The following is a 42,528-nucleotide window of genomic DNA, read 5'->3' as shown; positions in this document are numbered from 1 at the left end:
GCTGGTAAGGCATCTAAAGCTGTCACTGCGCAATACGCCGCCCACCTTGTCGCGACAGGCGAATATGGGGTCGGTGACGACCTATTCGCAAAGCTTCCACCGTATTTGCAACGGGCACTGAATTGGCTTACGCAAAAGCCAGGTGCAGCATGAGCATCCCTGCCATCACCCCCAACGACCTCGCTGAACTGAAGTCTCTCGCGCCCGGACTCGACTTCACCGACGCTGAGCGCCAAGCTGTACTACTGGCGACCGGCACTTGGGATATCAATGCAGCACCAGGTAGTGGAAAGACTACTGTCCTTGCCGCTAAGCTCCTATTGCACGCGCGCAAGTGGCCGTATGACCAGCGCGGTATCTGCGTACTCAGTCACACGACAGTCGCTCGTGATGAAATCCAAAAGAGACTGGCGGCGACTCCTGATGGAGCGCGGCTTCTAGCCTACCCACACTTCATCGGCACCATTCATAGCTTCGTTGACCGCTTCTTGGCTTTGCCTGCACTGCGCAGCAGCGGCATCACCGTAGATGTCATCGATGATGATGTGTTCGCCCAAAAAGCCATTGCTCTTGCGATAAAAAACACTTCAGTGTGGGGATGGGCAAAGAACAATGTGGGCGTAAAGCCGATGATTGGAGGTTTGGTTTACCGCGGACCGAATCTAGAGCTGGATTCTGAGAATGGAACCCTTCCGAAAGAGAGTGCAAAGACTTATCCCGTCCTCGCGAATGTCAAAGCTGAACTATCAACGGCCGGTGTATTTCGCTTCGCGGACATGTTCGCGTTCGCAGAGTATTTGCTTGCGAAGTGTCCTGACGTAAAAGACCACCTGTCTCGCAGATTTCCTATGGTCTACATCGATGAGATGCAGGACACATCTATCGAGCAGGAAGCCTTGCTCGACAAGCTTTTCAATGCATCGGTACTTGTCCAGCGATTCGGCGACGTCAACCAACGGATACTGAGCAGCGGAGCAGACCCATCTCAACTGAGCTTCCCCGCCGCAGCCGCACTGCCAATTAGCAGCAGCAAGAGGTTTGGTCCCACTATTGCCTCAGCTGTATCGACCGTGAGGGTTGGCGGTGCACCAGTCACTGGCGCTGCGGGGGATGTTCACCCGCCCATGCTTTTGATGTACACGGCAGCACGCGTCGCGGATGTGGTTGGGCATTTCGCCCACTGTGTACTAGACAGGTTCGACGATACCACCCTACACAAAAGCTCGGTAAAGGCTCTTTGCGCCCGCAAACAAGGAAATGCAGAAACGCAGATGCCAGGTCGCACTCTGCTCGACTACTGGCCAGCCTATCTAGAACAATCCAAAAGCGGCGGGCGCTCTGAGCGCCTTTGGGCACTTTTACGCCAACCTTCCGAGCCAAAGTTGCGGACAGGCTCGATGTACTCGAGGGCAATAGATGTAAAGCGAGCCACGTTACTTGTACTGCGTGCAGTGAAGTCTCCACACATTGACGGCGTGCGCGACGGCTCACAATTGGTTCGACGTCTCACGGATGCGGGACAAGACTCAACCGCTGTCGTTCAGCTATTTCACACTCTGGCTCTCGCGAAAGACCTCGATGGCAGCGACGAAGGACGGGCAAGAGCAGTGGCTATCTTCTATCAATACTTGCATCCCCTGTTTCCGGCCAAGATGACGCTCGCCGAGTTCCAGGCTCTTCCTGTGTTTTACCCCCCTGAAAAAGAGCCGGAGCAGGAAGTTGGCCAGCAGCGTTGCCGTGTCACCAAAGATGGTCGTAGCGTGGAGGTCGAGATTGGCACAGTGGCTTCAATGAAAGGTGAAACTCATCTTGCGACGCTTGTACTTGAATCGCTTGGGTATCCAAGCCGCAGGTTTGATTTGCAAGTGGCTTTGCCTGTCCTCGCTGGCCTAAATGCTCGTGACCCTAAGATGAAGGAAAGCGGCCTGTCGCAATTTAGAAGCTTGTATGTAGGGATGTCTAGGCCCACAAGTTTCCTATGCTTGGCAGTGAATCAAGCTCGCGTGTCGGACGACTGCGTGGCCGCACTTCAGCAGCAAGGATGGGCGATAGAAGTGCTCAACTAAATGCCTCAAGTTCGGGGCATTGCGACATCAACCAAGTGGTGTGCCTCGAATACTTCAGAACCAATGCCCCAGGCACCTTTTCAGGCCCATGTCGGCGTCATTGCGCTGCGCTCTTGGCAACAAATAACCGTCCGTGGAAGCGGGGCAACTTCATAAGTGCCGCTTGCCCTCGAATGTCCGGTTGCGGCGAAAGCAGACACCCTGCCGCCGCCAGCTAATGACTGAGATCAGCCTAGAACCGCCGCTCATAGTGCGGCGCTTGAGTACCGCTTCTGGCCGAGAGCGCCATTTCGCTCAAGACCCCGAAAGCAGTCGCTGGTTGGTTTGCTCCTGCCAGTGGTTGACAGCTTTGGGGAGCCACGACGATCACGTGCTTCCGGCCAGAAGCAGTCCTTGCAGGCTTTCCCACAGTCGGCTGAGTCAGGCTGGTTGCCTGACGCCGCTGTCGCTCCAGTCAGGGAGTCGCGATTAGCAGGACCTGCCACTGCCGTAGCCGAGAGACTGTGGCAAGTCTTCCTATGAAATGCCGGTGTGCAGCACAAACAAGATGCGATTGAGTGCGGTTTTATTGCTCACGCCGAGCTTGCGTGAGCCGCCTTTGGCGGAAGGAGTGAAGGGCGAAATCAGGGGCTGCAGTTGTCGCCACAGCTCTTTGCCAACGGTTTGTTTGCCATGAGGGAGCGATGCATAAATGCTTCGCATCGGTCTCAAAGGAAAGTGGTGTTAGGTTCTGAAAACATCGCTTTTGCGGCTAACACCATGCGATGGTCAATAAATTTTAATTTTTTATTCTTTTTTGAGGCCGATTTCCTGGACAAATGGACAAGCCAACTTTGAGAATCATGGGCACAGAAGGAGTCCTTTGATGGCCGCATATTATTTTTCCACTCAGCCATCCGAAACTATTGCCGTGCTACTGGCCAGTCCCCGCGCGCAAGCCGCCATGGCAGTGCGTGGTATACAGCTTGCTGCCCAGCAAGCACCTGCCGTTTTCCTGCGCCCTTGCGTCCGCGATGGCGTTGTGGTCTGCGAAAGCATACAAACGCCGCGCACGGCTTACGACCTCCCTGCTCTGGCCCAGCTAACCACCAATTGGCTGCTGTTGACCGACCAACACACCGAGGTGCCGCTGTCTGGGCAAGCGGTAAAAACGGTGCACATCGATGGGATTGCCGATGCCGATATCGCGCAATTTATCGATTTTTTGCTGCGCCACTACAACTTTGACGTGCAGTCCGTGCTGACCGAAGCCGATCTGGACGACTTCTTTGCGCAGTCGCGCATACGCTACGGCTCTGCCGCGATTCGCTGCGACAGCCCTGAGCAGTTCCAGGCCGATATCGACCAGGCTTTTGCAACCATGGCCCCGCTGTTGCGGACGGCAACGAAATATGCCCATATCGTTTTGGAAGGCGAAAAAGCAAAGTTACGACTTTCCATGGGTAGGTATATTCAACAACGGCTGAAGGACTACCCTATCAGCTCCCCCGCATTTTCCAGCACCTACAGCGAACATACGGCTCCCGCCATCCACTGCCATTTTTTACTGTCCCACTGAAACTGCCCCAATGTCTGTCATCACTCCTGCCCACACGGTTCTAGATATTCTGCAGCCTTGGTTTGCACAGAAATCCCACACCTTGCATGCGTTCAGTGCCAGCACGGCATCGTATGAAGAATGGCTGAACTGGGAGCTGTTTGCTGCTTTTCTGCAGCATGGATACCACTGCGAAGGCCGCCCCAGTTACCAACAACTGGGCGATCACTGTCTGAAATCCTTGAAAGGGGATTTGCTCGCCACCCGCCCAGACACACAAGATAAATATCTGATCGAAGTGGCGTTGGTGGGCGCTGGCACGCAAAACAAATGGCGCGAAAAAATACAGCGCGATCATGAAAAATTGCAGCAACTGCAATTGCGCGATGCCAGCCAAAAACTCCACCGCATTCAGCTGGTGTTCCTGGCCTCTTGCGAAGAGCAGGATTTGGTGCACAGCTGGGATGAATGGCTTCAAGGCATCACGTTTTACCGAGACCACCGCGCCCACTGCGCTGCAACCATTGCCCTGAACCACCCCGGTATGGCAACGCAAGGCGAAGCAGCACTGCTGCTGTGGAATGTATAGCGGCTTAAACAGAGAAAACAGCGGTCCTGACCTAACCACCGCGCCTTAGAGACGACTCTAAACCGCTCACGCGGTAGTCCGGTAAGAAGGCCATGAGCGGCAATATACATCGTGCCTCGCCGGACATGGCCATCGTTGAATATCTGCGCAGCTTCCAGCTCTACTTGGTGGATGCTGGCACCTCCCCGATGCCCCAGGGGGGCTATCTCAAGCTGAGGACAGCCATATGGTGTCCAAGATTTATGCCACATCTCTGGTGTGGGGCAGTTTTGCGTGGAAATCAACAGTGCAAAGAGCGCGTGGAATGTATGCAAGCAACCATCAGCACAACCGCGCTGATGGCCGTCCGCTACTCAACGCGGCCTTTACCTGTTGGCAGAAAACTCAAGCCAGGCTTGGGCCAAAGCATCCATCACCGCCTCCGACACCCACTTGCTTTCCAAGTAGCTGCGCGTTTGTCGCAGTGAAGCCTCTATCGGGAAGCCTTTGTCATGTGTGATGTCATAGGCCAAATCACCCACAGGGTCATCACGGCTGGCCTGCTTTTCCAGCCAGCGATAAAAGCGGCTGCGGCTTGCTGCACTTGCTTTTTGCTCTGCCACCAGTGCGGCCAGCTCGGCGGCAAATAGGTTGTGTGCACTACGGGGCGGTAACTGCGTCGTGCCGTATCAGCGGGCCACTTGGCATACGCCTGCAGCTTTATTTGTAGCTGCTCGGCGTGGTTGCGTCGCAAAGTGGTCTGGGCTGGCAAAAATATCGCACATTGAGCAGTAGTACAGCGTGCGGTCTTCTTCATAGCAGTCGCCATGCGCATACCATCGTACTTGTTTGATGAAGTTTGGAATGATTTTGTAGAGATCGCTACAGCATTGCAGCATTCATGACGGTGCTCTAAGCTGCTGCCATGACTCTCACTTCGGACTCCTGGCTGGCTCTGATCATCAGCCTCCCCGCCTCAAGCGCTACGCCACGCATGCGGATTTGGCGCGCCGTGAAGGCATTAGGCTGTGCTGCCTTGCGCGACGGTGCCTACCTGCTTCCAGCGCAAGTTGAGCAAGCTGCGCAATTGCAAGCCCTTGCCGACGATGCGCTGCAGGAAGGTGGCCAAGCCTGGCTGCTACAGGTGCGAGCGCGCGATATAGCCGAACAAGCCACTTTCCAGGCGCTCTTCGACCGAACGGTCGACTACACCCCCTGGCTGGAAGAACTGGCCCAAGCGCGTCAGACACTTTCTGGCCTGAGCGCGACCGAGTTGGGCCGTGTGCAGCGCAAGCACGCGCGGGCCTATGAAGCCATCCGCAGGATCGACTTCTTCCCTGCAGAAACCTCGATCCGCGCCGAAGCCCAGTGGCGGGACTTCAACAACGCCATCGAAGCCCTGCAGTCGCCGGGCGAACCACAGGCCACTGCTGGACGCATAGCCCGGCGCGATCGCATGCAATACCAAGGACGTCTCTGGGCGACGCGCCGCAATCTCTGGGTAGATCGCGTGGCCAGTGCCTGGCTCATCCAGCGCTTCATCGACCCGCACGCACGCTTCCAGTGGCTGGAGGCACCGGCCGACTGCCCTGCAGATGCGCTGGGCTTCGACTTCGATGGCGCGACCTTCACTCATGTGGGCGAGCGCGTGACCTTCGAGGTGCTGCTCACGAGCTTTGGCTTGGAAGGTGACAGGGGTCTCTCGCGCCTCGCGGAGATGGTTCATGCGCTCGACGTAGGCGGTGCGACCACGCCCGAGGCCTGCGGCTTCGAGGCTGTTCTGGCCGGAGCGCGCAAGCGCTGGCCGGATGACGACGCGCTGCTGGTCGACATCGGCGGCGTACTCGATTCGCTCCACGCCCATTTCTCCAGCCCGCGCAAGCCGTAGGCATCAACAACTGCAAAGACCCATATGAACGACCTCAACACAACAACGGCGCCCGAAGCCAGCGCCTCAAGTTCCCCCGGCTACACGCTCTGGCAGCTCGTGCGCTACATACTGGCCCTGGGCACCTGGGGCTTTGGCGGTCCCGTGGCCCTGGCGGGCTATATGTACCGCGATCTGGTGGAAAAGCGCCGATGGATCACCGAAGCGGACTACAAGGAGGGCTTGGCCCTCGCCCAACTGATGCCAGGGCCGCTAGCCGCACAGCTGGCCATCTACCTGGGCTATGTCCATTACCGGTTTCTGGGCGCGTCCCTCGTAGGGATCGCCTTTGTCGTCCCGTCCTTCTTCATGGTCGTGGCGCTTGGCGCGGCCTATGTCGCCTACGGCGGCATCGGCTGGATGCAGTCGGTGTTCTATGGCGTGGGCGCCGCAGTGATCGGCATCATCGCCATGAGCGCCTACAAGCTGACGACCAAGAGCATCGGCAAGGACAAGCTGCTGTGGCCTATTTTCCTGATCAGCGCAGCCGTCACGGTGATCACCAAGTCGGAAGAGGTCTGGCTGTTCCTCGGTGCTGGCGTGCTGGTGTGGTTCTGGCGTGCACCCCCTGCATGGCTCAAGCGCGGCGGCAATTTGAACGGCGTGGCGGCCCCACTGGTCGGAATGTTCGCGCTCAGCACCATCGACTGGACCAAGCTCAAGCAGATCGGTCTGTACTTCGCTTATGCCGGCAGCTTCGTTTTCGGCAGCGGCCTTGCGATCGTGCCCTTCCTCTACGGCGGTGTCGTCAAGGAGTACGGCTGGCTGACCGACCAGCAGTTCGTGGATGCAGTGGCGGTGGCCATGATCACGCCGGGCCCGGTGGTGGTCACTACGGGCTTCATCGGCTACCTGGTCACAGGCTTCTGGGGCGCCGTGGCAGCGGCAGCCGCCACCTTTGTGCCTTGCTATCTGTTCACGGTGATCCCCGCGCCGTACTTCAAGAAATACGGCAAGCGCCCGGATGTCATCGCCTTTGTCGATGGCGTCACGGCCGCCGCCATCGGCTCCATCGCGGGCGCAGTGATCGTCATCGGTCAGCGCTCCATCTCCGACTGGATCACCGCAGCGCTGGCAATCGCGACCGCAGCCATCTTGTGGCGCTTCAAGAAGCTCCCTGAACCCGTCATCGTGGTTGCGGCAGCCCTCATCGGCCTGGTCGTCCACCCGCTGGTTACGCACGGCTGATTGGAGAGTACCATGCAACGCATCTTGATTGGTATCACCGTGGCTGCGCTGGCTTCCAGTGCGAGTGCGCTGGCTCCAGGCTTCGATGGCACTGTCCTTGGCGCATCTCCTCACTATTGGAGCTGCGGCGTCACTGGCGGAGGTACACCCCATTGGGTCATCACTACCGAGCCCGGCTCCACTCACTCTGACAGGGTGTTGCTGCAGGATGGGCGTGGCACCTATCCCTGGTGCGTGAAAGTCGGAACCTCGATCACCGACGGCTTTGTCGAAACACGGTTCAAGCCCCTGGCGGGCCGGGAAGACCAGGCAGGCGGCGTCGTCTGGCGCTGGAAAAACGCCGACAACTATTACGTCGCCCGCGCCAATGCTCTGGAGAACAACGTCTCGCTGTATTACGTCGAGGGTGGCAGTCGCAAGACCATCAAGTACATCGATGCGCCAGTGGCCCCTGCCTCCTGGCACACCCTGCGAGTCGAATTCTCCGGAACGCATATCGCGGTTGCGCTGGACGGCAAGCTCTACATCGAGTTGGACGACAGCCATATCTCCGGCCCTGGCGCTGCTGGCGTCTGGACCAAGGCCGATAGCGTGACCGCCTTCAGTCGCTTTCACGCGGGTTCAAGCAACTAACGACATCCCCACACAGGAGCATCCCATGGATATGCAACCCCGCCCCCTTGCCCTGAACCCGGCGACCCTCAACGGCCTGTCGGAGAATCTGATCGTCAGTCACCACGCGAACAACTACACCGGGGCCGTCAAGCGCCTGGGCGCCATCCGCCAGCAGTTGACCCAACTGGACTGGCCAAGTGCGCCGGTGTTCACGGTCAATGGACTGAAACGCGAGGAGCTGATCGCCGCCAACTCGGCTTGGCTCCATGAGCTGTACTTCGACTCGTTGGGCGGTGACGGCGCCTTGCCAGATTCGGGCCTGACCGTAGCCTTGGCGCGCGACTTTGGCAGCACCGACCGCTGGCGCGCGGAGTTCACCGCACTGGCCAAGGCCATGGGCGGCGGCTCGGGCTGGGCACTGTTGTCCTGGTCTAACCGAGAGTCACGGCTGATCACCCATTGGGCTGCCGACCACACGCATCTGCTCGCCGGGGCTACGCCGATCCTGGCGCTGGACATGTACGAGCACGCCTACCACATGGACTTCGGCGCCAAAGCGGCCTCCTATGTGGATGCCTTCATGCAGAACATCCGCTGGAAGGAAGTTGCGCGGCGCTACGGTACGGCCGTCGAGGCCGACGCGCTGCCCTGGTCGGTGCCTCCCGAGGCCGTTCGAGGCAGCGTGCAGCTCATCGACGTGCGCAGGGCCGCAGGCTACGCAGGGGCCGCCAACCGCGTGGCTGGGGCCACGTGGCACGACCCCGCCCGGTTGGCCGAATGGAGCGCTGAGCTCGATGTATCCCAACCCGTCCTCGTGTACTGCGTGCACGGCCATGAAGTCAGCCAGTCCGTGGCGCTCGCGCTGCGGGCACGTGGCTTCGATGCGCGCTATGTGGCAGGTGGCATCGAGGCCAGTCGCGCTGCCGGTGTGGCGCTGGATGCGAAGGAGTAAACCATGCAATGGATCACCCGCGAACGGCCAAAGATCGACCGCATCGCCTGCCCCTGGCTGATCGCACGTTTCATCGACAAGGCTCCCGAGTTCCTCTATGTGCCTGCCAGCGAGGTGCTGAGCACCGCCAAGGCCACTGCCGCCATCCCCTACGACATCCCGAATGTCGAGTTGAGCCACGTGGGCGAGTTGTGCAGCTTCGACGCCTTCCTGGCGAAGTACAAGCTTGACGACCCGGCGCTGCTCCAATTGGCTTCCATCGTGCGCGGTGCTGATACATCGCAACTCGACCTGACACCGCAATCCGCAGGGCTCTACGCGCTGTCGCTGGGCCTTTCCCACAACTTCAGCGACGACCACGAAATGCTCCAGCACGGCATGGTGATGTACGACGCGCTCTATGCGTGGTGCCGCTCTTGCCAAGCCGAGACGCACAACTGGCCGCCGACCATGACTGCCTAGTCACCTAGACCGAGACCATCAAAATGTTTGCCTTCTCCCTACAACCCCAGGCCCGTCATCGAGCCTTGGTCTCCCGGCTCGTGCTCGCCGTATGTGTTCAGGCTATAAGCCTGACTGCCGCTTCAGCCGCAGTTGGGCATGGCGAGCTCACCGGCTCGCAAATTCACGCCGCAATCGTCGGCAAGTATGTGACCGATGACCACCATTGGGGGCACAAGTATTTCCCTGATGGGCGCGTTGAGCGGCTTGAGAACGAGCGATTGAAATCAGCTCACTGGTCTATCAAGAACGACCGGCTGTGCTTGCTGCAACCAGAGATCAGCAAGGTCGAACCGATCTGCTACCGAGTGGTGCGTGACGGGAAAGAGTTGCAGTACGTGGATGACAGCAACTATGTGGTTTTCCGAGGCCTGGTGAGGCCCATGCCCAAGCGGGGGTAAGGGACGCGAAGGGGCATACATGCGCTCCATGTCTTCCGCTTCATGAACGGTGACTACAAGCTTTGAGCGGCCACAAGGATCACTGTAGCCCTCTCTTTTCTCTCTCAGTTGAGGCCACAGTCAAACTCAGTGCTCGGAGGACTGCTATAGAGTGGTCTCGTTAGAGGAATCTTGACTGAAGCAAATAGTGCTGATGTTCAAGGTGTATGAGTGGAAGCAGGTGTTCTTGCCCAATAGTTAAGACCAATACAGCAAGTCTGAAAGGGCTAGGTCTCAGCGATAAAAACTGATGACGGTACTTTTGACGGTAAGGCCATTTTTCATAGAAACTCTAGTCAGTCCAGCGTAGCGTATTGAAGTGCGAAGAAGACCGACATGTTGTTTCAATTGACAATTGAGTGGGAATAAAAGTACGTCGCGAAGTAACTCGCGACCTTTAGACTTTTTTCTCATGTAAGCCCGCGATTTCGCGGGCTTTTTTCATTTTGGTTGGGCTTTATCCGGAACTAGCCGGTCGCATGGAGTCGGCGAGATTTATTGGTACTTTGCATGGTACCGCACCGGCCTCATACCATCCGCCTCAGCGATACCATTCAATCGCTTTGCCAGGGGTACATGGTATCAATCTCATCTAAGTCATTGATTTCAATGAAGATACCATGCCTGAAAATGGACTTTTTGGCGCATGGTATCACCAGCATGAAAAGAGGCAATTCCGTGCTTACCGATACCAAAATTCGCTCACTCAAAGCCACCGGCAAGCTCTACAAAGTCACCGACCGCGACGGCCTCTATGTGGCCGTAACCCCAAGCGGCACAATAAGTTTCCGCTACAACTATAAGATCAACAACCGCCAGGAAACGCTCACCATCGGCGCGTATGGTATCGGCGGAATCACGCTTGCCGAGGCACGCGCCAAACAGCTGCTCGCCAAGAAGCTGGTTCAAGAAGGCGTGAGCCCGGCGCGTGAAAAGATTCGCACCAGAAACCGTGAAGTCTCGGCCGGCACCTTGGGCGAATGGGGCATCAAATGGCTCAAGGGCCACAAGATGGCCGACAGCACCCGCGACATGCGCCGCTCCGTCTATGAGCGCGAGGTGCAGACACGCTTTGGCAAGCTCCAGTTGCGCGAGATCTCGGGGGAAGACGTGCGCAGCATGGCCGATGCCATCGTGGCCCGTGGCGCGCCAGCCACCGCCATCCACGCACGCGAGATCATTCTGTTGATCTTTCGCTACGCCATCGAGCGCGGCCAGAAGGTCAGCAACCCTGCCGAAGAGGTCCCGCCCAGCACCATTGCCACCTTCGAGCCCAAAGACCGCGCCCTTTCCAAAGAGGAGATCGGGCTTTTCTACCGCGGCCTTGAGAAAGTCGGCACCACGCCCAGCATTCGTGCAGCCTGCAAACTTCTGCTGCTGACTTTGCTGCGCAAGGGCGAGCTCACCAATGCCAAATGGGCCGATGTGAACTTCACCGAAGGCACGCTCACCATCCCCGCAGCAAGAATGAAGGCGCGCCGCCCTCACATCGTCTTTCTGGCCCAGCAGGCCATGGACTTGCTGACCGCGCTCAAGATGTTTGCTGGCGGCTCGGACTACGTCTTCCCCAGCCGCTACGAAACCCACAGGCCCATGAGTTCAGCCACCCTGAACCGCGTCATGACCCTGTGCTGGGAATACGCGCAAAAAGACGGCCAGGCGCTTGCCAAATTCGGACCGCACGACTTGCGGCGCACCGGCTCCACCATCCTGCATGAAGCCGGCTACAACTCCGACTGGATTGAGAAAACCCTGGCCCACGAGCAAAAAGGCGTGCGCGCCGTCTACAACAAAGCCGAGTACCGCGAGCAGCGCAAAGCCATGCTGCAAGACTGGGCCAACATGATCGACAGCTGGACCTCCGCGCTCTAAAGCATAGACCGAAGCAGGCTGCAGCAGCGCAGCCATCACGGCTTGATAGTCGTCAAGCTCGCCTCAGCCCACGGCTTGTAAACTGGTTTCTCCAGACTCAACGAGAAAGCCAGCTACCAGCTATGGAAAACTTTCCCAAAGACATTTACACCGAGCCCGAGCCCGATGTGAACACCCTGGCCAACCTCGGCCCCTTCACCGGCATGGCCGGCATCTGGACCGGCAAACGCGGGCTGGACATCAACCCCAAGGCCGACGGCCCTGAAAAGCAGGCCTTCATCGAGCACATGGAATGCCAGCCCATCGATGCCCAGACCAACGGCCCCCAGCTCTTCTATGGCCTGCGCTACCACACGCGCATCGTCAAGCCCGATGACCCCGAAACCTTTCACGACCAGGTCGGCTACTGGCTGTGGGAGCCAGCCACCGGCAACATCATTCAGACCCTGACCATTCCGCGCGGACAAACCGCCATGGCCACGGGCAACACCACAGCCGACGCCACCACCTTCACGCTCAACGCCGTACGTGGCTCTACCGTGAACGGTATCTCAAGCAACCCGTTTCTGGAGTACGCCTTCAGAACCGACGCCTACACCATCACCGTCACCAAGAACCCAGACGGCACCTGGTCGTATGAGCAGGAAACTATGCTGACCATCCCCGGTCAGAGCGAACCCTTTGCCCACACTGACCGCAACACCCTGCACAAGATCGGCGAACCCACACCCAACCCCACGGCCCAAGCTGCCGAAGCATCGGCCAGCGCCATATAACCGACACAGCCTACAGCGCGGCCCCTAAGCCCTATCCCCTCACGGCCAAGACCCCTACGCTTGTTACACAAACTGTTCGGTACAAAGAAGTTGCGATTGCAAAAATGTGTCAATCGATCGATCTCCACCGAATCATTTCGAACAAGCAGGAGTCTTGATCATGAATAAACCCAACCTCACGAGCAGAAATCCCAATCGGGCTTACGTGCGCTTGCACAGCTACGTGATCAAGCAGCATCACCTGTGGGATGACTTCGCCAGCGCATACTGCGTGATTCTGAACTCAAGCGGCAGTGAAGAAGCCACGCAATACGGAGTGCAAGTTCTGGACCGGATAGGCAGACCCGCCGCCCTGGGCAACAAAATCCCCAACCAGATCACCTTCTCTTCACGCAAAGCACCTGCCATGGCAGTCTGGACAGAGAGCTTTAACGACGGCAAATTCAGCTGGCGCAATGTTTCTTGCCGCTAAGGCATAACGCGGCATAGGCACGCACCGGCCCAGAACTCTCCGAAGGCTGGCCCCAGCCAAAAGGCAACGCATTCAACCGCGTTGCCTTTTTGGTTAAGTCAATCCATATCCCAGGTTTCGCTCTGGCGAAGTCCAACAATCTACTTGTAACTGGATCTCCAGATAATGCCCGCCAAGCATTTTCTCTGTGCAAAGGCCATGGTGGTGGGCCCAGATCGCGGAATTCCTCATATTGCCGCTGGCACAGCGTTGCGTTAGCCTGCTGGCTCCACTATTGCTCTGGAGCCTCCCATGTCCCTTCGTTTGGTTCTTTCCGCCAGCACAGCCGTTGCGGCTGTCGCCTTAGTCGTGGGTTGCGGCGCCATGGGGTCATCGGGCGGCAACCCCATGGGCTTCTTCATCACCAGCACCAACCCCGGCAAGGGCGGCGACCTCGGTGGCCTGGCCGGCGCTGACCGCTACTGCCAATCGCTGGCCGCAAGCGTGGGCGCGGGCAACAAAACCTGGCGCGCCTACCTGAGCAACGCTGCCCTGAATGGACAACCGGCCGTCAATGCGCGCGACCGCATCGGCAACGGCCCATGGCGCAATGCCAAGGGCGTGGTCATTGCCACCAGCGTGGCCGACCTGCACAGCGCCAATGCCAAGGTCGGCAAAGACACCTCATTGACCGAGAAGGGCGAGGTCGTCTCGGGCTTTGGAGATGAGGTCAACCGCCACGACATCCTCACCGGCTCGCGCCCTGACGGCACCGTGGCCGTGCCCGATCCCGGCAAAGACACCACCTGCGGCAACTGGACCAAGAGCGACGGTGGCTCTGCCATCGTGGGCCACCACGACCACAGGGGCACCAACCCCGACCCTGTGGCCAACGCCTCGTGGAACTCATCGCACGGGACGCGCGGCTGCAGCGTGGACCAGCTCAAACAAAGCGGCAGCGCCGGACTGATGTACTGCTTCGCGACCAACTGAGCTGGATGAAAACGCGGGCCTAGCCCGCTGAAGTTCAAACGAAATCTGATTAGCGCCAGAAAAGCACTTACTCACGCACAAAGGCAATGTAGGTCTCTACATTGCCTTTTTCTTTGGTTTATCTGATCCGCCCAACATCGCACTGCGGGCCGGGGCTAATGCATCAGTAACTAATTTTTACAGATAATGCTCAGTATGCATTTTCTGCTTGCCCTGGCTGCCGCCGCATTTTTGCTGCCAGTCACCGCCTCAGCGCAGCCCATCTATCGCTGCGGCAATACCTATTCTCAAGAGGCATGCAAAGGTGCCAGGGTGGTTGAAGATAAAACCACCACCCTGCACAGCGGCCACTCAGGCAGCTCTGTTTTTCTGTGCAAAGGCCATGGCGGCGGGCTTTTCTGGTCCAGCGCGCAATGCGGCCAACATAACGCTTTTCTGGAGCGCACGGAGACCGTGCCCTCCGGCCTGCCTTGGGATCAGAAAGTGGCCCAAGCCGAAGCCCAATGGCGTAAAACCCAGCGCAACACCCAAGCCCCCACGGTTACCTATCAGAACCGCCCCACCCAGCCTGCCGAACCCGCCAGAAAACAAGTCTGCGATGCGTTGGATGAGCGCGTAAAGATGCTGGATAGCATGGGACGTGCAGGCAGCCAGTATTACGACCTGGATTGGGTCCGTAGGGAACGGAAATCTGCGAGAGATGAGCAATATAGAGTTCGCTGCTAGATATGTATGCCATACATTATATTTTTATTTTCCATAAATTCATCATACTTAATTAATTTTAAAACTCACTAGCTCACACTAAATTTACAAGGAGATAATAAATGTCAAATGGTGATGAAAAAATCTGCAACATCGTTCGCGAGAATCTTACGCAGAACAATGTTCTTGACTCCGAACAAGAAATTCAACATGCAACAAAATTCACCATCAAATCCGGTTCAAACAAAGCAGGACTTATTGTTTATAACTCCGGAAAAATTCATGTTGAGGGTATAGAATCAGAATTAAAAAAATGGCTCAACGATCTTAAAACAAGTATTGAAACTGGTGCAGCAGCACCAGGTATATTACTTCCTGCAGAAATTGAGAAATTCCCTCAGACACTGCAAGAAAGAGTTCCGCAATGCGACGGCGTAGTGCTTTGGTTTTTTCAAGAAGCACTTAGATGTTATAAGGCAGGTAGTCCATCCGGCGCAGCCTTCATGTTAGGCGCCGCAAGCGAAAAAGCAATATTAATTCTTATCGATTCTTACGGGAATAGAATTAAAGATGATGGAAATAGGAATAGCTATTTCACGCGCGTCAATAACAAAATGATTTCCATAAAGTATGATGAGTTCAAACGATCTTATAAAGCAGCCAATCCAAAACCTAAAGAACTTCCAATTTCTCAAGACCTAGAGCAATTACTAGATGGTGCATTTAATTTTTATCGCCACACAAGAAATGCCGTGGGACATCCGCAAATAATACCAGATCTTGACAAGGGTGTTATTTTAGCCAATATGGGACAATTTATAGTCTATATTGAAAGAATATATGCACTTATTAATTTCTATGATTCAGTGGAAGTAACTGTATAAACCATATCATCTACAGCCAACATGATTAAAGAGAAAGATAAAGTAATAAGCGCTCTAGAGAATCCCAGATACAGATGGAGAACGATCAATGGTGTGGCCAGAGAATTAAAGATTCCAGAGCCAACTGTTCAAAGAGCAATTCATGACCTACGCACAACGGGAAAAATTGTCAAATCATCTGCAGTCTCTGATAAGGGTGAAGAACTCTTCACAACCCGTGAACATTTCAAAAAATCAGCGCCACTAGGTGCCAGATTCATCGCGGCTCTAAGGAATCGAAGCTCTTAATGGATAGCTCTTTAATTTTTTTAGCTGCTTTTGGCGGGATAGCTGTTCAATTGATCGCGCTAAGTGAGGCTCATAAGCTCCCTGCCGATCAACGCCCAGATTTTCGGGACCCACTTTATTGGATTGCCTACATAATAATGGCAGGACTGGGAGTAGTAGTCGCTTGGGCATACATAGCATCCGGTTTTGAGCTAAAAGGCTTTTTAGCAATACATGTAGGCGCTTCAGCACCATTGATTCTGCGGACAATGGCATCATTAATTCCTCAAACAATAAAAACTGAGGTAGGTGCATAGAAGGTATTGGTTTGCAGCCATTGCGCAATATCCTGTACACTCCCACTACCTCGCAAGAGGAGGAGCGTAAGAACTCCTAAGATCAAGCGGAAGAACCGCATCCGATACTGGCGGTTTTTTTGTGCCCGGACATTGCACGTCTGCACTCTTGCAGACGGTTGATTTATGGCCGGGAGGGCGACGGATACAAGACCCGCAAGGGGAAGAAGTCCGCCTAGCTTGATCTAGGTTCTTAACCTCCCGGCCACCTTATTTCAGTGCGTAAGAACGCTGCGATAAGGCTTCAAAAAGTCTCATCAAGGAGCGCCAGCATGTCTCTGTCCGCACAGGCTATTTCCCCCGCCATCACCATCGTAGGCGGCAAGCCCACCACACTCAGCACCGATCTAGCTCAACACTTTGGCAAGCAGCATGCCAACGTGCTGCGTGACATTCGAAACTTGCTGCCACAACTGCCTAATGGGGGTGTACTCAATTTTGAGGAGGCCCCTTTTACTGATGAGCAAAACGGCCAAACCTACCCCGCCTACCGCCTGACCCGCGACGGCTTTACGCTGCTGGCCATGGGCTTTACGGGCAAAAAGGCGCTGGTCTTCAAGCTGGCCTATATCGACGCCTTCAATCGCATGGAAGCCGCGCTGCACCAGCCTGCGGGCACGCAGCGCATGGAGCTCGCCTTTTCTCTGGCCGCAGAGGCCGCGGCGCAGGTGCACCGCACGGTGTTCAATGCGGTGATGCAGGGCGACACCGATGAATGGCAGCACAGCCGCTACTTGCTGAACCTGAACTACGACAGCCAGGGCCGCCCTACTCTGCCCCATGCCCAGCCGATTGCGACGGACCAGATGGTAGTGTCCTTCAACAGCCTGCCGCAGCGCATTGCCGACGGCGAGATCATCGGCGCGACCGATGCCCAGCTGGCCACGCTGGCAACAGCCTGCACGCAGCGGCTGACCCAACGCGCCCAGCACCGCGAAAAGCAGGTGACGCTGCCGATCTACCCCGGTAATTCCCCCGGCCAGCGCACCGCCTCCGCACCTTCCCTGTCCGCAAAGTCACGCTCTGTTCAGCCCCCGGCGCCCGATGAAGGCACGCTGCGCATGCTGTTCAAGTAGTCTGCTTTTGATAGCTGCCAGCGCTTGAGGGTCAAGGGCTGGCAGCTGTTTTGGCTGCATACGCAGAATTTGCGTCTTTATGCCAATCGCGATTCGCTGCCATGATGGGCAGTTCCGCCGCCAGTCAGAGGGGGCTGGGGCTTTTGCCACAACAGATGCGCGACCGCGCAGGGAGAGAGACCGTTGTTCAAACACATTTTGATTCCGACAGATGGCTCCAAGTTGTCCGAAGCGGCCGTACGCGCGGGGATTGAGCTGGCCGGCGAGAAGGCCGCCAAGTTGACGGTGCTGTATGTGATGCCGGATTACCGTGCGTTGATCTATGGGTCGCGCTCGATGACCGCTTATGACACGGCCGAGCTGACGAAAAATGCCAACGCCGAAGCAGATGCCGTGCTGAAATTTGCCGAGGAGCTGGCCGGCGCGCGCGGGCTGGCGATTCAGAGCGTACGCACCACTAGTCCTTCTGTGGCCGAGGCCATCATCCTGCAGGCGCAGGAAGGCGGGTGCGATCTGATCTGCATGGCTTCGCACGGTCGCAAGGGGCTCAGCGGGATTTTGCTGGGCAGCGAAACCCAGAAGGTGCTGACCAACAGCAGCATCCCGGTGCTGGTGCACCGCGCAGACCCCGTCAGCGGCTGACAGCCAGGGGCGCATGGCATTCATGCGTTTTTTTTGATAGCTACAAGCGCTTTATGGATATGGGCTTGATGTCATTTTCGATTGAACTTCAAGACTTTGATTCCCATCAAGAAAACGCCTGAATACGCACTTCGGGGTGTTGCATTAGCCGCCCCGGAGTGTGAGTATGGGTGAGGCAATCGTTCGGATTGACTGGCAACTACACACACGCGCAGACGCGCAAGGAGGCTGTATATGTTCAAGCACATTTTGATTCCTACGGATGGCTCGAAGCTCTCTGAGGCTGCACTGCGCGCGGGCCTGCAACTGGCCAAGGAACAAGGTGCACAGGTGACGGCGCTGTATGTAATGCCGGATTACGCCACCATGATCTACGGCTCTGAGGCCCTGATGGCCTACAACGCGACAGAAATGACCAAGAGCGCCGAGAAGGAAGCCGACAAGGTGCTCAAGGTCGCGACCGATATTGCCGCAGCCGAAGGCGTGAATTGCAAGACGGTGCGGGCGACGGATTTCTCCGTCAACCAGGCCATCATCAAGACCGCGCAGGAAAGCAACTGCGATCTGATCTGCATGGCATCGCACGGGCGCAAGGGAATTGCCGGCATTCTGCTGGGCAGCGAAACCCAGCGCGTGCTGGTCAACAGCCGCATTCCGGTGCTGGTGCACCGGCCGGTGGTCAAAGAGTAAAACGGCTCACCACGAGCGGATAGCCAACACCAGGCCCGCCAGCACCCATCCCCGATGAAGGCACGCTGCGCATTACGTTTATTGATAGCTGCCAGCACTTGGGGAGTAAGGGCTGGCGGCTGTTTTGGCTTGGGTAACCTGCATAACTACAGGGGCCGGTGCCCGCCCGCAAGTTGGCGGAGCAGCTGAAGCTGTTCGCTCTGGATGGCGATGAGTTCACCCCATTGCGTTTTCTGCAGTTCATCTATTTTTTCGTGCAGCAGCATGATCTCCAGCTCTGCCTTGAGGTTGACTTCGTAGTCATGCTCTCCCCGGATACGGTCTTTTTCCGACTGCCGGTTCTGCGACATCAGAATGATGGGCGCTTGTATGGCTGCCAGCATGGACAGAAACAGGTTCAGAAGAATGTAGGGGTACGGGTCAAACGTGGATCCGCGCGCCAAAAGCAGCAGCGTGTTGAGGCCAACCCACACCACCATCGTTGCGCCAAATAGAAGCACAAAGGTCCAGGACCCGCCAAACGTTGCGACGGCATCTGCTGCGCGCTGCCCCAAGGTTGGCGGAGTTTGCTCCAGCTCCTGAGCTACGTTGCGTGAAATGTGCTTGCGCCGGGCTATGTGCTGAGCCACCTTGAGCGCTCTTGCGTCCAAAGTATCTGCTGGGGCACCAAGCAACCTCTCCGCGACGGTATCCGTGTTGAGCATAGGACCTCCTTGCCATCCGAAGACTGAAGACGGCATCACCATGCTAACCAACCCCGGCACTTAAGGATGCGCCTTATCGCAGAACAGCCTCAGCCATCCTTCATCAAGTGTGAGCGGTATGCTGAATATTGACTCCAGGTGTTGCATTGCCAGCCTTTGAGTGTGAGTATGGATTCGGCAATCGGTCGGATTGATTGGCAACCACACACGCGCTGGCGCGCAAGGAGGCTGGAAATGTTCAAGCACATTTTGATTCCTACGGACGGCTCAAAACTCTCTGAGGCCGCGCTGCACGCGGGCCTGCAACTGGCCAAGGAGCAAGGCGCCGAAGTGACGGTGCTGTATGTGATGCCGGATTATTCCGCCTTGATGTATGCCAGCGAGGGGATGGTGACTTACAACCCCAGCGAACTGCGCAAAGACGCCGAAAAAACGGCAGACAAGGTGTTGCAAGCGGTGCAGGACATGGCCAAGGCCGAGGGCGTGGAGTGCAAGACGGCACGGACCATGAACTTTTCGGTGCACCAGGCCATCATCCAGCAGGCCAAGGACAGCAATTGCGATCTGATCTGCATGGCTTCGCACGGCCGCAAGGGCATCGCCGGCATTCTGCTGGGCAGCGAAACACAGCGCGTGCTGGTGAACAGCAGCATTCCGGTGCTGGTGCACCGGCCTGTGGTGTAGGGCGGCGCTTCACCACCAGCGGATAGCCAGCAGCAGGCCCGCCAGCCCTGCGGAAGTGATGCCCAGTGCGACCTGCACGTAGGCCACAGCAATACGGCGGGCAAAGCGGTCGGCCGCGGCTGCGTCCAAAGGTGCGGTGACGGTCACTTTGAAAAACATCGTCAACGCTCTGATTCTTGGTCTTGCAAGGGTTGGGAAAGAAAGCCTCAGGCGGTCGTAACGCTTGGGGCTTTCGCCTTTTCTGGGTGCGCTCAATGGCTGGTAAGCAACTGCCTGTCCACCTGCACCTGCCCCATCAGGGCGTTAACCTGGGCGTCTCTGCGCTCGACCAATCCGACAAGCTGGCCAACCACGCCCGCGCCTTCGCCAGCAAGGGCTGCGAGTCGCTGGTGTTGATCTGCGAGACTTCTGCAGGCAGCGGCGTCACCGGCAAGCTGGGCGTTGCGGGTGGCGGCGGCACTGATGCCGTGCTGCAGGCCTGCAATGCGGACAGCATCAGCAGTGCGACCAGCTTCCAGAGCGGCCAGTTTTTGCGTGTAGTCATGGGTGTTGTCCTGTTGGGCCGCGCCATGCCCAAGCACGGCAGACGCTTTCTTTTCTGTAGCTGCTAGCGCTTGTTGTGCTTGGGATTGAGCCTGTTTTGATTGAGAAACCTCAACCTTGGCCAGCTCCAGCTGAGCGTTGGCCAGCCTGAGCGACTGCAGGGCCAGCAGCCCCGCAAGGGCCAAGGCCAGCCACGGCCAGAGACGGGATGCGCCTGTCATGCCAGCCCCGCCTCACACAATTGGCGCTCTGCCGCGCGACGTTTGACCAGGCCGGGGAGTTGCTTGCCACCGGCATAGGTCCAGCGCGATAGCTCGGCACATGCGCCATCGATGTCGCCCGCATTGGCCTTGCGCACCAGGGTGCTGCCGCAGAATGCGCCCTCACCCACGTTAAAAGCAAAGCTCACAAAGGCGGCACGCTGGCCATCAGTCAAGGGCTGGCTGACGCAGGCAAGTGCATCGGCATGTTTGGCCAGATCCTTGTAGAGCATGTCCTCGCACTGCTGGCGGGTGTAGGTCTGCCCGATCTTGAGCTCAGGGCCGGTATGGCCGGTGCAAGCCGTGACGATGCCCACCGGGTCGCGGTAGCTTCGCAGCACGGTCCCTTCGTACTTCGCCACCAAGGGCACGGCCAGAGCGACCGCGCCGGTACCGATGGCGGCTATGAGTTTTTCTTTCCAGTTCATCGGCTTGCGCCTCCCTTGATAGCCGTCCAGAAACCCACGCAGGCACCGCCGAGCATGACAATGGCCGCCAGAGGTTTGGCCACCTTGCCCACCCAGTTCAGCACCTTGAAGGCACCCTTCATGGCGGTGAAGAACTCCAGTAGCTCCGCCATTTGTTGATTGCGTTCATGCAGTTCTTGCGTTGCAACTTTGAGATCTCGCTCGATGGCTGCCATGCGCTCACTCCCCTGGTTAAAGCGTTTGTTGACTTGCTGCAGCGTGGTGGCTGGCAGCTCGTTGCCGTAGTCGTCCATTCCCTCTCCTTTCAGAATTCGCTTTCCTGTTTCGCGTTCAGACTTCAATCAGCACATAGGGCATGGCAGGCGCTGGCCCGGTGACCGCACCGCTCTGCACATAGACGCGCACACCATTGGCCGTGGCCAGCGGGTTACGCACGCGCAGCAGTCCTGCGGCACCTTCGAGCGCGACCAGCGCCGTGCCGTCGGCAAACACGGCGCTGATCTGCCCGGTCATCACGGGGTCGTCAGGCAGCAGGGCCTTGAGGCGTTTGTAGAGGTTGGTCTTCATGCGGCCACCCTTTCGACAGTGACCTGCTGACGCACGCGAGGCATGGAGGCCGTGACACTGACGCCGCGCACCAGGCCGCGCCAGGTGCCGTCGGTATCGGCCACCTCCAGCAGTTGGCCGGGGTTCAAGATGCCCGGGTTGGTGCCGCCCGTGAGCACGGGCATGCTGATGCTGTGCTGCAGCTTGTTGCCGCTGGCGGCCAGCGCCCAGCTGCCGCGCATGCGGGCTGCATCGGCATGGGTGATGAGGTCGTCCTGAATCTGCGGGGCCAGCTTGTCGCGGGCGCTGAGGATGCGCACCACATGGCCCAGCACGCCGCCCACGCTGCCGCCGGCGACATAGATGGCGTTGTATTCGGCACGCGGATCGGGGCGCAGCTCGTCCGTCACGATGACGGCCGCAGGCATTTGCACATCAGGTGTTGCAGCACCCCACTCCCAGGGCAGCACCGGGTAGCGCGGCGCAACGATCAACTGCTCTGCCGTACGGTGGCTTCGCACCACGGCATTGACTGAATCGGCCACACGCAGCACGGCCTGCAGCGGCGTGCCCTGAAAGCTCCATGCACCGGCGGGCACTTGCCAGTCGGGGATCTGCCAATCCAGGCTCACGCCTGAAAATTCAAGCGCGGCCACCGCCAGTTGTTGCGCCGTGGCCACCGAAGAAGACAACCAGGCCTGCTTGGGCATATAGGGGCTGCCCAGCATCGCAGTGACGCTGATGCCCTGCACCGCCACGCGGCGGCGGTCAAACGAGCGGCTGCGCGCGGTGCTGGTCACGCCAAACACAAACTGCATGCCGTCGATGCCGACCTGCAGCCGCTGCGGCAGCCCGCCCACGGGAGCGAGCTGATCGAGCAGATGCTCGGGGCCGTTGGCCGACAGGCTCCAGCAGTAGCTGTCATCGTCTGCAGAAATAGTGACGTCAGTGAGCACTACGGGCTCAAGGCTTGGCAGCAAATGCGCCGTGAGGTGGTGGACTTGCATATAGACAGGCAGCAGAGGAATGACGAACTGGGGCTGCGGCTCAGGCCCGACGGGCCTGCAGCACATGAACAGCAGATTTGCCGATACGGCCCAGGAGCGGCAGAACAGTAATGGGATGGGGCCACCCACCAGCTGCTCATAGCAGCTGGGTTTTTCCGGCTCTGGCGGCTTGGGCACCGACTTGCCCGCTGGCGGCTTCATGGCCTGCTGGTAGCGAGCCAAGTAAGCCGTGTACAGTGGCACCGCTGGACCAGCTCCGTCTGTTACAAGGTGCTGCAGCCCGACGGCATCCTGCGCAGACGTCTCCAGCAGCAGTCGGCGGTCTCGCAGGGTTTCCTCAAACCGCACTGCCCAGCCCTCACGCACGGGCGCGGCATCCTCAGCTGAGGCCTGCAGCCCCTTGCGCACGCTTTGGGCTTCCTGCCAGCGCGCCTGGGTTGCTGCACCAGGCAGAGGGCGCGCCTGCTTAAACCGCCCCTGCACGACCACCCCTTGCCGCTGGCCGTCCTGCCAAGATACGCCGAACTGCTCCTGCAGGGGCTTGGCATCCTGGGCGGTCGACGTCCAGCCTGCGGGCAGCGCATCCGTGTCTTGCCAGCTGGAGATCCAGCTCTCTGCCACAGGCTGCGCCTGCTGGGCACTGGCGGCTACCTCGGCCACCACTGGCCGGGGTGTGTCGGTGTTGTAGCGCACGCCCACTTTGCAGCGCACTCCAGGCATGCGGCCAGCGGCGACCAGGTCTTTGCGCACATGCACGGCTGCCCGGATACGAAGCCCAGGCATGCGTGCAGCCAGAGCGATCTGGGCGTCAGGGATGGACGGCGCACCACCGACATCGCCAAACACCAGCTCTACCGGGTTGCCGGTCTTGAAGGCGCGGTTAAAGATCAGGTCGACAGCTGCCATCAGGCTATCCTTGTCTCGCCCAAGATGGCCTTGCCGCCCGCATAGAGCTGGGTGCCGGTGCTGCCCAGCAGCTTGAAGTGCCCAGCTCCCACCTCATCCGTGACCAGGCCGCGCCCGATCAGCTTGCCGTCGCCGGTAGCCCAGACGCCTGTGGCGGCTTGGCCACTGGCCAGGATCATGTCGCCGCCGCCGCTGGCCTGGGTCAGCAGCAGATAGCCTGCTTCTGTGATCTGGCCGCAGGGTTTGGTGAGCGTCAGGGTGACCAGCAGTTGCTCGGCAGAGTCATAAAGCGCAATCCGCGAGGCTTCAGAGCCGGAGTCAGCAAAGGCCAGCGTGGCCTGCAGGCGAGCCAACGCATGGGCTGCCGAGATATCGAACTCAGGCAGATCACTCATGGATGATCTCCGGCGTGATGCCATCCGCGATGACTGCGTTAAAGCTTTGCTCGTAGTCGTAAGCGATTACGGTCCAGGTTTGCAGCTCGTCGATATAGCGGAACTCGTACTGACCGGTGTTGGCGTCGCTCCAAGTCTCGCGCACTACCAATCCGTCACGTTCTCGCAGCAAGCGTACTTTGCGCTTGAGCGGGGTATTGGCGGGGTCGGTCTTGCGAGCAACGGTGCCATATACACGCCCGACACCCTTGCCCAGCATTCCAGTGATCGCGTCGGCTACGCCGCCCGATACAACACTTTGATGGACCGCTTGGCTCAGTGAGGCGAGACCATAGGTGATGACTGGGCCAGTCCCGATCGTCACCGCCCGGCTCAAGTGCGTCTCATAGGTGGCCATGGTTCAGTAGTCCCATGGGCCTGTGATATCGATGAAGCTGATGCCAAGAGAGATAGATGGGTACAACTGGGAACCGGCCCCGCATCCAATGGCTAGCAGATTTCTGCCAGATAAAACTCCCCGCCCGGGTGTCCTTGCCAACGGGGCGATGATTGCACCCACAGCGCTCTGCGGGACGGTGTACAACCCCGGAACAACACCGCGTTGGGCCACCCCCTCCAGCATCAGTCGCCTTGACAGACGCAGCCCACCGTCGATCACGTTGGGGAATGGGCCAAATGCGGTATCAAGCCCCGATATGGCACCGGCTGTTCCGATCTCAGGGACTGCAGTCAGTGAGATAGCCCCGCCCAGTGCGGTGTAACTTCTTGGAGCGAGCTGGTTGACCCCTCCACTTTGATCGCACGTGCCGGGGGTCACGCTATAGCCAGCGGCCGAGCCACAGCCGATTGAAAAAGCATAGGGATCCCCTCCCGGTTTACCGCCCTGGAAATCGCCGATAAACACTGTGCGCCCAGACTCTGCCGATGCAATAGAGCCTGAATAACCAACGACGTTGATAAACACGCTGCGATCGTTGGCGACGATCCGCCATTTGACGGGAGTGGCTGAAGCGGCGGTAGATTTATTAAAGTAGCCTCCGCCGTTGATCTGTCCATCTAGCGGGAACAGGCCCGCACCGGTGCTGGCATCGGTCATGGTTTCGTAGCCTCGCAAACGGGCTTCCACCGTCCCGGTGTCATCTACGCGCACAAACATCCTGGTGCTTTGCGGGTTCGGGCTTTGGTATACGGCGATGTGGGTGCCAGAAAATGGCTTGCTCCAGCCTGCTGCCGCCATCTTGAAACTGATCGACCCGGTGACCGCACCATCGGGCAAAGCCGTCCTGAACTCCACCCAGGTGCTGCTGACCTCGGTAATCCTCTGCTCACCATTGAGACCGGCAAGCGATGCCCCCGCCACAAGAATGACGGCGTCAACCTCGCCCCCACTCTTGCCGCTGGCGAAATTCATGCGGCACACGCCATTGGCAATGACGGCACTGTCCACGGCCTTGAGACCCCAGCCGGTGACCAGGCAGGCATCCAGAAGTGCAATCAAAGAACCCGCTTGCCCTGCAAGCACAGGCCCGCCTTGCATGCTGCTGTAAAAATGTTTGACGCTGGTGTCTACAGGGGATGTCATGTTTTGCCTTGCTTTGAATCGTTGCTCAGGTCTGCGGGCGGTTCACATCGCCGCGCGCCAGGATGGAAAAGTGGTGCTCGATGCCGGTTTCCGGCCCCGGCTGGATGGTGCGCACCACCCAGAACGGGTAGATAGCGCCCACGGTGTTCATGCGCAGGATGTTTCCCACGGCCCAGCCACTGCCCCAGCCCAGTGGATCGATCGTGAAATACGGCTTGCCTGTCGCCGGATTGATGGGTGCGCAGACGGTATTGATATCGCCCGTAGCGATCACACCCACATGCTCGCCAATCACCCGGAACTGCGTGGTGCTGGTGAACTGCAGCGCCCAGCGCTCGGTGCTGCCGCCCGCGTTAGTGATCACTATGGGCGAGACGCTCTGGTCGTACTTGGCTGCAATCCCAGGCCCATTGGGGGCATCGGCCCAGGCGTTATCAATCCAGGTCTGCTGCTCAAACACCAGACTCACGCGGGCACGCCGGTCGCTGGCCTGCAAGGCGCTAGAGACATAGGTGCCGTCCTTGGGGTAGTCGTGCGTCAAGGCCCGGTTGAAGGTGATCTCACCTGAGATCTGCACATCCGTGGCAACGGCCATGTCTTCGATACGGTCCTCGATGGTGACCGGCATGGTCATGGCAGAGACATCAGTAAAGCTGACCGTTCCTGCTTCGAGAGCCACGGTAAAGCCTGTATTCAGGGTCTTGCCATTGGCATCGCGCACCACCACACGCGACAAGCGCACGCGGGCCAGATTGATGGTCTGGTTGTTGCTGACGTTGAGCTGGGCCGTGGTCTTGGTGTGGCCCACCACACACAAAGAGCCAGGCCGGAAGATCGGCACCTTGCCGTCGCTGGGCAGGCGCACCGGGTCGATGCCGATGATGTCGGCATTCATGGGCAGATAGGCATAGGCCACCACCGTGTAGCGCAAGGCGCTGGCCACCACGGGCTGCGGTTTAAAGATCTTGCCGTCGGGCTGGACGTTGGCCGGGTCAAACCAAGGTTCAGCCTCATTGCCCGCAGCCGCGACTAGGCTGCCGAAGCCCAGGCGCACCAGGCCAGTTTCGTAGTCCACCGTACCGATGACGCCGGGAGCCGTGATGCTGCCGTCAATGCCTGCGCTGACATTCTGCGAGCCGCCCGAAGCCCTGGGCACCTGTACCGTGAGGGAACCAGGACGCAGCGGTGCAGCCGCTGTGCGAAACACATAGGCGCTGGAAATCGCATCGCCCAGCGTGGTGATGCAGCCTGCACGGCGCAGTGTGTTCGCATTGCCGGTCGTCCACGAGGTCAGGCCCACGCGGCCCGTGGCGTAGTTGATGCTGCCGCGTGTCACAAAACCGCCCGAGGTCAGCACCCGCAACAGCCCCCTGCCGTCATCGCTCCAGGGCTGACCGCTGGAAGGCATCAGCACGACCGAGCCCGGCACCACCGGAGCCTGCACGCCCGTGACCAGGTCAAACTCGGGTGCAAACATGACCTGCAGCGTGCGGCGAGTTGCGCTGCCCGTGGTGCGGAAACGGATCTTGACGTAACCGCTTTCGTCATTGGGGTAGATCGAGGGCGCATTCAGGTACTCGATGCCCTCGTAGTTCAGGCGGTACTGGGCAACCTCGCCAGAAAATCCCCCGCCGCTGACCTGGCTGGACGAATAGACCGGCTTGGGAATCTTGATGGTGACATCGGGGTTGAAATCCACCGCACCCGTCGCATAGGCCACGGTGCCGATCTGCACGCCATTGAGCATCAGCTTGCCGTTGCCATCATCGCGGGCGATCTGGGTCGGGTCGACCAAGGTCACCCCCATTTCGGTCAGCTGCTCGCGGGTATAAGTGCCCAGCACGGCCTGATCGGTCAACGTGTTCCACTCGACCTCGACCGTATGGGGAACCAGAGCCCCCTGACCTGCGGAGACCGCTAGACGGCCCTGGCCGTTGCGGGAAGGATGGGCCAGATTGACCTCAACCGCAGGAGCCGTGTCGACCGTGACATCGAGCACCGTGCCCACGGCGGGCAGCAGCTTGGGTGCAAACAGAACTTCGGAGCGGCCCAGACGGACCTCACCCGTCGCATCGCCCTGCAGCTGCCAGGCAGCGGTGGCCGTAGCCGTGCGCTGGGTCAAGCCATCGATCCACGTAATAGAGAAAGCGCCCGGATAAAGGGCCTGACCTGCAGGCAGGGTCAGGGCAAGGGTCTGGCTGACTAGCAGGTCGGCGGCAGGCTGCACAGTCTCCTGCGTGGGCACACCCCAGTGCTGGACGATGGAGCTGCCGACATCAGGCAACGCGCCCAGGGTGATGACAAAGCCACCGGTGTCGGCATTAAAGGTGCCCGCACCATAGCTGGAGTCGGTACCGCGCAGCGCCCCGTCGCCCGCATCAGACAGCACATACCAGCGGCCCTGCGCCCGGTAGCTGAAGCTCAGCGTGCCACGTGCAGGCAGCGGCGTGATGAAGCCCACATAGGACTGGCTGCGGTTCTCTGCCGTGATGCGGATCTCGCTGGACTGCGGCATGCGCTGCATATAGGCGGCAGGCCGGTAGCTGATGGTTTTGCTGCCGCCATAGCTGCCCAAGCTGGAGGTCACCACGCCATTGGCATAGTCGACCAGGCCGATCTGCTGGGTGCCCGACATCAAAATGCCGCCTTTGTCGATAAAGGTCACGCCGCCAACCACGATGGAGAGCGACCCAGGCAGGCAACCACCGGGCAAGGCCAAGCTGGTGGTGACGCTCCAGGCCTGATCGGTGTTGAAGGTAACCGCCTCAGCCGCAGAGATTGGGAAGCCTGCTGCTGCATAAGGAATGGCGGCAGGGATGGGCGTCTCGCTCTGCGCCGAGGGCACGATCTGGGTCATGATCGTCTTGGCGATGATGGTGAAGTCACCCAGAGCGGCGGCCTTTTGCAAAGGCGTGACACCGACATAGCTGCCCGCATCGGCCACCACCGTATCGCGCAAACGAGCGCTGTTGGCCAGGCGCGTGAACTGGCGGTTGGCTGGCGAGCCGGTGAAGCCGTAACGCAGCGCATCCGAGATCTCGACAGAGACAATCAGCGCCTTGTAGTCTTTGTCCGCGTCGTAGGTAAAGGTACGCTCTTCGCTTGTCACGCGAATGGCGCGGACATATTGAATCTGCTCGTTGACCAGCCCCTCATGGCCCACCAGTACCAGGGTCTTGCCGACGGCAGGCAGCTCGGTACCAGGACGCTGGAAGATCTGAATGACGCGCTGACCCTGGATGTGGTCCTCATAGAGGTAGCCCGCCCACTCAGGCCCTTTGTTGAGGTAGGCCTCCAGCCTGGCCTGCGCCTGGGCGCGGGTGTCATAGACGCCGCCCGTAGCAAACAGGGTGATGGAGACATTGGGATCTTCGGGCGGCTTCGCCACGATGACATTGCTGCCCTGGTAGGTGTCGCGGTCGTCGGTGTCCACGGTCACATGCATCTGACGCATGTTGTCGCGGCCTAGGGCACGATCCATCTCGGAGATGTCCGGCATGATGGCGTTCTCTTGGCCGGACTCGATCACGACGTTCGACGGGCCACCGCCGCCCTCGGGGACATCGTCCATGACTCGGCTGGCACGCAGCTGGATGTCGCCTTGCAAAATGGGCATTGTTCTTCTCTCTTAAACAGTGATCAGCCGCAGCGTGGCGACATAGGGATGGGTTGCAGCCGGCAGCTCAGGCCGGGAGATGGGCGCAGCGGCAATCGGGTCGTCTGCCGCAAACTGCACAGTGAATTCGCGGCCGTCGGCCAGCTGCAGCGGGTACTGCACGCCAGGCGCATCGGCCAGGGCACGCACGGCCAGCAGCGTTGCGCGGCGAATCCAGCCCTGGTCCTCCACGGCCTGCAGAGTGATCGGGCGGCCCTCGATGCGGGCAGCGGCATCGATGATCTGGGCGCCCGTAATGCCGCGCTCGACCGTCTTTTGCACAACAGACCAGTTGAACTCGTCTACCCACAACATGCCGCGCGGCAGCTCGATGCCGTTCAAAAAATGGCCGGCCATCAGTGCACGCCTCCAGACAGATTGGCGTCTCGCTCCAGCGCTGCCATCAACTGCTGCATCTCTGAGCTGCCTGCTGCGTCCGTACCCACGTTGTATTGACGACCACCGATCACGACCTCATGCCTATGAGTGATGACGGATTGGGAAGGAGCAGACGCAGGCACCGAAGCCGTCGAGCTTGGGGTGCTTGCCTTGCGCTCTGCCTCCTGTTTAGGACCGGCATTGGATGCGGCTTGCTGCAGGTCGATAGTCCTCCCCGCCTCCTTCACCGCAAATTGGGTCAAGTCATATTGATAGTTGCCCAGTGCGCCGCTGCTCTTGACCGAGAAAGGGTTGTCCTGCGCGTACTGGTTCTGCCACTGCTGCCACCAGGCGTCGAGTTCTTTGCGGGACTGGAACTGCGGCACCAGATTGAGAGGACCTGAGTTCTGGCGCATGACGCCTTGCGAACCTTGCACACCAGCATTGCGCTCTTCGACAAAGTTGCGCGGGCCGCCCTGCTCCCACTCTCTGGCAGCGTGGGCGGCGCGACCCGATGCATGCTCGATGCCGCGCATGCTCTCCTGCACACCGTCGGCCGCATCACGCACCCGTCCCATGCCGCTGACCATGCTGCTGACGGCTCTGGCTGTGGCGCGGTCAGTGTTGAGCACGGCCTTGCCCGCATCGTCCACCGCAACTTCGTAGCCCTTGACGGCCGCCTGGGTCTTGAGCCATTCGGGCGCAATGCCGCCATTGGCTGCAATGACCTTGTCAGCCATGGACTTCCAGGCCTCTGCAATGCGCATGGGCGGCTGCTTTCCGTCCTTTTCCAACTGATCAAACGCTGCACGAGCCTGCTTGGCCATGCGCTGCAGATCCTCGCTGGTAGTCATGCCCAGGTCTTTGTAGGCCTGCTCCAGCAAGGCCGTGGACTGCGCCGCATCCTGGGCCGAGCTGGCGGCTGCGCGCTGCGCCTTGGCAATTTCTTGCAGCTTGCGCCCGGCAGCATCCAGATTGCCGCTGGCGATCAGTTGCTCATATTCCGCCTTGAGCTGCTTAAGGTTCTCGGCAGCGATGCGGTCAGCCTCAGCCTTGGCGGCTGTGTCCTTGGCTGCTTTGGCTGCAGCCTTGCCTGTGGCCTCGATGCCTGCAGCTACCGCCTCGATAGAGGGAGCAGCCTCTGCAGCAGCATTGCCGACTGCAGCCACGTCCCCCGTCAGGCCGCCCCAGGCATCGCGCGCCGTCTGGGCGCCGTCGGCCATACGCTGCAGGGACTCTGCAGCTTTCGCCTTGAGTGCGTCGGCAGAAGCGGCAAAGGCGCCGGCCATCTCTTCGGCATCAGCCGCCGCCAGCCGGAAGCTCTCGCTCAGGCCCCCAAAGGTGACGGATGCCAGACCGCTGCGCAACTTGGCCACGCCCTCCATCACCTTGGATGCAATCTGTGCAAACGCCGCGCCCAGGCCGTAGATGGCGGTGAGCACGCCGTTGACGCCCGCCGTCATCACGCCCCAGGCCAGCTGCACCGTGTTGCCGGCATTGGTGGCGTACTGGCCGATGCGCTGCAGCGTCTCGCCCGCCTCGCTGGCAAAGACCTGCAGGCGCAACACCACAGCGTCAAAGTTGACGTTGGCCGCAAACGCGCGGAAGAACTTGAGGCCGTTCTCAAAGGCAGTGGCCAGGGTCTGGCCGAAGCGCTCCACCAGACCACTCTCGACCGCCTTGCGCAGTGCGCCGGTCAGCTCGTCCACGCCTTTACGCACCACCGGCAGCACAGGCTTGCCCAGCACCTGGGTCACGGTCTCCCACATGCTGCTCAGGCCCTTGAGGGAACCATTGAGGTTGTCGGCCATTGTTTTGGCCGTGGCCTCGGCACTGCCGCCCGCTTCACGCAGTTTGCCGGTCAGATCATCCAGAGCGCCCATGCCCTGGTTGAGCAAGGCACGCAGCGCGGGCCCAGCCTCCAGACCCACGGCATTGATGGCGCGTTCGCCGTCTTGGCCCTTGGCGGCCAGCTGGTGCAAGGCTTCCTCAAAGTTGGTGGTGACGTTGCCTGCAGCGCCCAGCTCCTTGCGGAAGCTGGAGAGCGGATTGGCAAACTGACTCATGATGGAGTTCAGCGCCGTACCAGCACGGCTGGCGTCAATGCCCGCATCGGCAAACTTGCCGATGATGGCGACCGTGCTCTCCAGGCTCACGCCCAGCGTGTTGGCTACCGGCGCGGCATAGCTCAGCGCCTGGGCCAGCCCTTCAACACTGGTGTTGGTGGCATTGGCGCCCTTGGCCAGCACATCAGCCACGCGGCCCGCATCGTCAAAGGCCAGGCCCATGCCCATCACGGCCTTGGTCACGTACTCACTGGATTTGCCCAGCTCGATATCACCCGCCTGCGCCAGAGCCAGCACAGCGGGCAGCGCCTTGACGGAGTCGCCCGCGCTCAGACCCGCCTTGGCCAGGTTCTCCAGCGCACCGGCAGCCTGCACCGAGGTGTATTTGGTATTGCTGCCCGCAGCTTGCGCGGCCGTGGTCAGCTCGGCCATCTCTGCCGCCGAGCCTTCGGTGGCGGCCTTCACGCGGCTCATGGCCGCTTCAAAGTCTGCCGCGCTTTGCACAACGCCTGCAAAGGCCTTGATGCCGAAGTACCCGGCAACCGTGGCGCCCAGCAACTTCACATTGCGCCCAAGGCGGCTCAGCACCGCAGACGCATCGTCCTTGGCGTTGATCACAATCTGAATGGGCTTGAAGGCCATGGCGTATCGATTCGGGGGAAAGTGGTTGCTTCGGTTTGCACTACGGCCAGCAAGAACGAGCTGCAATGCAAACCGCCCCGGCAAGCCGGGAGGTCAGAAAAAAGGAGTTAGGGAATCAGTGCCGAGCGGCCGTCCACATAGACGGCTTCGCCGTTGTCGGGCTTGAGTACTTCCACGTCGAAGCCGAACTGGCTGTAGTCGGTGCCGTCCTGAATCAAGGGCAGCTCGCCCGTGGGCGAAAGCGAAACGCTGGGAAAGAACCAGTCACGGTTGGCACCATGGGCGTTGTCGGCAATCAGCTGCAGCGCGCCCTTCAGATCCGCACCATTGCCGGACTTGATGCGCTCCCAGCTGGTCTCGGCGGCGGTATAGCCCACCGTCACTTCGGTGGCCTCTTTGATCTCGCCCCCCTCCACGATCTGCAGCAGGCCCAGGTCGGCGTCCACCGTGTAGTCGGTTTCCGCTGCAAAGGTTGTGGTGCCGTCCTTGCTTTTGACGATGACCGCACTGAGCTTGCGCGCTCCGGTCGGAGCCACTGCAGTCACGCCAAGACGGTAAATTCCACCCGGCTCCACCGTGTGCGCCTCGTCCGCCACCGTGGTCGATGCCTGGGTGTGCGTCTCTGCCGTGCCAGAGAGAAACATGCGCAGATTGCTGCCGCTGATGTTGTCGGTAGTGATGGCCGCCTTGCGGGTGATCTCGATCAGGACTTCTTCATCCTTCTCACGCAGGCCACCCTGGGAGCTGTAATGCGGGGCCTTGTCGCCCTCCACGCTCAGCGAAAACGAAGGGCAGTTGCCGAACTGGCGGCCGCCCAGAAGACGGCCTGCCGCATCGAACGGATAAAAGACAAGGCGTCCACGGGGGATCTGGTATTCCTTTTTGACGCGGGGCAGTGCACCCATGACAAGCTCCTTAAAAAGATTGAACCGCGCCAGACTCAAACGTCCAACGACTCAAAGACAGACACGCAGGTGAACTCGACCGAGTAGCCCACCAGGCCCGCATCGCTGAACTCAGCCTCACGCACGCCGGCCACATTCAGCTCCGACCAGGTACGGCCGTCGGCAGAGACCGGCTTGAAGCCGTGCAAACCGCCAATCACGGCGGTCATGGCGGCATCCAGATCCGATGCGGCCTGGGCACTGCGCTTGGCCACCAGCACGCAAGACCAGCGCGGCTCCAGCTGCGCCGCTTCACGCGACACATCGCCAGGCGCCGCGCCCACCATGCGGATCTCGATGGCCGGGACTTGCGAGCGGTCGCAGTGCTCGGACGCACCGCGCACATGCCAGCTGGCCAATACGGCCAGGGCTTGCAGGCGGGCTTTAAGGGCAGATTCCAAAAGCAGCATGGCAATCAGTTCAAAAAGACGATGGGAAAAGTGGCCCAGCCGCTGGCGTCTGCCACCACCGGCCCGGTGACCTCGCAGGGCTGGCCCGCCAGCACCAGGGCCATGCTGCCCTCGGCAATGCCGGGGGCGTTGGCAATGCACATGGCCACGGTCTGGCGGTCGGTGGTGACGGCGTGGTCCAGGTAGCCGTCCAGCGGCGTGCGATTGAAAATCACGCCGAAGCACTGGCCGCCCTGCCAGCTGGCCATGGCATTGGCCAGGGTCTGGCTGACGCCCTGGTTGATCAGGGCATCTACGGCAGCGAATGGCGCAAGGTTTGCCTGCATACCGATCAAGCCTTGCGCTTGGCGCGCAGCAGCATGCCGGGACGGGTGCACATGAACAGCGGGTAGCTGTACACCTCGGGGCGCACATAGGCCTGGCGCTCCAGGTCTGGCACCACCATGGCGTACACGTCCTGGCCGGGCGTGTTGACGAAGGGCAAAAACTCCGCCGGCGAGAAGCCAGCCTTGAAGGCATCGGGCGCACCCACGGGGAAGAACTGGCATTCGTCATCGCTGATGGCGACCAAGCTCTTGTCGTCCGTGCCCCGGTAATTCAGGAACAGGATGTTGCCGTAGCGGAACGAGCCAAACGCCTGCCCCACCTCGTTGCGCAAGTCAGTTGCTTCCTGCTGGTTCAGGTAGGTGCTGCGGGTTTCGGCGTTGCTGGTCAGGTCGTCAAAGAAGTTGTCGCCGCACAGGCCCACGGCATAGGTCTGGCCTGGCAACCAGGCACCCGCGCTGGCGCGCATCATGTTGCGGATGACCTCGTTGCACTTCACGCGCACCTTGCCTTCTTCGGCCGCAGCAGCGGGAAAGTCGAAATTGATGGTGGCGGGCCGTTCAATATCGAATTCATCAAACCAGTCGTACAACACCACCCCTTTGGCATCCAGCACCTTGCCCTGCACGGCGCCCAGGCGCATGTGCTCATGCGTCAGCTCCACGGCGGCACGCAGGCCGGTCTTGCCGTTCATGATCTCGGCCACCTCGTTCTGCACGGCCTGCAGCTCGCTGGTTGTGCCAAAGGCACGAATGTTCTGCACCTCGGCCGCGTACAGCGTTTTGCCGCGTGCAATGCGCGTGGTGTTGAAGTGGCGCAGCGTGCGCTTTTCGCCGTCGCCTTCTTGCAAGGGAGCGCCGCGCTGGCTAGTGGGAATCAGCGACAGCACGCCGCCCTTTTCTTCCACGGCAATGGTGGTGGTACGGGTGCGGTCCGGCGTGAAGATGCTCATCTGCCCCAGCAACTGCGGCGCATAAGGCGCTTGCTGGATGGCAGTAGAGAGCGACGTCATATTGAATGCGCCATGCGTGAAGACGTTCAGATCGGCCATGTGTTGTGCCTTGTTCTTTCTGCGCGCCTTAGCGCGCCACAATGCCCACGGCGGCCAACTGGGCCAGCGCGGCGGTTTTCTGGGGTGTGGTCGTGCCTGCAGGCCAAGCCAGCTCATGCGCGGCCACTTCGGCATCGCGGGCGGTGATGACGGCGGCGTGGGCAGCGGCAGTGCTGTCCACTGCGGCAAACAGCACGGCAACAGCGGTCTGGCTGCCGTCGTCGCTGCTGGGGTTGACTGCCGTGTATTCGCCACTGGTAGTGACCTTGCCCAGCACTGCGCCGGGCAGCAGGGTCTGGCCTTGCGCGATAGTGACGACTTCGCGCGAGCGGGTGCCGTTGGCTTCGCTGACCAAATAGCAGGCGGTGCCGGGGCCGAGTGTTTCCATGGGGTGTGCTCCTGGTGAATGAGGGTGAATCAGCGCTTGCCATAGCCGAATGCCTGGCCCCAGCCCGCTTCGGTCTGGGCGCTGGCAGTGGTTGCGCTGTCAGGCGCGGCAGCTTCCACGCCCGAGACATCGGGGTTGCCCATGGCCGCCATGGCCTGGGCAAACGGGTTGGCTGGTGCGCTGGCAGTGGCTGCTGCGGCCGTCACTGCGGCAGCCGGTGCTACATCCAGAAAGCCCTTGGCCTGCTCGGAACTCAGGCCTGTGCTGATGCACTGCTGGGTAATGGCCGGGTTGGCCGATGCATTGGCATGGCCCAGGATGGAGGCCACACGGGCGCGCTCTGCGGCAGCGCCTTCGGCGCGGGCTTGCTCCAAGCTGGCCGGGGCCGGGGCCGCAGCAGCAGCTTGGGCAGGCGCGACTGCGGTCGTAGTAGTGGTTGCGGCTGGTGCCGCCGCCGTGGTTTCGGTACTGGGTTGGGTCATAGAGATTCCCTTGGGTTGTGAAGACATTCCCGCGTCTGCGGGGTAGCTGCGGGCACGGCGGGCGGCCAGCTCGGCAATCACGGCGTCGGCCGTGCCAATGCGGTCTGCCAGGCGTGCAGCCACTGCAGCCACACCCCTGTAAACGGAGGCACGCGTGTCACGCACGGCCTGCTCGGTCATGCCCCGGTGCTGGGCCACGGCCTGAATGAACATCTGGTACAGCCCCTCGATATCGGCCTGCAGGTTGGCGCGCACCGCATCGGGCAAGGGCTGATAGGGGTTGCCATCCACCTTGTGGTCGCCGGCAAAGATGTGAGAAACGCTGATGCCCTCATTGGCCAGCGCGCGGCTGAAATCCACATGGCGCATCACCACGCCAATCGAGCCCACATACGACGTGGCAGAAAGCACCACCTCATCGGCTGCGCTGGCAGCCAGGTAGGCGGCACTGGCAGCCATGCCGTCGGCCACGGCCACAATGGGCTTGCTGCCGCGTGCGGCGTAAATGCGCTCTGCCAGCTCAAACGCGCCAGAGACTTCTCCGCCCGGGCTGTCCATCACCAGGGCAATGGCGTGCACTTCGCTCTTGGCCAGGGCGTCTTCCAGGTCGGCGGCCAGGTCGTTGTAGCCAATCAGCAAGCTGCTGTCGGCCTCCAGCCGGGTGCGGTGCACCAGGCCGCCCATGGCGCTGATCACGGCCACGCCCTCAGTCACGCGGTAGCCGCGCTCGGTGCGCTCGCCCTTGCGGGTGGTAAACATCTCGGCGGGCAAGGCCGCGCGGGGGCTGAGTGCTGCGGCAGCGAACTGCAAAGCATCGGTGCCCAGCAGACGTTGGCCCATGCCGGCGATGATGGCGTCCAGCTTTTGCGGGTGCAGCAGCAGTGGGGTGTTGAACAGGCGGTCGGCCAGATGCGGGTAAGGTCGGCTCATGGCGCATCCTTTTGGGCGGCTGCGCCCTCTTCCTTGTCGCCACCGCTGTCGGCGGTGTTGGCAATCCAGGTGGTGGCCATGGGGCTGACCAGGCCCAGCTCGGCACGGCGCTCGGCTTCAATCTTTTGCTGGTGCAGCACCTCTTCCCAGTCCAGGCCCTGCTCTGCGCATTCCTGCTCCAGGGTGGAAACGCCAATCTCCAGCCGCAGCTTGGCAGCGGTGATTTCCTTCACCGGGTCCACCCAGCCCTTGCCGCCAAACACAAAGCGGCAGCGGGTATAGGCATAGCGGTTGGCATAAAAACCGGGCGCGTCGATCACGCCCGCGTTGACCGCCTCTTCCAGCCACAGCTCAAAAATGGGCTTGAGCCAGGTGGTGGTCAGCCAGCGGCGGCGGCCGTGAAAGTAGCGCCATGCCTCCAACAGCGCAGCGCGGGCGCTGCTGTAGTTCACTTTGCTGAAGTCTTTGGCAAACAGCTCATACGGCAGGTTCATGCCTGCGGCAATGCGCCGCTCTACGGATTGCATGAAAGCCTCGAACGCCACATTGGGGCGGCCTGGCGTAAACGACTGCAGCCGCGCGCCCACGGGCAGCGGAATCACCGCCCCGGCCTGCAACTTACCAATACTGCGCGACTGCTTGACGGAGTCCTTCCACGCATCACGCGGGTCCTCGCCAAACAAGGACGACGCGGCCTCCTGGCTCAGATCCGACTCCAGAAACGCCGCCACCAGCGAATTGGCCAGGCTGGCCTGCAGCTCGTTCTGAGCGTATTTGCCCGCCATATGAAACTCGCGCATCACGGCGCTCACGATGGGCTTGCCCCGGCTCTGGCCCGTGCGCTCTTTGGAATGCAGATGCACCACACGGCGGCGTCCCCAGGGCGTGAAGGCCGGCACGCGCTCCCAGCAGTTCAGGTCCATGGATTCATCGCCGCGCAGGTACAGCGCATCGCCTGGGTGCGCTGCCTGAAAGTGGTAAGCAATGGGTGCGCCTTCGCGGTCAAACTCCACACCCCGGCGAATGCGGGCCATGCCCTGCAGGTGGGGCGGCGTCTCCAACCGGTCGGCCTCAATCACGCTGATGCGCGTGGCCCAGGGGCTGTCGGGCCGGGGCAACCATTTGGGAATGGCCACCGCATCGCCGTTAATCATTTCGCCGCCCAGGGCCAGCACGGTCAGGCCCAGCAAATCCAGCGTGCGGGCGGCATCGCAATCCGTGGTGTCGGCCCAGCTGCGAAAGTGCGCCTCTACCTTGTTGCCCCACTCGCGGGCTTGCTCGGGCGTCCAGCCCAGCAGGCGGTAATCGGGCAAGGCAGATAGGCGCAGCACCGCGCCACCACGTTATCGCGGTGGGTTTGAATGCCACCGGCCATCAGCCCGTCATTGCGGGCCAGGTCTCGGCTGCGGCTGGTCAGCGTGTCCAGTTCGGGGAGTAAATCAGCGTCGGCACTGCCGGCAAACGGCTGCCAGTCACGCAGGGCCAGATCGGTGTGCGATGCGCCCTGGTGGGCAGACATGGCCGCGCCGCCCTGCGCAACAGATGCACGGGCGCGGCTTTGGCGGTTCTGGCGTGTGCTGCGGCCCATGCTTACACCAGGTAGATGGGCTTGCGCGCTGGCTGGCCGGTACGGCGCAGCAGCTCGGCGTTGATGTCGTCAATGGCGCGGCGCAGCTGCGTCGTGTCGGCATTGAACTGCACGGAGCGCGCGCCCACGCCGTCGGTGCTGTGGCTGGCCTGCGTGGGGCCGGTCAGGCGCGCATCGATGGCGGCTAGATAGCTGTCGCGCCGGGCGGTGAGCTGTTCGGTGGTGAGATGGCTGTAAAGACCCATGCGCCGATGGTCGGCGGATGGCTGCGACAAAGCCATGTGACGGCTGTCACAAAAACATGTCGCAGGCTACGAACGCTTATTCAGCAATAACATCAACAATCAAATTAATAGCAAAGATAAGATACCCAGCACAGAAAACAATATCTTGAGAGGGAAAATGGACGAGTACTACAAGATAGCCGCGGCCTACTTCAAGGAATTCGAGCCAAGAGGTGCGTTTCCAGGTCTCAAAAGCGGGCATTGGTACCTTTGGGCACTGTCGCTCGCCTTCTTCATCTACTTTGGCTACGAGTTCTTTTTCGAGTCCACACCGTCTTTCGAGAAGACGTACTGGCAATTCTTTGCCTCGGAAGTGGCTTTCCTTCTTTCGTGCGGGCTAATAGCCTTTGAACGTTTCCGTCTCACCGTGCGTGCGACCAGCGCAGACAGCGATACAAAGCCCGTTGAACGCTTAGCCAACTCCAAAAGGGAAAAATTGGAGGGACTTCTTGAAAGGCCCGCGTGGAAGTTCATGGCAACAGCCAAAGAAATCATTGAACTTCGGGCCCTGGAAAAAGCCTGCCGTACGACCTCTGACAAAGACTTTGCAGAGCTATTGCCCAAAATCTACGACCCTGAATCCAAAGCGCGGCTGCTGACACTCATGACCGCGTTGATTGGTCTGGTTATCGCCTTTCTAGGCAAGAGTGAAGCCTTGAACTTCATGGAGACGATGGGTGATGAAGGAACCTGGGCTTTTTTGAAGGCACTGGCACAGCTCGCCGTCGTAACATTCATTGGGGGCGTCGTTTCATATCAAGTTCTGCGCCAGATTCTTGAGCTAGTCCTATATCTCTTTTCGTCCCTATTCCCTGTACTGCACAACCGGCAAGTGACGCTGGATTACTTGCTACGCGATCTCATCCGGCTCCATCGCATGGAGCCACCTGCCCCGCCCCCAGTGGCACAAGCACCCGCAGAAACACTGCAACCCTCGCCAAGACGCGAGCCAGGCCTTGGCACACTCATTGCAGCAGTCTGCCTTGCATTGATCCGCCAGCCATCTGCGCCTAGTGACAATGCCCTAGCTAAGCACAAGAAGAACTCAGGCAACTCTTGAGATACAGCTCACACGACCAGAGCGACCATAGAAAAGCCCCAGCCAGCCAATGCCAGCAGGGGCTTTTTCAATGCACTAATAGATTCAAACAACAACAGCCTCTAGCGCTTACCCATCAAGCGCTAACCGCTATCAAAACTGATTACCTAAAGGTCATCATCAGCGTGCCGGGTGGCAGGCTGGGTGCTGGTTGCGTAGCGGGAAGGTTGGGCTTGGCGGCCTGCTTCTCGCGGTGCTGGGCGCGTTGGGTGAGGCGCTGGGTGCAGGCTGTGGCCAGGGTGGCGAGCTGGGCGTCGGTGGCGGAGAGGATCTCGCCGCTGCCGATGCGCTCGGGCAGCGCGTTGAAGGAGACAATCATCTGGTCGTCGCCAATGGGCTGGGCATGGGGCACGCTGGGCTGGCCTTCGCGGTCGTAGCCCAGGTTGAGCAGGTAGCGGGCGTGGCGCCAGTCGGTATTGTCGGCGGCCATCACGGCGTCGAACACGGCCTGCGTGACCTGGGCTGCCGCCTGGGTGGCCAGACGCTGGGCGAGCTGGATGCGCTGTGGGTCTTGTGCAGGCTTTTGCAGCTCGGCCTCCATGCGATTGAAGGCAGCCAAGTAGGCAACTTTCCATGCTGCGGCTTCCTTGCCGATGAACCCCATCACCAAGAACACAAAGCCATCGCGGGTGATGAGATAGGCGGGGTCTTTGCGGGTACGGCCCATACCGAGGTCGGTGCTGATTTGTATTGGCACAAAGTTGCGCTGATAGAAATCAGCCTCCACCACACCACTCAAATTTCGGATGGCTCGCAGCACTGCTTTGTGCTGTTTTCCGAAGTGTGCAGCGATTTGGCTGCTAGTGGTGGTGACGATGCCATCGTGAATATCAAGCTTAGGTTGAGCAGATACGACGACAGTAGACGAAGCAGTAGAAATGCCAGCCATGACAGGCTCCTTGGTGACGAGGTTTTCAACCCATCACCCAGGCCGCCAAGCAAAGGTGATGGACCGTGCAGGGTTGGCGGACCGGACCAAGGAGCCGGCACACCCTCGCGGGTGTCCCCACACGGCCCACCGTAAAACGGAGCCATGCGCGCGCAGGCATGCTCTTAAAAGCAAAAAAGCCGCAGACCATGAAGTAATGGCGCGGCTGCTGCGCCTTGGTTGACCGGGCCGCCAAGCCCAGATCACGCTTACGGGCGTGATGTTGAAAATTCTATCATGCAGAACTCATCGTTTTACAACTAGAAACATATAAGTGACAATGACAATTAGATTATTAATCTATAGAGAAACGAATGAGCGAGAACCTAAACTTAGCAGACATATGGAGACACTCAAAGATTCCGATTGTTTTCAGAAGGAGTCGCCCACTCACCATACTTGTCAAGCTTCCTTATCAAAAGGATAACTACGAATGGCTAAGAAACGAAGAAGCACGAAAACCAGAATGGAACTCTCAGTACAAATCCTGGGAAGTACCACAAGCTTGGTTTGAGCGAGTCACGAAGCTTTGCCTTTCTCGCTACAAAAAATGCCACGTTATTCAGCTACGTCGAGAGACTTCGATTTGTGCAAGTAAGTGCTGGGAAGCTCAAGGACTTCACTGCGAATGCTCATGCCTTGGTGAAATGCATGGAGGCGGTGCTCCTGGAGGCCGATGGTATGAACTTAGTGAGACTTTCGCAATTTTGTATGGTGTGCAAAAATATTCCGTCCGCTTACTAAAAAGTAAAAAAACTATCGAACATTAAAGGTAAGGCAGTATTTATAGAGATAGTGATCAAAAACTAATATTGGCCACAGAGCCTCAAATATATAATACAAAGACCCAAAAATTGGCAGTAATGCAACCAAGTAATAAAAGAAAAAAGAAAACCCTATTGCGTCTTTCTGCTTCTCATGCGAATCATTGATTCTTTTTATCTCCTCTTGTATTGTTCGACTAAATGTCTTCTTGGCTTTGGTTGCCTCTCTCATATTAAAATCAAAACTCTTTGCCAAGTTTTCAATTTGCTTTTGATAATGCCAGATAGTCCTCAATATAATCAAACTAGCAACAATAACACCAATAATACCAAAAATAAAAGCTACAGTGCTTGTTGAACCTCCAACGACTATTAAAGCGCCAAGTGAGGCAGGAATAGCTAAAAGCTTAGTAGCGACCTCTCCAATTGAGTTATTTATTTTTGTTGTACTTTCTATAAGGCCATCTGAAATTTTCTTTTTAACCGCATCAAAAGAAAATGTACTCACATAGGCATGCAAGTCATGTAAATATTTTTTATTGACCTTCCCCCAATTTTTTACAAGATAATCAAAATCCGCATCATCATCATCTTCACACTCATCAATTATCTGCGCAATTGCAGTATTCATGAGTAATATACGCTCTTCAACCTGCGTTTTAACCTCTTTATGCTTAGGATTGATTAGAGCCTTGAGTATACTAAATCCATTGATATTATGGATTACTGTATCAGAATTTACTCGGATCTTTAATGTAGCTGCTTTCTGTGGACTTTTCCCATCAGAAGGTTTCAAGAAAAATATCTTGCTTCCTTGCATTGCCTGTTCTCTATCAATAGATAGGGCAACAAATTCACGCAAGCTCTTTATGAACTCAGTCAGCTTTTTAATTCTTATGATCACTTCGGGAGCATGATCATCCCCCGAAAAATAATCTATCTCAGCAATGTAAAAATTATCTCTATAGTCACCTTTTACAAGGGAAGTAGTTTTTCTTAAAAAATCTCCAACATCAGAAAATACTTCGCCATTA

General features: G+C 59.1%; 44 protein-coding genes and 2 pseudogenes. 21 read left to right on the top strand and 25 right to left on the bottom strand.

Features of this window, described 5'->3' with window-relative positions; genetic code table 11:
* Window positions 1-149 precede the first annotated feature (149 nt).
* Window positions 150-2,066, top strand: coding sequence for a UvrD-helicase domain-containing protein (locus tag HF327_RS20120; protein ID WP_198462146.1), 1,917 nt, complete (start codon window positions 150-152; stop codon window positions 2,064-2,066).
* A 471-nt stretch (window positions 2,067-2,537) separates the two neighbouring features.
* Here HF327_RS20120 and HF327_RS22225 read toward each other — a convergent pair.
* Window positions 2,538-2,768, bottom strand: a pseudogene (locus tag HF327_RS22225) (transposase); the annotation flags it as partial.
* Window positions 2,769-2,931: 163 nt separating this feature from the next.
* Here HF327_RS22225 and HF327_RS20115 point away from each other — a divergent pair.
* Both HF327_RS20115 and HF327_RS20110 read left to right on the top strand, forming a co-directional pair.
* Window positions 2,932-3,624 carry a hypothetical protein gene (locus tag HF327_RS20115; protein WP_003074462.1) on the top strand — a complete coding sequence of 231 codons (693 nt, stop codon included), beginning with the start codon at window positions 2,932-2,934 and terminating at the stop codon, window positions 3,622-3,624.
* 10 nt (window positions 3,625-3,634) lie between these two features.
* Window positions 3,635-4,192, top strand: coding sequence for a hypothetical protein (locus HF327_RS20110; protein WP_003074459.1), 558 nt, complete (start codon window positions 3,635-3,637; stop codon window positions 4,190-4,192).
* A 365-nt stretch (window positions 4,193-4,557) separates the two neighbouring features.
* Here HF327_RS20110 and HF327_RS22220 read toward each other — a convergent pair whose 3' ends face one another.
* Entirely contained in the window at window positions 4,558-4,794 is a 237-nt protein-coding gene (locus HF327_RS22220; protein WP_198462145.1) for a YozE family protein, read from the bottom strand.
* 302 nt (window positions 4,795-5,096) lie between these two features.
* Here HF327_RS22220 and HF327_RS20100 point away from each other — a divergent pair, with 302 nt between their 5' ends.
* From HF327_RS20100 to HF327_RS20025, 16 genes are all read left to right on the top strand, one after another.
* The gene (locus tag HF327_RS20100; RefSeq protein WP_198462144.1) at window positions 5,097-6,059 is read left to right on the top strand and encodes a chromate resistance protein ChrB domain-containing protein; all 963 of its coding nucleotides are present in this window, start codon (window positions 5,097-5,099) and stop codon (window positions 6,057-6,059) included.
* A 24-nt stretch (window positions 6,060-6,083) separates the two neighbouring features.
* The gene (locus HF327_RS20095; RefSeq protein ID WP_198462143.1) at window positions 6,084-7,286 is read left to right on the top strand and encodes a chromate transporter; all 1,203 of its coding nucleotides are present in this window, start codon (window positions 6,084-6,086) and stop codon (window positions 7,284-7,286) included.
* A gap of 12 nt (window positions 7,287-7,298) precedes the next feature.
* Window positions 7,299-7,919, top strand: a complete 621-nt coding sequence (locus tag HF327_RS20090) for a hypothetical protein (protein WP_003074450.1) — start codon at window positions 7,299-7,301, stop codon at window positions 7,917-7,919.
* A gap of 25 nt (window positions 7,920-7,944) precedes the next feature.
* Window positions 7,945-8,853 carry a Fe-Mn family superoxide dismutase gene (locus HF327_RS20085; RefSeq protein ID WP_198462142.1) on the top strand — a complete coding sequence of 303 codons (909 nt, stop codon included), beginning with the start codon at window positions 7,945-7,947 and terminating at the stop codon, window positions 8,851-8,853.
* Window positions 8,854-8,856: 3 nt separating this feature from the next.
* Complete coding sequence (locus tag HF327_RS20080) at window positions 8,857-9,315, top strand: chromate resistance protein ChrB domain-containing protein (protein ID WP_003074445.1); 459 nt, start codon at window positions 8,857-8,859, stop codon at window positions 9,313-9,315.
* Window positions 9,316-9,338: 23 nt separating this feature from the next.
* Window positions 9,339-9,755: a hypothetical protein gene (locus HF327_RS20075; protein ID WP_003074443.1), complete on the top strand. Its 417-nt coding sequence runs from the start codon at window positions 9,339-9,341 to the stop codon at window positions 9,753-9,755.
* 717 nt (window positions 9,756-10,472) lie between these two features.
* Window positions 10,473-11,666, top strand: a complete 1,194-nt coding sequence (locus HF327_RS20070) for a tyrosine-type recombinase/integrase (protein ID WP_198462141.1) — start codon at window positions 10,473-10,475, stop codon at window positions 11,664-11,666.
* A gap of 122 nt (window positions 11,667-11,788) precedes the next feature.
* A complete protein-coding gene (locus tag HF327_RS20065; RefSeq protein WP_198462140.1) occupies window positions 11,789-12,442 on the top strand; it encodes an FABP family protein in 654 nt (217 codons plus the stop codon).
* 160 nt (window positions 12,443-12,602) lie between these two features.
* On the top strand, window positions 12,603-12,914 hold the full coding sequence (locus HF327_RS20060) for a hypothetical protein (protein ID WP_198462139.1): 312 nt from the start codon (window positions 12,603-12,605) through the stop codon (window positions 12,912-12,914).
* Window positions 12,915-13,205: 291 nt separating this feature from the next.
* Window positions 13,206-13,886: a hypothetical protein gene (locus tag HF327_RS20055; protein WP_198462138.1), complete on the top strand. Its 681-nt coding sequence runs from the start codon at window positions 13,206-13,208 to the stop codon at window positions 13,884-13,886.
* A gap of 195 nt (window positions 13,887-14,081) precedes the next feature.
* On the top strand, window positions 14,082-14,612 hold the full coding sequence (locus HF327_RS20050) for a hypothetical protein (RefSeq protein ID WP_236024312.1): 531 nt from the start codon (window positions 14,082-14,084) through the stop codon (window positions 14,610-14,612).
* A gap of 101 nt (window positions 14,613-14,713) precedes the next feature.
* Window positions 14,714-15,475, top strand: coding sequence for a hypothetical protein (locus HF327_RS20045; RefSeq protein ID WP_236024311.1), 762 nt, complete (start codon window positions 14,714-14,716; stop codon window positions 15,473-15,475).
* A 287-nt stretch (window positions 15,476-15,762) separates the two neighbouring features.
* Window positions 15,763-16,059: a hypothetical protein gene (locus tag HF327_RS20040; RefSeq protein WP_198462136.1), complete on the top strand. Its 297-nt coding sequence runs from the start codon at window positions 15,763-15,765 to the stop codon at window positions 16,057-16,059.
* A 311-nt stretch (window positions 16,060-16,370) separates the two neighbouring features.
* Window positions 16,371-17,174: a Rha family transcriptional regulator gene (locus tag HF327_RS20035; protein WP_198462135.1), complete on the top strand. Its 804-nt coding sequence runs from the start codon at window positions 16,371-16,373 to the stop codon at window positions 17,172-17,174.
* A gap of 183 nt (window positions 17,175-17,357) precedes the next feature.
* A complete protein-coding gene (locus HF327_RS20030) occupies window positions 17,358-17,816 on the top strand; it encodes a universal stress protein (protein ID WP_198462134.1) in 459 nt (152 codons plus the stop codon).
* Between the two features lie 234 nt (window positions 17,817-18,050).
* Complete coding sequence (locus HF327_RS20025) at window positions 18,051-18,506, top strand: universal stress protein (protein WP_198462133.1); 456 nt, start codon at window positions 18,051-18,053, stop codon at window positions 18,504-18,506.
* A gap of 146 nt (window positions 18,507-18,652) precedes the next feature.
* Here HF327_RS20025 and HF327_RS20020 read toward each other — a convergent pair whose 3' ends face one another.
* A complete protein-coding gene (locus tag HF327_RS20020; RefSeq protein ID WP_198462132.1) occupies window positions 18,653-19,210 on the bottom strand; it encodes a DUF1003 domain-containing protein in 558 nt (185 codons plus the stop codon).
* Window positions 19,211-19,444: 234 nt separating this feature from the next.
* Between HF327_RS20020 and HF327_RS20015 the strand changes: the two genes are divergently transcribed.
* Entirely contained in the window at window positions 19,445-19,894 is a 450-nt protein-coding gene (locus HF327_RS20015; RefSeq protein WP_099736770.1) for a universal stress protein, read from the top strand.
* A 9-nt stretch (window positions 19,895-19,903) separates the two neighbouring features.
* Here the strand turns inward: HF327_RS20015 and HF327_RS20010 are convergent, their stop codons facing one another.
* The 20 genes and pseudogenes from HF327_RS20010 to HF327_RS19915 all read right to left on the bottom strand — a co-directional run bounded on the left by HF327_RS20010 (window position 19,904) and on the right by HF327_RS19915 (window position 38,700).
* The gene (locus HF327_RS20010; protein ID WP_198462131.1) at window positions 19,904-20,053 is read right to left on the bottom strand and encodes a hypothetical protein; all 150 of its coding nucleotides are present in this window, start codon (window positions 20,051-20,053) and stop codon (window positions 19,904-19,906) included.
* A 92-nt stretch (window positions 20,054-20,145) separates the two neighbouring features.
* On the bottom strand, window positions 20,146-20,658 hold the full coding sequence (locus HF327_RS20005) for a hypothetical protein (RefSeq protein ID WP_198462130.1): 513 nt from the start codon (window positions 20,656-20,658) through the stop codon (window positions 20,146-20,148).
* Entirely contained in the window at window positions 20,655-21,125 is a 471-nt protein-coding gene (locus tag HF327_RS20000; protein WP_198462129.1) for a lysozyme, read from the bottom strand. The genes HF327_RS20005 and HF327_RS20000 overlap by 4 nt, the downstream gene beginning before the upstream one ends.
* Complete coding sequence (locus HF327_RS19995; protein ID WP_198462128.1) at window positions 21,122-21,418, bottom strand: hypothetical protein; 297 nt, start codon at window positions 21,416-21,418, stop codon at window positions 21,122-21,124. Before HF327_RS19995 ends, HF327_RS20000 begins: the two co-directional genes overlap by 4 nt.
* A gap of 37 nt (window positions 21,419-21,455) precedes the next feature.
* The gene (locus HF327_RS19990) at window positions 21,456-21,692 is read right to left on the bottom strand and encodes a hypothetical protein (RefSeq protein ID WP_198462127.1); all 237 of its coding nucleotides are present in this window, start codon (window positions 21,690-21,692) and stop codon (window positions 21,456-21,458) included.
* Window positions 21,689-23,584, bottom strand: a complete 1,896-nt coding sequence (locus HF327_RS19985; RefSeq protein WP_198462126.1) for a hypothetical protein — start codon at window positions 23,582-23,584, stop codon at window positions 21,689-21,691. The genes HF327_RS19990 and HF327_RS19985 overlap by 4 nt, the downstream gene beginning before the upstream one ends.
* A complete protein-coding gene (locus tag HF327_RS19980; RefSeq protein WP_198462125.1) occupies window positions 23,584-23,979 on the bottom strand; it encodes a hypothetical protein in 396 nt (131 codons plus the stop codon). The genes HF327_RS19985 and HF327_RS19980 overlap by 1 nt, the downstream gene beginning before the upstream one ends.
* Window positions 23,972-24,238: a hypothetical protein gene (locus HF327_RS19975; RefSeq protein ID WP_198462124.1), complete on the bottom strand. Its 267-nt coding sequence runs from the start codon at window positions 24,236-24,238 to the stop codon at window positions 23,972-23,974. Before HF327_RS19975 ends, HF327_RS19980 begins: the two co-directional genes overlap by 8 nt.
* Before the next feature lie 141 nt (window positions 24,239-24,379).
* Window positions 24,380-25,561 carry a hypothetical protein gene (locus HF327_RS19970; protein ID WP_198462123.1) on the bottom strand — a complete coding sequence of 394 codons (1,182 nt, stop codon included), beginning with the start codon at window positions 25,559-25,561 and terminating at the stop codon, window positions 24,380-24,382.
* Window positions 25,562-25,586: 25 nt separating this feature from the next.
* Entirely contained in the window at window positions 25,587-29,177 is a 3,591-nt protein-coding gene (locus HF327_RS19965; protein ID WP_198462122.1) for a hypothetical protein, read from the bottom strand.
* Between the two features lie 12 nt (window positions 29,178-29,189).
* Window positions 29,190-29,573, bottom strand: coding sequence for a hypothetical protein (locus tag HF327_RS19960; RefSeq protein ID WP_236024310.1), 384 nt, complete (start codon window positions 29,571-29,573; stop codon window positions 29,190-29,192).
* Entirely contained in the window at window positions 29,573-32,302 is a 2,730-nt protein-coding gene (locus tag HF327_RS19955; protein ID WP_198462121.1) for a phage tail tape measure protein, read from the bottom strand. Before HF327_RS19955 ends, HF327_RS19960 begins: the two co-directional genes overlap by 1 nt.
* A 107-nt stretch (window positions 32,303-32,409) precedes the next feature.
* The gene (locus tag HF327_RS19950) at window positions 32,410-33,207 is read right to left on the bottom strand and encodes a phage tail tube protein (protein WP_198462120.1); all 798 of its coding nucleotides are present in this window, start codon (window positions 33,205-33,207) and stop codon (window positions 32,410-32,412) included.
* Window positions 33,208-33,242: 35 nt separating this feature from the next.
* On the bottom strand, window positions 33,243-33,656 hold the full coding sequence (locus HF327_RS19945; protein ID WP_198462119.1) for a hypothetical protein: 414 nt from the start codon (window positions 33,654-33,656) through the stop codon (window positions 33,243-33,245).
* 5 nt (window positions 33,657-33,661) lie between these two features.
* Entirely contained in the window at window positions 33,662-33,982 is a 321-nt protein-coding gene (locus HF327_RS19940; protein ID WP_198462118.1) for a hypothetical protein, read from the bottom strand.
* Between the two features lie 5 nt (window positions 33,983-33,987).
* Window positions 33,988-35,031 carry a major capsid protein gene (locus tag HF327_RS19935; RefSeq protein ID WP_198462117.1) on the bottom strand — a complete coding sequence of 348 codons (1,044 nt, stop codon included), beginning with the start codon at window positions 35,029-35,031 and terminating at the stop codon, window positions 33,988-33,990.
* Between the two features lie 28 nt (window positions 35,032-35,059).
* Window positions 35,060-35,419 carry a head decoration protein gene (locus HF327_RS19930; protein ID WP_198462116.1) on the bottom strand — a complete coding sequence of 120 codons (360 nt, stop codon included), beginning with the start codon at window positions 35,417-35,419 and terminating at the stop codon, window positions 35,060-35,062.
* 29 nt (window positions 35,420-35,448) lie between these two features.
* Entirely contained in the window at window positions 35,449-36,831 is a 1,383-nt protein-coding gene (locus HF327_RS19925; protein ID WP_198462115.1) for a S49 family peptidase, read from the bottom strand.
* Window positions 36,828-38,350: pseudogene (locus HF327_RS19920) on the bottom strand (phage portal protein). Before HF327_RS19920 ends, HF327_RS19925 begins: the two are co-directional and overlap by 4 nt.
* Before the next feature lie 71 nt (window positions 38,351-38,421).
* A complete protein-coding gene (locus tag HF327_RS19915) occupies window positions 38,422-38,700 on the bottom strand; it encodes a hypothetical protein (RefSeq protein WP_236024309.1) in 279 nt (92 codons plus the stop codon).
* 121 nt (window positions 38,701-38,821) lie between these two features.
* On the opposite strand from HF327_RS19915, the gene HF327_RS19910 reads away from it, so the two are divergent.
* Window positions 38,822-39,763: a hypothetical protein gene (locus HF327_RS19910; protein WP_198462114.1), complete on the top strand. Its 942-nt coding sequence runs from the start codon at window positions 38,822-38,824 to the stop codon at window positions 39,761-39,763.
* A 142-nt stretch (window positions 39,764-39,905) separates the two neighbouring features.
* On the opposite strand, the gene HF327_RS19905 is transcribed toward HF327_RS19910, so the two are convergent.
* Both HF327_RS19905 and HF327_RS19900 read right to left on the bottom strand, forming a co-directional pair.
* Window positions 39,906-40,691, bottom strand: a complete 786-nt coding sequence (locus HF327_RS19905) for a Rha family transcriptional regulator (protein WP_198462113.1) — start codon at window positions 40,689-40,691, stop codon at window positions 39,906-39,908.
* Window positions 40,692-41,486: 795 nt separating this feature from the next.
* The coding region (locus tag HF327_RS19900; RefSeq protein ID WP_198462112.1) for a hypothetical protein at window positions 41,487-42,528 on the bottom strand (1,042 nt) is incomplete at its 5' end.

The sequence above is a fragment of the Comamonas suwonensis genome, assembly GCF_012844455.2.
GTDB lineage: Bacteria > Pseudomonadota > Gammaproteobacteria > Burkholderiales > Burkholderiaceae_C > Comamonas > Comamonas suwonensis.
This window is presented reverse-complemented; position numbering and strand designations above follow the sequence as displayed.

What these genes read in the sequence shown, in the direction of transcription:
- HF327_RS20120 (WP_198462146.1), top strand. Translation starts at nt 150, where the DNA reads ATGAGCATCCCTGCCATCACCCCCAACGACCTCGCTGAACTGAAGTCT.
- HF327_RS20115 (WP_003074462.1), top strand. Translation starts at nt 2,932, where the DNA reads ATGGCCGCATATTATTTTTCCACTCAGCCATCCGAAACTATTGCCGTG.
- HF327_RS20110 (WP_003074459.1), top strand. Translation starts at nt 3,635, where the DNA reads ATGTCTGTCATCACTCCTGCCCACACGGTTCTAGATATTCTGCAGCCT.
- HF327_RS20100 (WP_198462144.1), top strand. Translation starts at nt 5,097, where the DNA reads ATGACTCTCACTTCGGACTCCTGGCTGGCTCTGATCATCAGCCTCCCC.
- HF327_RS20095 (WP_198462143.1), top strand. Translation starts at nt 6,084, where the DNA reads ATGAACGACCTCAACACAACAACGGCGCCCGAAGCCAGCGCCTCAAGT.
- HF327_RS20090 (WP_003074450.1), top strand. Translation starts at nt 7,299, where the DNA reads ATGCAACGCATCTTGATTGGTATCACCGTGGCTGCGCTGGCTTCCAGT.
- HF327_RS20085 (WP_198462142.1), top strand. Translation starts at nt 7,945, where the DNA reads ATGGATATGCAACCCCGCCCCCTTGCCCTGAACCCGGCGACCCTCAAC.
- HF327_RS20080 (WP_003074445.1), top strand. Translation starts at nt 8,857, where the DNA reads ATGCAATGGATCACCCGCGAACGGCCAAAGATCGACCGCATCGCCTGC.
- HF327_RS20075 (WP_003074443.1), top strand. Translation starts at nt 9,339, where the DNA reads ATGTTTGCCTTCTCCCTACAACCCCAGGCCCGTCATCGAGCCTTGGTC.
- HF327_RS20065 (WP_198462140.1), top strand. Translation starts at nt 11,789, where the DNA reads ATGGAAAACTTTCCCAAAGACATTTACACCGAGCCCGAGCCCGATGTG.
- HF327_RS20060 (WP_198462139.1), top strand. Translation starts at nt 12,603, where the DNA reads ATGAATAAACCCAACCTCACGAGCAGAAATCCCAATCGGGCTTACGTG.
- HF327_RS20055 (WP_198462138.1), top strand. Translation starts at nt 13,206, where the DNA reads ATGTCCCTTCGTTTGGTTCTTTCCGCCAGCACAGCCGTTGCGGCTGTC.
- HF327_RS20050 (WP_236024312.1), top strand. Translation starts at nt 14,082, where the DNA reads ATGCATTTTCTGCTTGCCCTGGCTGCCGCCGCATTTTTGCTGCCAGTC.
- HF327_RS20045 (WP_236024311.1), top strand. Translation starts at nt 14,714, where the DNA reads ATGTCAAATGGTGATGAAAAAATCTGCAACATCGTTCGCGAGAATCTT.
- HF327_RS20040 (WP_198462136.1), top strand. Translation starts at nt 15,763, where the DNA reads ATGGATAGCTCTTTAATTTTTTTAGCTGCTTTTGGCGGGATAGCTGTT.
- HF327_RS20035 (WP_198462135.1), top strand. Translation starts at nt 16,371, where the DNA reads ATGTCTCTGTCCGCACAGGCTATTTCCCCCGCCATCACCATCGTAGGC.
- HF327_RS20025 (WP_198462133.1), top strand. Translation starts at nt 18,051, where the DNA reads ATGTTCAAGCACATTTTGATTCCTACGGATGGCTCGAAGCTCTCTGAG.
- HF327_RS20020 (WP_198462132.1), bottom strand. Translation starts at nt 19,210, where the DNA reads ATGCTCAACACGGATACCGTCGCGGAGAGGTTGCTTGGTGCCCCAGCA.
- HF327_RS20015 (WP_099736770.1), top strand. Translation starts at nt 19,445, where the DNA reads ATGTTCAAGCACATTTTGATTCCTACGGACGGCTCAAAACTCTCTGAG.
- HF327_RS20010 (WP_198462131.1), bottom strand. Translation starts at nt 20,053, where the DNA reads ATGTTTTTCAAAGTGACCGTCACCGCACCTTTGGACGCAGCCGCGGCC.
- HF327_RS20005 (WP_198462130.1), bottom strand. Translation starts at nt 20,658, where the DNA reads ATGACAGGCGCATCCCGTCTCTGGCCGTGGCTGGCCTTGGCCCTTGCG.
- HF327_RS20000 (WP_198462129.1), bottom strand. Translation starts at nt 21,125, where the DNA reads ATGAACTGGAAAGAAAAACTCATAGCCGCCATCGGTACCGGCGCGGTC.
- HF327_RS19995 (WP_198462128.1), bottom strand. Translation starts at nt 21,418, where the DNA reads ATGGACGACTACGGCAACGAGCTGCCAGCCACCACGCTGCAGCAAGTC.
- HF327_RS19990 (WP_198462127.1), bottom strand. Translation starts at nt 21,692, where the DNA reads ATGAAGACCAACCTCTACAAACGCCTCAAGGCCCTGCTGCCTGACGAC.
- HF327_RS19985 (WP_198462126.1), bottom strand. Translation starts at nt 23,584, where the DNA reads ATGGCAGCTGTCGACCTGATCTTTAACCGCGCCTTCAAGACCGGCAAC.
- HF327_RS19980 (WP_198462125.1), bottom strand. Translation starts at nt 23,979, where the DNA reads ATGAGTGATCTGCCTGAGTTCGATATCTCGGCAGCCCATGCGTTGGCT.
- HF327_RS19975 (WP_198462124.1), bottom strand. Translation starts at nt 24,238, where the DNA reads ATGCTGGGCAAGGGTGTCGGGCGTGTATATGGCACCGTTGCTCGCAAG.
- HF327_RS19970 (WP_198462123.1), bottom strand. Translation starts at nt 25,561, where the DNA reads ATGACATCCCCTGTAGACACCAGCGTCAAACATTTTTACAGCAGCATG.
- HF327_RS19965 (WP_198462122.1), bottom strand. Translation starts at nt 29,177, where the DNA reads ATGCCCATTTTGCAAGGCGACATCCAGCTGCGTGCCAGCCGAGTCATG.
- HF327_RS19960 (WP_236024310.1), bottom strand. Translation starts at nt 29,573, where the DNA reads ATGGCCGGCCATTTTTTGAACGGCATCGAGCTGCCGCGCGGCATGTTG.
- HF327_RS19955 (WP_198462121.1), bottom strand. Translation starts at nt 32,302, where the DNA reads ATGGCCTTCAAGCCCATTCAGATTGTGATCAACGCCAAGGACGATGCG.
- HF327_RS19950 (WP_198462120.1), bottom strand. Translation starts at nt 33,207, where the DNA reads ATGGGTGCACTGCCCCGCGTCAAAAAGGAATACCAGATCCCCCGTGGA.
- HF327_RS19945 (WP_198462119.1), bottom strand. Translation starts at nt 33,656, where the DNA reads ATGCTGCTTTTGGAATCTGCCCTTAAAGCCCGCCTGCAAGCCCTGGCC.
- HF327_RS19940 (WP_198462118.1), bottom strand. Translation starts at nt 33,982, where the DNA reads ATGCAGGCAAACCTTGCGCCATTCGCTGCCGTAGATGCCCTGATCAAC.
- HF327_RS19935 (WP_198462117.1), bottom strand. Translation starts at nt 35,031, where the DNA reads ATGGCCGATCTGAACGTCTTCACGCATGGCGCATTCAATATGACGTCG.
- HF327_RS19930 (WP_198462116.1), bottom strand. Translation starts at nt 35,419, where the DNA reads ATGGAAACACTCGGCCCCGGCACCGCCTGCTATTTGGTCAGCGAAGCC.
- HF327_RS19925 (WP_198462115.1), bottom strand. Translation starts at nt 36,831, where the DNA reads ATGAGCCGACCTTACCCGCATCTGGCCGACCGCCTGTTCAACACCCCA.
- HF327_RS19915 (WP_236024309.1), bottom strand. Translation starts at nt 38,700, where the DNA reads ATGGCTTTGTCGCAGCCATCCGCCGACCATCGGCGCATGGGTCTTTAC.
- HF327_RS19910 (WP_198462114.1), top strand. Translation starts at nt 38,822, where the DNA reads ATGGACGAGTACTACAAGATAGCCGCGGCCTACTTCAAGGAATTCGAG.
- HF327_RS19905 (WP_198462113.1), bottom strand. Translation starts at nt 40,691, where the DNA reads ATGGCTGGCATTTCTACTGCTTCGTCTACTGTCGTCGTATCTGCTCAA.